A 56,025-nucleotide genomic window follows, 5' to 3' on the forward strand; every position below is an offset into this window, starting at 1 on the left:
GCATAACCCCCCGCCCTCCCCGGATGCGTGCGTGCATTGCGCCACGTTGGGGCGCGGCACGCACGCATCCGGGGAGGGCGGGGGGTTATGCGCTGGCGCGTGCCGCGTAGCGCTCGCGGGCGGTCTGCATCATGTACAGCGTGATGCGTTTCACTTCGGCCTGGCTTTCCGCGATGTGCGCGCGGATCAGCTGCTGCGCGGCCGCGGCGTCGCCGGCCGCGATCGCCTTCAGGATCGCCGCGTGCTCATCGTAGGTGGCCGCGATGCGCGGCGCCTTCGTGAAGTCGAGACGGCGGATGATGCGGATGCGCTCGGTGACGTCCGCATGCATGCGCGCCATCTCCTGGTTGCCGGTGGCCGCGACCAGCCCGGCGTGGAAGCCCTCGTCGAGCGTGGCGGCGCGGGCCGGATCCTGTTCGCGCTTGCGCGCGGACACGCACCAGATCTCGCGCAGCGGATCGAGCGCGGCCGACTGCGCCGTGTCGACGATGCGCGCGATCGCATGCGTTTCCATCATCACGCGCACCTCGTACAGATTCTCGAAGTACTGGAAGTCGAACGCGCGCACCTGCCAGCCGCTGCGGAAGTTCACGTCGACGTAGCCTTCGCGCTGCAGCCAGAACAGCGCCTGCCGCACCGGCGTGCGGCTGACCTGCATGCGCGTGGCGATGTCGCCTTCGCTGAAGCGGTCGCCGGGCAGCAGGCGGAAATCGAAGATGTCGGCCTTCAGGCGCGCATAGATCTGCGCGGCGAGGTTGCTCGGATGACTGGCCGGCTCGGCCGGCGCGTGCTTGTCCACCATGTCGGATTCCGGAAGCGGGGGGATGACGGGCAACCGTCAGACGATCGATACCAGCGGGTCGCCGGCGTGAACCATCATACCCGGTCTGCAATGGAAGCCCGAGATCCGGCCGTCGCGCGGCGCGACGATCGGGAACTCCATCTTCATCGCCTCGAGGATCATCAGCGTGTCGCCGGTGCTGACCGTGTCGCCGTGCGCCGCGGTCAGCTTCCACACGTTGCCGCTGACGTCGGCGCGGATCGCCGCATTGTCGGGCGCGTCGGGCGCATCGTGCGCGGCGGCCGGCCCGGCGTGCGTGTCGACGGCCTGCGTGGCGCCGGCGTCGCCGGCCCAGTGCGCGACCTCGGTGGCGAACGCCTGCTGCTGTGCCGCGCGGAACGCGTCGAGTTCCGGCTCGATGTGCGCGAGGAACGCGTTGTAGGCGCCGAGATCGAATTCCTCCTCGTCGATCCGCACGGCGTGGCGGCCCTCGCGGAAGTCGCTGCGCAGCGAGTCGAGCTCCGCTTCCGTGACCGGATGGAAGCGGACCTGGTCGAAGAAGCGCAGCAGCCACGGCTTGCCGTCGACGAACAGCCGGTTCTTGAGGAACGTGTTCCAGATCGGCAGCGTGCGGCCGACGAGCTGATAGCCGCCGGGCGAATCCATGCCGTAGATGCACATGTACACGCCGCCGATCCCGACCGTGCCTTCCGCGGTATGGGTACGCGCGGGGTTGTACTTCGAGGTCAGCAGGCGGTCGCGCGGATCGACCGGGACCGCGCACGGCGCGCCCAGGTAGACGTCGCCGAGCCCGAGCACCATGTAGCTCGCGCGGTAGATCGCGTCGCGCACGTCGTCGGCGGAATCGAGCCCGTTGATGCGGCGGATGAATTCCGTGTTGCTCGGCAGCCAGGGCGCGGTGTCGCGCACGGTCTCGCGGTAGCGCGCGACCGCGTCGAGCGTCGCCGAATCCTCGTACGCCATGGGCAGGTGCACGACGCGGCTGCGCACCTTCATCGTCGAGACGCCCGACAGCGACGCGTCCGCCGTGGCGAGCGCCGCGACGAGCGCACGCTGCGCGAGCACGCGGCTGTCGTAGCGCACCTGCAGCGAGCGCACGCCCGGCGACAGCTCGACGATGCCCGCGACGTTCGCGGCCTTCAACGCCTCCATCAGCGCATGCACGCGAAAGCGCAGGTTCAGGTCGAGGACGTTCTCGCCGTATTCGACCAGCACGTACTTGTCGCCGGCCTGGCGGAACACCGTCTTCGGGCGCTCGCCTTCGGCCGCGGCCTCGAACAGGACGGGCGAGCCGCGCCGCCCGGCAAACGCGGGCGGCGTGGCCGCTTGCGCGCCGCAGGTGCGGATCGCCTCGTCCTGCCGCTGCTCGAGCGCGAGCGCCTCGTCGAACGTCAGTTCGCGAAAGCGGATGCGGTCGCCCGGTTTCACCTGGCCGACCTTCCACAGTTCGGCCTTCGCGATCGTGACCGGGCAGACGAACCCGCCGAGGCTCGGGCCGTCGCGCGTCAGGATCACGGGCATGTCGCCGGTGAAGTTGATGCTGCCGATCGCGTACTCGCAATCGTGGATGTTCGACGGATGCAGGCCGGCCTCGCCGCCGTCCGAGCGCGTCCATTCGGGTTTCGGACCGTTCAGGCGGATGCCCAGACGGTTCGAGTTGTAGTGCACTTCCCAGTCGCTCGCGAAGAAGGTTTCGATCGACGCGGGCGTGAAGAAATCGGGCGCGCCGTGCGGGCCGACCAGCACGCCGATTTCCCAGTGCTGCCCGTATTGCGGCACCTGTTGCGCCGGCAGCGGCGCGGGCGCGTCGCACGGTGCGAGGTCGGCCGTCGCGGGCAGCGCCGGATCGGCGATCGGCAGCACGTCGGCGGGGCGCAGCGTGCGGCCGGCATGCCCGCCGAATTTCCCGAGCGCGAACGTCGACCGGCTGCCGAGGTAGACAGGCATGTCGAAGCCGTTGCGCACCGCGAGATAGGTGCGGCAGCCGCTTGTCGCCTTGCCGATCCGCAGCGTCTGCCCGGCGCGCACCGGCACCGGCGCCCAGAACGCGACGGGCGCGCCGTCGAGCGTCGCGTCGGTCGGCGCGCCGGTCAGCGCGACGAGCGCGTCCGCGTGAAACCGCAGCGTCGGCCCGAGCATGGTCGTCTCGATCCCGGCCGCGCCGGGCACGTTGCCGACGATCCGGTTCGCGACGCGGAAGGCCCAGTCGTCCATCGGGCCGGACGGCGGCACGCCGATATCCCAGTAGCCGACCCGGCCCGGATAGTCCTGGATCGTCGTGTAGGTGCCGGCCTCGATCACCTCGACGACGGCGGGGCGATAGGCGAACGTGTCGAGATGGCGCGTGGACACGTCGCCCGCGCGGAAGCCTTCGCTCGCGACGATCCTGCGCAGGTAGTCGAGGTTGGTCGTGATGCCCGACAGGCGCGTCTCGTCGAGCGCACGCGCCATCGCGTCGATCGCCGCGGCCCGGTCGTCGCCGCGCACGATCAGCTTCGCGATCATCGGGTCGTAGTGCGCGGAGACTTCGGAGCCGGTTTCGACCCACGTGTCGACCCGCACGTCGTCGGGGAACCGGACTTCCGTCAGCGTGCCGGGGCTCGGCGCGAAGTTGCGCAGCGGGTTCTCCGCGTAGATCCGGACCTCGATCGATGCGCCGTGCGCCTGCGGCACGCGATCGAGCGCGGGCGGCGCGCCGGCCGCGGTCAGGATCATCCATTCGACGAGGTCGACGCCGGTCACGGCCTCGGTGATCGCGTGCTCGACCTGTAGCCGCGAGTTCACTTCGAGAAAGTAGAACGCCTGCGCGGCGGCGTCGTAGATGAATTCGACCGTGCCGGCCGAACGATAGGATACCGAACGTCCGATGCGCTCCGCGGCCGCGAGCAGGTCGCGCCGCACGGCTTCGGGCAGGCGCGGCGCCGGCGTTTCCTCGACGACCTTCTGGTTGCGCCGCTGCAGCGAGCAGTCGCGCTCGCCGAGCGCGACGACGTTGCCGTTGCCGTCGCCGAAGATCTGCACCTCGACGTGGCGCGCGCGGTCGACGAAGCGCTCGACGAACACGCCGCCGTTCGCGAAGAACGATTGCCCGAGCCGCTGCACGGAGTCGAACGCGGCAGCGAGTTCGGTCGCGTCGTTGCAGCGCGTGAGCCCGATGCCGCCGCCGCCGGCGGTGCTTTTCAGCATCACCGGGTAGCCGATGGCCGCCGCCGCCTGCTGCGCGCTCGCCAGGTCGGCGAGCAGGCCGGAGCCCGGCGTGAGCGGCACGCCGGCCGTCTGCGCGAGCGCGCGCGCCGCGTGCTTCAGGCCGAACTGCTCGATCTGGCGCGGCGTCGGCCCGATGAACGCGATGCCCTCGGCTTCGCAGCGGGCCGCGAAGTCGGCGTTCTCGGACAGGAAGCCGTAGCCGGGAATGATGGCCTGTGCGCCGGTTTCGCGGGCCGCGGCGATGATGAGGTCGGCGCGCAGGTAGCTGTCCGCGGCGGCCTGGCCGCCGAGCGCGATCGCGACGTCGGCTGCCGCGACGTGCAGGCTGTTGCGGTCCGCGTCGGAGTAGACGGCGACGGAACGGATGTTCATGCGCTTCAGCGTGCGCGCGATGCGGCACGCGATTTCGCCGCGATTGGCGATAAGGACGGTATCGAACATGGTGGGCGGGGTCTCGATGTCGGGGGCGTGAAGGCGGGGCGGCGGGTCAGCGGCTGGCGAGATAGTTCGCCCAGCCGCCGAACGCGGTGATGTCCTGCGCGTCGGCGAGCGCATGCGGTTCGCAGATGAAGCCTTTCACCTGGCGGCCGTCGGCGAGGGTCAGCGTGCCGATGCCGAGCGGCGACGGAATGCCGGCGACGAACGAGCCGAACTCGCCCGACGGCACGTCCCACAGCTCGACCTTGATGGGCGCGCCGCCCGGTCCGCGTGCGAGCCCCGGCTTCGGCGGCGTGGTGTTGGCGAGCGCGTAGAGCCGGTAGTCGGCCGAGGTCGTCGTCGCTTCGGCGAAGCGTGCGCGGCGCGAGGTCAGCTCGTGATTGAGCGGCATGCCGCGCAGATGCGCGCCGACGACCGCGACCCGGATCGTGCCCGGCGCCGGATCGCGCGGCAGGCCGGCGTCGTCGCCGGGCGTGGCGGCGGGCAGCGGCGCGCCGGTCGCCCCGCGCGGCAGCTCGGTCGTGCGGTGCCACGCACCCGCGAAGGTCGCCAGTGCGCGCTCGCGCCACGCGTCGCCGATCAGCGTGATGCCGAACGGCAACCCGTCGTCGCGCAGGCTGGCCGGCACGGCGACCGCGCTCCAGTCGAGCAGGTTGACGAAGTTCGTGTATTTGCCGAGGTTGCTGTTCAGGCGGATCGGATCGGCGAGCAACGCGTCGACGCGGTAGTGGGTCGGTGCGGTCGGCACCACGAGCGCGTCGAATGGCGCGAGCAGCGCGTCGGCTTCGCGCTTCAGGTCGGCGAGGCGGTAGAGGCCGCCGAACGCGTCCGCGGCGGAGAATTCGCGCGCACGGAAGATCACGTCGCGCACGACCGGGTGAATGTCCGCCTCGTGCGCGGCCGCGAATTCGCGGATGGCCGCATAGCGCTCCGCGACCCACGGCCCGTCGTACAGCAGCGCGGTCACGCGGTCGAACGGCGAGAAATCGATCGGCACGCAGGTCGCGCCCTGCGCCTCGAGCTGCGCGACCGCTGCCGCGAACGCGCGCTCGGCCGCCGTGTCGCCGAAGAACTCGGGCGCGGCGGGAATCGCGAAGCGCGGCGCGTCGGGCATGCGCCACGCGGCGGCGGCGGGCGGCGCCGCGCGCGACAGCCCGTCGGCCAGGTCGAGCGCCGCGGCCACGTCGTAGACGCGCAACGCGTCTTCGGTCGTGGTCGCGAACACGGATACGCAGTCGAGCGTGCGGCAGGCCGGAACGACGCCGGTATTGCTGAGTGCGCCGCGCGTCGGCTTCAGGCCGACGATGTTGTTGAGGCCGGCCGGCACGCGGCCGGAGCCGGCAGTATCGGTGCCGAGCGCGAACGGTACGATCCCGCGCGCGACGACGGACGCCGACCCGGCGCTCGATCCGCCCGAGATGTAGTCCGGATCGAACGCGTTGACCGTCACGCCATACGGCGAGCGCACGCCGACGAGGCCGGTGGCGAACTGGTCGAGGTTGGTCTTGCCGATCACGATCGCGCCGGCCTGCACGAGCCGCGCGACGACCGTCGCATCGTGGGCGGGCGTATAGGCGAACGCCGGGCATGCGGCGGTCGTCGCGAATCCGGCCGCGTCGATGTTGTCCTTCGCCGCGAACGGTACGCCGTAGAGCGGCAGCGCGCGCCGGTCGCCGCCAGCCGCGGCGAGTCGTTGCGCGAGCGACGCCAGTTGCGCGTCCAGTTGCGCGCGCGTCGCCACGGAGATCCAGGCCGGATCGGGTGCCGCGAGCGTGTCCAGCAGGTCGCGGAGCAGGGTTTCGGGCGTGGCGCCCCGGACATAGGCATCGAGCCAGTCCGCAATCGTCCATCCTCGCATCTCGTATTCCCTCTTGTGTACAAGTTCACGAGGCAACACAAGAACCGTGCCAGAGCATCGGGAATGGGCGCCGTGCCTTGCGGCGCAAGGCGTGCAGGGTGACGGGGCGGCACGCGGCGCCGCGTTCGCCGCACGCATCTGGCGCGGCGCGATGCGCGATTCGGGGGCGTGCGGTCGAGCATGGTGCGTGCGCGGCACCTCGACGGATGGCGTCGGCAGCCGGCCGGTTGCGCTCAGGGGGCGGCGAGCGTGGCCGGGAGGAGGGGGAGGCGCGTCAGGCGGGCGACGTGCCCGCGCTCGTGCGGGCGTGCGTCAGCGATGCGGCCGGATGGCGGCGACATGCCCGGCCGGCGACGACGCGTGGCGGCACATGGTGCGCGGAAATGAAAACGGGCACGCCATGCGTGCCCGTTCGGCGAATCGGTCGGGTGCGACCGGAACGGTCAGTAACGTGGTACCGACGGATCGACGTCGCGCGACCACGCGTCGATTCCGCCTTGCAGGTTGTACAGCTTCGTGAAGCCGCGCGATTCGAGGAACATCGCGACCTGTGCGCTGCGCATCCCGTGATGGCACACGCAGACGATTTCGGCTTCGTCGTCGAGCTCTTCGCTGCGCGCGGGAATCTGCTGCATCGGGATCGACACGCTGCCGGCGATGTGCGCGGTGGCGATTTCCCAGGGCTCGCGCACGTCGAGCACGACCGGCGCGGGGCGCGCCGAATCGCCGAGCCATTGCGCGAGCATCGCGGGCGTCAGGATCTGCATGGAGGCTCCGCCGCTCAGAACTTGAAGCGCGACGGCTCGATCGCGTTGACGAGGTGGTTGACGTAGGTTTCGAACACGTCGGCGACGCGGTACTGCTTGTCGTCGATGCGCGTGATGATCTGCGCCTTCATCACCGGACGGCCGCCGACGAATGCCGACAGGCGGCCGCCGACCTTCAGCTGTTCGAGCAGGTCCTGCGGCACGACGGGCAGGCCGCCCGCGACGCAGATCACGTCGTACGGCGCCTTGCCGGCCCAGCCGCGCGAACCGTCGCCGAGCACGACTTCCGCGTTGGTCACGCCGTCGTTGCGCAGGTTGTCCGCCGCGAACTTCGCGATCGCAGGATCGATCTCGACGGCCGTCACGTGCTGCGCGCGATGCGCGAACAGCGCGGCCAGGTAGCCCGAGCCGGCGCCGATCACGAGCACGTTCTCGTGCTTCTTGACCGCCAGTTCCTGCAGCACGCGCGCTTCGACGCGCGGGAACAGCATCTTGCTGCTGCCGCCGGGCAGCGGCAGTTCGAGGTCGGCGAACGCGAGATCGCGGTATTCGGCCGGAACGTAGTTCTCACGCTTGACGATCGACAGCAGGCCCAGGACGTCCAGATCCAGCACGTCCCACGGCCGGATCTGCTGTTCGATCATGTTGAAACGCGCTTTTTCGATATTCATGGTGTGGTCACGCAGCCTGGTCGGCCATCAGCGGGGATAGATAAACTCCACGATTGTACCAAACAGGGCGGCGGCCGAGCCTTCAGGCGGCCTGCAACAGACCTTTATCCTCTGCTCTTCTTGATCTGCGCCTCGAATGCGAGGTCGAGCTTGCTCGCCTTGCGCGGCTTTTTGGGGCCGAATTCGTCGACGAACCTGACGAACTCGTCGAGCGGCAGCGGCTCGCTGCGCTTCTCGGTGGTGCCGCCCGAGCGGTCGACGAGATAGAAAAGGCCGCCCGCCATCGCGACGGCCGCGAACTGCGGGTTGCCGGAGCGGGTCTTCAGGCGTTCGACCGCGTGGGTCGCTTTGGTGGTGCGCATCGTGCGGGTTCTGGCGTAGCGTAGCCCCACACTGTATCAAACCGGCCGCGCGCGTGCGGCCGGCGCGGGCCCGGCGGGGCCCCTGGCGGCCCTAGACGGTGCGCGAGTAGCGCTGCTGCGAGGTCTGGCCGAGATACGCGTCGAATGCCATCGCGATGTTGCGCACCACCATCCGGCCGGCTGGATGGATCGTCAGGCGGTCACGCGCGATCGTCAGCAGCCCGTCGCGCTCGAACGGACGCAGCGCGTCGAGCTCGCGCGCGAAATGATCGGTGAAGCGGATGCCGTGCGCGACCTCGACATGCGAGAACGGCAGCACGAGGTTGCACATCAGCTGCGTGATCACGTCGCGGCGCAGCCGGTCGTCGGGCGTGAGCCGTACGCCGCGTGCGATCGGCAGCCGGCCCGCGTCGAGCGCGGCCCCGTAGGCGGGGAGATCCTTCGCGTTCTGCGCGTAGACGTCGCCGACCTTGCCGATCGACGAGACGCCGAAGCCGACGAGGTCCGTATCCGCACGCGTGCTGTAGCCCTGGAAATTGCGCTGCAGCGTGCCGTTGCGTTGCGCGCGCACCAGCTCGTCGGACGGCCGCGCGAAGTGATCCATCCCGATGTACACGTAGCCGGCCGACGTCAGCATGTCGATCGCGAGGCCCAGCAGCGCGATGCGCGTTTCGGGCGGAGGCAGCGTCGCGTCGTCGATCTGCCGCTGCATCTTGAACAGGTGCGGCATGTGCGCGTAGCCGAACACCGACAGCCGGTCGGGCGCGAGCTCGATGATCGTTTCCAGCGTGCGCGCGAACACGGCGACGGTCTGGTGCGGGAGCCCGTAGATCAGGTCGACGCTCACCGACTGGAAGCCGGTCGTGCGCGCGGCGGAGAGCAGACTGGCCGTCATCGCGAGCGGCTGGACGCGGTTGATCGCCTGCTGCACGGCCGGGTCGAAATCCTGCACGCCGAGGCTCAGCCGGTTGAAGCCGATGTTGCGCAGGTGCACCAGCGTCGCGGGGGTGACCGTGCGCGGGTCGATCTCGATCGAGAACTCGGCGTCGGCATCCGGCGCGAGCGAGAAGTGCTCGCGGGTGGCGGCCATCAGTTCGGCCGTTTCGTCGTCGGACAGGAAGGTCGGCGTGCCGCCGCCCCAGTGCAGCTGCGTGACCGGGCGCGCGGGATCGAACAGCGCGGCCTGCAGCGCCATCTCGCGCTTGAGCTGGTCGAGATACGGGCGCGCGCGGCGGCGGTTGTTGGTCGCGATCTTGTTGCAGCCGCAGTAGAAACACGCGGTGTTGCAGAACGGGATGTGGAAGTACAGCGACAGTTCGCTCGACGACGCGCCGGGGTCGCCGGCCGCGCGCGCATAGTCCGCCGGGTCGAAGTCGTCGCGGAACTGCAGCGCGGTGGGGTACGACGTATAGCGCGGCCCGTTCGCGCCGTATTTGGCGAGCAGATCGGGACGGAACATCGTGTCGGCAGAACCAGGACGCATGACGGCCTCGCGCTTTTTAGATGCTTTCGAGTATATAAACGCGCGATTCGGCTGCATTGTGTAATAACGTCGCAGCCGGCGATGGCACAATGCGGGGTGGGGCCGCCGGACGCCGCGTCCGGTTGCCGCACCGATTGTCGTTGTCCGTTCGAGAGAGCCGAGTGTCCGTCGAAATGCCTGTCCGCCCGGCGCACGCCGAGGTCGAGCCGCCGCACGCGTGCCGTGCCGGCTGCGGCGCGTGCTGCATCGCGCCGTCGATTTCCAGCCCGATTCCGGGCATGCCCGACGGCAAGCCGGCCGGCGTGCGCTGCGTGCAGCTTGGCGCCGACCTGCGCTGCATGATCTTCGGCCGGCCCGAGCGGCCCGCCTGCTGTTCGGGGCTGCAACCGGCCGCCGACATGTGCGGCGCGTCCCGCGACGACGCGCTCGCGTGGCTCACGCGCCTCGAGGCCGCGACGCGGCCGTCGCCTACTGGAGAGTGTTCAGCATGACCGCCCCTTGCGCCGCTGGCCGGCGCCGTTTTCTCGCCGCATCCGTCGGCGCCGTCGGCGTGGCGCTCTCGCTCGCTGCCTGCGCGTCGACGTTCCCGTTCATCCCCGATCACTACACGTTCTCGCGCGGCGACGTGCAGAAGGCCGTCGCGCGCAAGTTCCCGTACCAGAAGACGGTCGCGCAGGTCGTCGACGTGTCGCTTGCGAACCCGGCCGTCAGCCTGCTGCCCGACCAGAACCGCATCGCCGTGCAGCTCGACGCGCATTTCGCGAGCCCGTTCCTGCGCGCGCCCGTCAGCGGCAAGTTCACCGTGTCGGGCCAGCTGGCTTACGACGCGTCGAGCCGCTCGGTCGTGCTGAAGGCGCCGGCCGTCGACAATCTCGCGCTCGACGGCGACGCACAGATGTACGCGCAGCAGGTCGGCGCGGCCGCCGGCCTGCTCGCGACCCAGTTGCTGACCAACTATCCGATCTACACGTTCAAGCCCGAACAACTGCAATTTGCCGGTGTGAACTACGAACCCGGTACAATTACGATTCTTACAAACGGCATACGCGTGGCGATCGTCGAAAAATGACGACGGACCGCGCGCGGCCGTAGGGGGCCGCGCGCGCAAGGGTGGCCCATTCGTTCGACCATTTCGGAGTTGGGCCACGGATGGACTGGATCCTGATCTGCAAGGCGTTGATCCTCGGCGTTGTCGAGGGGCTGACGGAATTCCTGCCGGTGTCGAGCACCGGCCACCTGATCGTCGCGGGCAGCTTCCTGAATTTCAACGATTCGCACGCGAAGACGTTCGACGTCGTGATCCAGTTCGGCGCGATCCTCGCGGTGTGCTGGGAATACCGGCAGCGGATCGCGTCCATCGTGTCCGGGCTGCCGGGCCGGCCCGACGCGCGGCGCTTCACGCTGAACGTCGTGATCGCGACGATTCCCGCGATCGCGCTCGGCCTCCTGTTCGAGAAGAAGATCAAGGCCGTGCTGTTCTCGCCGGTGCCCGTCGCGTTCGCGCTCGTCGTGGGCGGTGCGATCATCTTGTGGGCCGAGGCGCGGCAGCGCGAGCGCCGCGAGCCGCCGCGGGTGGTGTCGGTCGATGCGCTGACGCCGCTCGATGCGCTCAAGGTCGGCATCGCGCAGTGCTTCGCGCTGATTCCCGGCATGTCGCGCTCGGGATCGACCATCATCGGCGGGATGCTGTTCGGCCTCGACCGGCGCGTGGCCACCGAATTCTCGTTCTTTCTCGCGATCCCGATCATCTTCGGCGCGACGCTCTATGAAACCGTCAAGGACTGGCAGGCGTTCACCGTCGATTCGCTCGGCCTGTTCGCGCTGGGGCTCGTCGCCGCGTTCGTCAGCGCGTTCGTGTGCGTGCGCTGGTTGCTGCGCTACGTCGCGACCCACGATTTCACGGTGTTCGCGTGGTACCGGATCGCGTTCGGGCTGTTCGTGCTGCTGGTCGGGTACAGCGGCTGGCTGAACTGGGCGTGAGGCCCGCGGCGGGGCGAACCTGCCGCCCATGAAAAACGGCCCGACCGGCAGATGCCGGTCGGGCCGTTTTGTCGTCCGGGGGCGGCGCGACGTGCGCGCCTGCCGGCGCGGTCAGCCTGCGCGCTTGCGGAACACCAGGTCCCACACGCCATGGCCGAGCCGCAGCCCGCGCCGTTCGAACTTCGTCACCGGGCGGTAGTCGGGACGCGGCGCGTAGTCGGCGGCCGTGTTCTCGAGCGTCGGCTCCGCGCCGAGCACTTCCAGCATCTGTTCCGCGTAGTTCTGCCAGTCGGTCGCGCAGTGAATGTACGCGCCGGGCTTCAGGCGCGACGCGAGATGCGCGACGAGCGGCGGCTGGATCAGCCGGCGCTTGTGGTGGCGCGCCTTGTGCCACGGATCGGGGAAGAAGATGTGCACGCCGTCGAGACTTTCCGGCGCGAGCATGTGCTCGAGCACTTCGACCGCGTCGTGCTGGATGATGCGGATGTTCGTCAGATCCTGCTCGCCGATCAGCTTCAGCAGCGCGCCGACGCCCGGCTCGTGCACCTCGACGCCGAGGAAGTCGTCGCCGGGCCGGTTCGCGGCGATTTCCGCGGTCGATGCGCCCATCCCGAAGCCGATCTCGAGGATGCGCGGCGCGCTGCGGCCGAATACCGCGTTCCAGTCGGGCATCTCCGGCGCATACGGCACCACGAAACGCGGGCCGAATTCGTCGAGCGCACGGCGCTGCCCGGTCGACACGCGGCCGGCGCGCGTCACGAAGCTGCGGATGCGGCGGTGGTGCAGCGGATTGACTGCGTCGGCGCCTTCGGCGGTTTCGTCGGGAAGGGCGTCGTCGTGCGGCGGCAGGCCGGCTTCGTTCGGGTCGTCGTGCATCATCGGTGACAGAGAAAGGCTCGGTTGCGGGCGAGAGCCCGTTGCGCGCAGCAGTGCGCCGGGTGAACCGGCACATGGTACAAAAAAGCCGCCTTCGACGAGGCGGCTTTTGCGCAGGCTGCGATGCAGCCGGAAAGTGGAGCGGGGGATGGAAGAGTAAACCACCTACCGCAACTTCTATTTAAAATCAGCTACTTATCTGCTCTACTGCGTGAACTTTGAGCAAAAAATGCTTGCTTCGCATAGGCCGCTAGTGTAGCACAACCCAAATGTATTCGTCCATATGTGAAGTCAGCAAAAAATGCCTATTTCGCGTTTCTAGGCCAGGTTCCAAGAAAAGCTTCCGAAGTCTAATGCAAGAGTGTAGATTTTTAGATCACTTTCATTCGAATTTATCGTGTGCGTTATTGATTTGTGATTAATTTGATAAATATGAGCGCGGATCAATCTTCCCTATTCGAATTGGCTCTCTCCATATATCGAGAGAAAGATGTTTCTGATGCGTACGAGAGCATAGTGGTCTTGCTGGATTCTGATCCTGATAATATTCAGATTTTGAATCTTGCGGGGGCGTGTTGCTATAGCCTGGGAAGCTTTGATGAGGCCGAGCGCTATTGGAAAAGAGTTATTGACATTCGATCCGATTGGGTGGATTCATATAATAACTTGGGGACGCTTTATTGGAAGGTAAGGCAGTGGCCGGAGGCCGCGGAAAATCTCTACAGGGTGGCTTTATCGATCGATGGGCGTCGGAAAGATATTCAAGACAATCTAATTGGATTGTTGCTTGATTTGAGGAAGTTTCGAGATGCTATAGAGATGTGTCGCCGCGTGATGGTCGACCGTCCTGATGATGTCGAGCTTGCTCATTATCTCGGCGTTGCGCTGCATCAGCTTGATCAATTGAAAGATGCGGAGGAGGTTTATCGGTCTGTATTGCGAGAAAATCCTCAGCATCATTTGGCACACTCAAATCTGGGTGTCGCGCTTAGAGGTATGGGTCGGCATGGTGAGGCAGAGCAAGCTTATCGTGACGCCATTGCCATCTGTCCCGATGAGTCGTTTCATCACGTCAACCTTAGCACGCTGTTGCTTGAAATGGGAAGGTGGGATGAAGGTTGGGAGGCTAATGAACGGCGACTTCCCAGTATTTCTAACGAATTTATGTCTCGTTCTGTTTCGGCAAATATTAGGCAGTGGCAGGGGGAGGCCTTGCATAAAAAGTCTCTATTGGTTATACGTGAGCAAGGATTTGGCGACGAAATACAAATGGCGAGGTACGTCGCAATTTTAAAGAAGGCCGGGGCGGGACGAATAATTCTGGCCTGTAGTTCTGAACTTCGCACCCTTTTTAAGTCAATTCCCGGTGTCGATGAGGTGATTTCGTCTGTCAAGGAGCTCGGACGCCATCGCTACGATTTCTGGACTCTTATATTTAGTCTTCCATATATTTTGAAGACAAGGCCTGATAGTGTGCCAAATAAAATACCCTATATTTCCCCTTCAAAAAATTTAGTAAAAAAGTGGAGAAAGGAAATTCCGACTGGATCGATGCGGGTTGGCCTGGTCTGGAAGGGGGCGCAGAAGCATGAAGCGGATATGTTTCGATCTTTGTCGAGTTTTTCAATACTCGCGCCACTTTGGAAGGTCAAGGGTGTTAGTTACATTAGTCTTCAAAAAGAACGCGGGCGTAAAGAGATTTCTGAGCTTCATAATGTCCAGCCCGTGTGTGATCTTGGTGGAAAAATAGATAATTTCGATGACACGGCAGCAATTGTGAAACAGCTTGATCTAGTAATCACTGTCGATACATCGATGGCGCATCTGTGCGGTGCACTCGGCGTACCGTGCTGGGTGTTGCTGTCCGCTGCTAGAACCGACTGGAGATGGGCGGGATCACGTGATACGTCAATATGGTATCCGAATACGTTGAAATTATATCGACAAACTCAACGCGGGGATTGGCGATCGGTGGTTGATAATATTGTGTCGGATCTGGAATTGATGGTGAAATCATCCTGAGGTAGTATTGGTCTTCCTAACTATATTGTTAGGTTGTTTTAATGATGGAGATAATATGAAGACCTTTGCTTCTCTGTTCGGTGGGTTGCTTTTGGTTGGTGTGAGTCTTGGTGCAAACGCACAATCAACGGGGTCGACAGTCGTGCTTCAATGTTCTTCATCCTCTGGTGGGACGTGTACGGCTACTGGAGATGCAGTGCCGCAAAGCAATGCGGTGAGAACCTATAGCTTTATTTGGCGTGGCGAAAACATCACGATGACGCCGATCGACGGGAAGTCCGTGAATGTCCAGTGCATACCCGGACAGATCGGAAAGCTGACTGCGACTAGTAGTTCTACCGTCACGATTAGCGGTTCTACTGGTTCTGCGCCAGCAGGTGAGGCATCTGCGACGGTGACGATCGACTGTAGTAACTCCAGTGCGGCGGGAACATTCTAAGTCTGTTGCATATAAAGGAGGGCACATAAAATGTGTCTTCCTGAATGAATTTTTTTGTGTGTGATTGCGAGTTATTTTTTTTTGGTGTGATTGTGTTATGTGAAGAATGTGTCGACTATACGAGGCACCTGTTAATAATAAATCTTGCAAAGAGTTGGCCGCGCAAATCCGGACAATCGAATAAGTACAACGTCCGGGGCCTGGGCCAGCGATAATGCTGGCAAAGGAACCGAGAAAGTGACGAAGAGAACTCGACGCGCGCACTCAGCGGAGTTCAAAGCGAAGGTGGCGCTGGCTGTGGTCAAGGGCGAGCACGCGCTGGCAGAGCCGGCGCAGCAGTTCGATGTTCACCCGAACCAGATTACCGAATGGAAGCCACGTCTGCCGTTGAGGCACTGGAAGAATCGTTCGCCCGCTATGGGCTACCCGACATCGTGAATACCGATCAGGGCAGCCAGTTCACGGCGGGCGCGTTCACCGAGGCCGCACTGGGTCGAGGCGTTCGGCTGTCGATGGACGGCAAAGGGGCTTGGCGTGACAACGTGTTCGTCGAACGGGTGTGGCGCAGTATCAAGTGCGAAGAGATTTCCCTGCAGGCCTACGAGTCGGTCAGCCCATGCCCGTCGCTCCATCGGGCTGTACAACCGGAAACGGCCCCATTCGGCCTGGCGGATCAGGCGCCGGATGAGGCATAGGTCGCGGCGCTGCCTGCGATCAAATCGGCAGCATGATTGCCTCGGACGTTCCACTTAAAAATCTCAGAAACCTGTCCGAGCGAGTGGGGCCACCTCTGAAATAGGCGCCGGATTTCTTGTCTCGGTGCAACCTGGGTGTCTTGATCGGCAGACGGAACGCCCCATGGCCCAAATTCAAGCTCAGGTGTGAGTAGCAGCTGTGGGTAGAAGGTGTGAGTACGGCGACTTTGGAGGAGCCCTGAGAGCCTTGCGTGGCAGGGGTTTGTCCGTACTGGAGCGGGCGATGGGAATCGAACCCACGTCATCAGCTTGGGAAGCTGAGGTAATGGCCATTATACGACGCCCGCAGAGCCTGCGATTCTACAGGGGGTTGGGTGGAGATGGCAAGCGTCGGATTCTGACTGCCGGCATTGGAACAGGCATGGATCGATGCTGGAGCGGTGGCGTCGCTGCGACGGTTGCCAGCGTCTGGCTGGAATCCGTCGTTGGAGGTTGTCCGCGTCGATGATTCGGTGGCCTTCATGCAGAGGTTCTCGCCTTCGGCGCGACCCGTGTCGAGATCTCAGACGACTGCTGCCGAGTATGAGGAGAAGGAGCCCGGAGCCCGCCTCGAAACACACGCATCCACGCCGGACACCCCCTGCAATCCACCGCGCCAGCCCTTATGATGCAACGGTCCGCCCACCGCACCGGCCGCATCGCGCCCGTCTTCCGCCCGCACCGGCCGCCCTCACCGGAACCCCGACCATGCGCATCACCGCGATTCACGAACAGGCGATTCCCGTTTCCCGCTACGCCGACCCGGCCATTCCATCCGGCGGCCTGACGACGAGCGTCGTCGCGATCGTCACCGACGTCGTGCGCGACGGCCGCCCCGTGACCGGCTACGGCTATGCATCGGTCGGCCGCTTCGCGCAGGGCGGCCTGATCCGCGAACGTTTCGCGCCGCGTCTGCTGGCTGCCGCCGACACGCTCGCCGACGAAGCCGGCACGAACCTCGATCCGTTCCGCGCATGGCGCGCGATGATGGCCGGTGAAAAAACCGGTGGCCACGGCGAGCGCTGCGTGGCCGTCGGCGCGCTCGACATGGCGATCTGGGATGCTGCCGCGAAGATCGCCGGCCTGCCGCTCGCGCGCTTTCTCGCCGACCGTCTCGATCGTGTCGCCGCGCCGCGCGTGCGCGTGTACGCAGGCGGCGGCTACCGCTATCCGCACGACGATCTGGCGCGCCTGTCGGACGAGATGCGCCGCATCGCCGATCTCGGCCATACGCACGCGAAGATCAAGATCGGCGGGGCGGATCTCGACCTGGACCGGCGCCGCATCGAAGCCGCGTCCGCGTACCTCGCCGACAGTTCGCATCTCGCGGTCGATGCGATGAACCTGTACGACGCAACGACCGTCCACGCCGCCGCCGCGATGCTCGCACCGTTCGGCCTCTGGTGGTTCGAGGACATCTGCGATCCGCTCGACCTGCCGCTCCAGGCCGACGTTACCGCGCGATACGCGCCTCCGGTCGCGGCCGGCGAAGCGCTGTTCTCGCTCGCGGAAGCGAAGCTCCTCGACCGCTACGGCGGCTTGCGCAGCGACCGCGACGTGCTCGTGTTCGATCCGGTGCATTGCTACGGGCTGCCGGGTTATCTGCAGATCGTCGGGCATTTCCTGTCGCGCGGCTGGCGGCGCGACGCGTTCTGGCCGCACGGCGGCCACCTGTTCTCGCTGCATGTCGTCGCGGCGCTCGGGCTCGGCGGCGCGGAAGTCAATCCGTTCGCGTTCCATCCGTTCAACGGGCTGGCCGACGGCGCCAGCGTCGACGGCGGGTACGCTCGCGTGCCGCAAGCGCCGGGCATCGGTTTCGAGCTTCATGCGGGCGCGCACGACGTGTTTCGCGCGGTGGCGGGCCGCTGACGCCTAGAGCGCGTCGATCGCGAAACGCGCCGCGAAGCCGAGCATCATCGCCGCGACGAAGAAATCGAGCACGCGCCATGCAAGCGCGCGGGCGAACCACGCACGGCACGCACGCGCGCCATAGGCGAGCATCAGGAACCACGCAAGCGAAGCCGTCGTCGCGCCGATCGCAAACGGCGCGCGTGCGGCGGGCGGGTGGCTCGCGATCACGGTGCCGAGCAGCAGCACGGTGTCGATCCACGCATACGGATTGAGCAGCGAGACGGCGGCGGTGGCGAGCAGCGTGCGCGCAAGCGTGGGCTCGCTGCCCGCGCGCGGGCCCTCGACGTGCGCCGGCTGCCGCCGCAGGATCGCCGCACGCAATGCGTGCAGGCCGAAACCGGCGAGGTAGGCGATGCCGGCCCACAGCGCGGCCGACACCACGCCGGGATGCCGCGACAGCAACGACGACAGCCCGTGCGCGCCGAGCGCGATCAGCAGCGCGTCGCCGCCGGCACAGACCAGGGCGATGGAAAGCAGATGGGGGCTCGAGAGCGAGCGCTTGATGACGAAGGCGTCCTTGGGGCCGACCGACGTGAACAGGCCGGCGCCAAGCAGCAGGCCTTCGATGAAGGCGGAGGTGTCGAGCACGAGTGGGCCGACAACCTCTTAAGCTGAACCGGTGATGGTCAAGATGGGCCCAACGTTAAGGGGCGCCGGGGGGCGTTGTCAATGGCCGCCCGGCGGGCGCCCGCGCGCAGGCTGCCGGCCCGATGCCGGCGAAGGCGCCGAGGCAGACGCGGCGGAGAAGGGGCGGCGCCAGCGATACCCGGGATGCGGCGAGCTTCGTATGCGCGGCGTGGCGCCACCGCGCATGCACGGCACGCGTCACGTACCGTCGGCTTGCCCGGCCGCCCACTCGGGCCGCCGGCCGAGCGTGTCGAACAGCCGGACGATCTCGGCCTTCACCTTCTGCACCGCGTTGCTGAGGAGCGCCGTATCGTGCCAGCACAGCGACAGGTCGCGGGCGAACAGCCGGTGCGCGACCGTCGACAGCTTGAGCTTGCGCTCCTCGATCTCGACGTGCGCGGCCGTCCACGGCAGGATCGTCACGCCGAGCTGCGCCATCACGGCCGCGAACAGCAGCCCGGTCGAGCTTGCCTCGAAGCTGATGCCGTACGACAGCCCGGCCTCGCGCATCGCCCAGTCGACGCGGTTGCGGATCGTGTTCGGCGCGCTCGGCAGCACGAGCGGCATGCGCGCGATCGCGTCGAGCGGCACGGGATCGTCCGGCACCGGGAACCCGGGCCACGTGATCAGGTACAGCGTCTCCGTCATCAGCCGGTGAAGCGCGATGCCGCGCGTCTCGACCGCGTCGACAACGATCGCGAGGTCGAGCCGCGCGCGTTCGAGCAGCGTGTCGAGATCCGCGCTCGGCGCATCGATCAGCTCCAGCATGATGCCCGGATAGCGGTCGCGCACCGCGCGGGCGAGCGGAATGGCCAGCACGCGCGCGGTGCTCGACGGCATGCCGACGGTCACGCGGCCCTGCGGTGTCTCGGCGTCGCGGCGCAGCAGCTCGCGCGTGCCGTCGGCCTGGCGCAGCAGTTCGAGCGCGTGCCGGTACAGCGTGCGGCCGGCGGCAGTTGGCGCGACGCCGCGCACGCTCCGCTCGAGCAGCTGCATCCCGAGATCCTGCTCGAGATTGCGCATCTGCTGGCTGACCGCCGGCTGCGCGACATGCAGCGCCTCGCTCGCATGCGTGACGTTGCCGCATTCGACGACCTTCACGAAATAGCGCAACTGCCTCAAGTCCATCGCCACCGTCTCCCGATTCGAGCCATAAGACAATCCGATCGAGCAAGATGAATATCATATTTTTCTCCGATCGATAGCGTTTCTATACTCGTCTCACAAAAGAGCCAGCCTGCCGGCCATCCCGGACCGGACGCGGCAAAAGCGCCGGCCACGCCGGCAAGGAGACGAAGATGTTCAAGGCGATCGACGCGCCGGCGGCCGGCGCGAAGCCGCGGCGCACGCCGCTCACGCGCGAGCAGGTCAAGGGCTTCTGGGCCGTGTATGCAGGCTGGGTGCTCGACGGCGTGGATTCGGTGATCTACGCGCTCGTGCTGATTCCCGCGCTGACCGAGCTGCTGCCGGCGTCCGGTATCGCGGCGACGCCCGCGAATCTCGGGATGTACGGGTCGATCCTGTTCGCGCTGTTCCTGATCGGCTGGGGGCTGTCGTTCATCTGGGGGCCGCTGGCCGACCGCTTCGGCCGCGTCCGGACGCTCGCGGCGAGCATCCTGATCTACTCGGTGTTCACCGGCGCGGCCGCGTTCGTGCACGACGTGTGGGCGCTGGCCGCGTGCCGGCTGATCGCCGGGATCGGGGTCGGCGGCGAATGGGCGCTCGCCGGCACCTACGTCGCGGAGAGCTGGCCGGAAGACCGCCGCAAGATGGGCGCCGGCTACCTGCAGACGGGCTACTACTTCGGCTTCTTCATCGCGGCGTGCCTGAACTACACGATCGGCGCGACCTACGGCTGGCGCGCGATGTTCCTGTGCGGGCTCGCGCCGGCGCTGCTCGCGGTGTTTACCGTGATGCGCGTGAAGGAGCCGGGGCAGTGGCGCCGGCACGACGCCCGCGACGGCGATGTGGCCGATGCACGGCGCGCGCATCCGCTGCGCGAGATCTTCGCGCCGGCCTTCCGGCGCCGCACGCTGACGAGCGCGAGCCTCGTCGGCGTCGCGATCGTCGGGCTGTGGGCCGGCTCCGTCTACGAGGCGAGCGCGGTGAGCACGCTGGCGGCGCGCGCGGGCATCGATCACATCGGCGCGATGCGGCTCGCATCGATCGGCGCGGCGATCCTGTCGTGCGCGACGATCGCCGGCTGCCTGGTTGCTCCGTGGCTGTCCGAGCGGCTCGGCCGGCGTGCGGCGCTCGGCGTGTATTTCGCGGGCATGGCCGCTGCGATCGTGTTCGCGTTCGGCTGGGCGTTCTACCAGCCGAACGGGCTCGCCGCGTTCATGGTGTCGCTCGTGTTTCTCGGCTTCTTCGGCGGCAACTTCGCGATCTTCTCGCTGTGGTTGCCCGAACAGTACCCGACGCGCGTGCGGGCTACCGCGTTCGCGTTCAACGCGTCGGTCGGTCGTTTCATCGGCGCGGGCGTGAACTTCCTGCTCGGCGCGGCGATACACGGCTACGGTTCGCTCGGCGTGCCGGTCGCGTGGACGGCGGCCGTGTTCGGGCTCGGCATCCTGATCCTGCCGTTCGCCGTCGAAACGCGCCACCAGACGCTGCCCGAATGAGCGGCGCCCCGCGATCGTGCGCATACCCGCCACACCCAGTCATTACTATCAGGAGTCCGGAATGCAGGCATTGGAAGGAATCAAGGTTGTCGATCTGAGTCGCGCGCTGTCGGGGCCGTTCTGCTCGATGGTGCTCGCCGATCTCGGCGCCGACGTGATCAAGGTCGAGTCGGGGCCGCACGGCGACATGAGCCGCGCATGGGGGCCGTTCGATCGCGGCGTGAGCACGTACTACCTGTCCTGCAACCGCAACAAGCGCGGCATCTGCGTGGATTTCAGGCAGCCGGCCGGCCTTGACGTGGTGCGCCGCCTGGTCGCGCAGGCCGACGTCGTGATCGAGAATTTCAAGGCGGGCACGATGGACGCGATGGGGCTCGGCTATGCCGCGCTGAGCGCGCGCGATCCGCGGCTCGTGATGGGCAGCGTCACCGCGTTCGGCCCGCGCGGCCCGCTGCGCGACTGGCCGGGCTTCGACCAGATCGCACAGGGTTACGCGGGGCTGATGAGCCTGACCGGTTTTCCCGACGGCGAGCCGACCCGCACGGGTACCGCGATCGGCGATCTCAGTTCGGGGATGTGGGTCGCGACGGGCGTGATGGCCGCGCTGTTCGAGCGCGAGCGCACCGGGCGCGGCCAGCATGTCGGCACGTCGCTGCTCGAAAGCCTCGTGGCGCTGCTGAGCGTGCACGGGCAGCGCTACCTGAGCCTCGGCGACGTGCCGCGCCGCACCGGCAACGCGCATGCGGTGATCGCGCCGTACGGCGTGTTCGAGACGGCCGACGGGCCGCTCAACCTCGCGCCGATCACGTCCGACATGTGGCTGCGCCTGTGTCAGTTGCTGGATCTGCCGGAGCTGCCGGACGATCCGCGCTTCGCCACCAACGACGCGCGTGTCGCGCACCGCGACGCGCTGAAGGCGTTGCTCGAAAGCCGGCTGCGTACGCGCGGCAAGCGCGAATGGACGCAGCGTTTCGTCGACGCCGGGCTGCCGGCGGGGCCGATCAATACGCTCGACGAGGTGTTCGACGATCCGCAGCTCGCGCATTGCGGGCTGGTCGAGCCGGTCGCGCATCCGACGCTCGGCACGCTGCGCCAGGTCGTCACGCCGCTCGGCGGGATGGGCGACGACGTGCCGGCGCCGCGCACGCGCCATGCGCCGCCGCTGCTCGGCGAGCATACCGTCGACGTGCTGCGCGAGGCCGGTTACGACGACGACGCGATCGACGCGCTGCTGGCCGGCCGCACGATCTTCCAGGCCGACGCGGTGGCGGAGGCCGTGCAATGAACGACACGACGAAACGGGACGATGCATCGCGCGTGACGGTCGACAGCGTCGACGAGCGGATCGTGCGCGTGCGGTTCGCGAATCCGGCGCGTCGGCATGCGCTCGACGCACCGTTGCTCGATGCGCTCGTCGCGCGTCTCGACGCGCTTGCCGAACGCCGTCCGCCGCCGGTCGTGATCCTGTCGAACGACGGCAGCGGCGACGTGTGGAGCGCGGGGCACGACCTGCGCGAGCTGGCCGACGATCGCGATCCGCTCGCATACGGCAAGCCGCTCGAACGCGCGTTGCGGCGCGTACGGACTTATCCGGGCGCGGTGATCGCGGCGGTGGCCGGATCGGCATGGGGCGGGGCGGTCGATCTCGTGATGAGCTGCGACCTCGTGGTGGCGGCGCGCGATGCGCGGTTCGCGATGACGCCCGCGAATATCGGCTTGCCGTATTCGACGAGCGGCCTGCTGCGTTTCTACGACAACCTGCCGATCCACGTGCTGAAGGAGATGTTCTTCTGCGCGCAACCGCTCGATGCGGAGCGCGCCGCGCATCACGGGCTCGTGAACCGGCTGGCCGACGCGGGCGGCGTCGACGATGCGGCGCTCGAGATCGCGCGCACGATCGCCGCGAAGGCGCCGCTCGCGGTGCATGCGGTGAAGGAGCAGTTGCGCGTGCTGCAGGATGCGCGACCGCTGCCGGCCGATGCGTTCGAACGCATCGCCGAGTTGCGCCGGCAGGCGTGCGAAGGCGCGGATTTCGACGAGGGGCTGCGCGCGTTTGCGGAGCGCCGCGCGCCGGTGTTTCGCGGCGGCTAGGCGCTCGCGCGCCCGGGCGGCGCGACAGCGCGGCGACGGCGGCGTGCGCTATGCGCCGCCGATCGCGTGCACGCCGACGAGCAGCAGGGCGCCCGCCGCGATCAGCAGCAGCGCGTGAACGCGCGTATACATCACGCACAGCGTCGATGCGATCGCGATCGCGCGCGCGGCCCAGCCGCCGTCGAGCGCCTGCAGCAGCTCCCACACCGACGCCAGGATCATGCCGGCCGCGATCGGGCGCAGGCCGGCCTCGAGCGCGATCTGCCAGCGCGCGCCCTGGTGCCGGCGCCACAGATGCGCGACGCCGTAGATCAGGAACGCGGTCGGGCCGAACAGCGCGAGCGTCGCGATCACCGCGCCCCAGAAGCCGGCGACCTGCCAGCCGATCAGCGTCGCCAGCAGCGAGCCGGGGCCCGGCGCCATCCGCGCGATCGCGAAGTCGTTCACGAATTGCGCGGCGGTCATCCAGTGATGGACGTCGACGACCTGCCGCTGGATGTCGGCGATGATCGCCTGTCCGCCGCCGATCGTCGCGATCGACAGCGGGGCGAACACGCCGAACAGCGCGACGTAGCGTTGCGAAGCGGTCATCGCGTGTCGCTCCCGGTCGTGGCCGGGGCCGCGGCCGCGCGGCGGTATTCGAGCGCGACGCTCAGCGTGCCGCCGACCAGCACGGTCCAGACGAGCGGCCAGTGCAGCAGCGCGACCGATGCGAAGGTGAGCGCCATCACCGCGAACGGCAGCGCGCGGCGCGGCAGCCGGCGCACGGCGGTGATCGCCATCGAGATCGACAGCCCGATCGCCGCGGCCGCCGCGCCGGCGAGCGCGATGTGCGTGAGCGGAAAGCGCGTCAAGGTCGAGAACGCGATGCCGAACAGCACGATCAGCACGGCCGGCGGCGCGATGATGCCGGTGAAGCCGGCCATCGCGCCGCGCCATCCGGCGAGCCGGTAGCCGATCCAGATCGCGAGGTTCTTCACGTTGACGCCCGGCAGAGCCTGCGACAGCGCGAGGCCGTTGAGGAACGCCTCTTCGTCGAGCCAGTGCCGCTCATATACGAAGTCGCGCATCATCCGCCCGCTGAGTCCGCCGCCGAAGCTGGTCAGGCCGATCTGCGAGAACGCGATGAACAGCGCGAGGACGCCGGGTGGCGGCGCAGGCGAAGGGGAAGCGGAGGGCGGGGGCATCGGATGGGCGGTACGTGGCGGTTGGGCGGCCCGCCCATGTTAGCAAGCCGACCCTGTCAGCACGCTGACAGAGGCGCGGCGTTCGCGCGACGAAGGCCCGCGGACGATCCGGCGGGGGCGGTGCGGCGCAGCCTGTCGGCACCGTCCGCACTGCAGGTCCCGCACGTTTCGTGCAGCCGCAAGCCCCCGCGCGCTATGCGCGCACGACCGTCACGCCAGCCGCCTCGATCGGCTTCGTCAGCGCGGCCTCGGTTTCCTTTTCGACCACCACGGTGTGCGCGAGCGCGATGTCGCCGATCACGAACTGCGACGCCGCGCGCAGCTTCGACTGCGACGCGAGCACGACCGTCTCGGCCGCGCGCCCGGCCAGTGCGCGCTTGATCGCCGCTTCCTCGAAATCGCCGGTACTGAGCCCCGCGACCGGATGCACGCCGGTCACGCCCATGAAGTACAGGTCCGCATGGATGCGCGCGATGCCCTCCATCGCCGCCGCGCCGACGGCGACGATCGAATGCTTGTAGAGCCGCCCGCCGATCAGGATCACGTCGATCGACGGATGCGCGGCCAGCGCGACCGCCACACTCGGGCTGTGCGTGACGATCGTCGCGCGCAGGTCGGCCGGCAACTGGCTGACGAGCAACGCCGAGGTCGTGCCGCCGTCGACGATCGCCACCTGGCCGGGCGCGATCATCTCCGCGGCGCGGCGCGCGATGCGCCGCTTCTCCGCCGTTTCGAGCGCCTCGCGCTGCGCGAACGGCGCGAGCGCCGGCGACGCCGGCAGTGCGCCGCCGTGCACGCGCTGCAGCAGGCCTTCGGCCGCGAGCTCGCGCAGGTCGCGGCGGACGGTGTCTTCGGATACGCCGAATCGGGCGCTCAGCTCGACCGCCAGCACCTGGCCGTCGCGCGCGAGTGCGTCGAGGATCGCTTTCTTGCGTTGCGTCGTCAGCATCGTGTTTGCACGAAATTTCTTGAAATTGCACGAATATGCACGATACCATGGGCGCCGTCTTTTGTCGAACCGGAGGCTGGAATGACTGCAACGCGGGACCGTGTCCGCATCGTCGATACGACGGTGCTGTCCGATGACTGGTATGTGCTGAAGAAGGTGACGTTCGATTTCCTGCGCCGCGACGGGACGTGGCAGCGCCTGAGCCGCGAGACCTACGATCGCGGCAATGGCGCGACCATCCTGCTGCGCAATGCCGAGACCGGCGACGTGCTGCTGACGCGGCAGTTCCGGATGCCGGCGTTCGTCAACGGGCACGACGGCATGCTGCTCGAGGCCGCCGCCGGCCTGCTCGACGACGCGACGCCCGAAGCGCGCATCCGCACGGAGGCCGAGGAGGAGACCGGCTATCGCGTGCGCGGCGTGCGCAAGGTATTCGAGGCGTTCATGAGCCCGGGCTCGGTGACCGAGAAGCTGCATTTCTTCGTCGGCGAATACGATGCGTCGCTGCGCACCGGCGACGGCGGCGGCGTCGCGGAAGAGGGCGAGGATCTGGAGGTCGTCGAGATGCCGCTGGACGCGGCGCTCGAGGCGATCGAGCGCGGCGAGATCGTCGACGGGAAGACGATCATGCTGTTGCAGTACGTCGCGCTGCGGGAAACCGCCGGCGCGCGCGTGGCATGACGCCGCTGCTCGTGCTGATCGCCGGCCCGTATCGCAGCGGCACGGACGGCGACCCCGCGCGCATCGCCGCGAACCTGCACCGGCTCGAAACGACGGCGCTCGCCGTGTATCGCCGCGGGCACATGCCGATGATCGCCGAGTGGGTGTCGTTGCCGCTTGCCGTGGCGGCGGGGTCGCGGCAGGTCGGCGATGCGATCAGCGAGTCGTTCCTGTATCCGGCCGCGCACCGGCTGCTGCATCGCTGCGATGCGGTCTGCCGGATCGACGGCGCGTCGCGCGGGGCCGACGCGGACGTGAGCCTGGCACGGCAACTCGGCAAGCCGGTCTATTTCTCGGTCGACGAGATCCCGGTCGCGCAGGAGGAGTCGGCCAGCTGAGCACGCGGGGAGGCGCCCGGCCGCGGCGCCTCCCCGCATCGGTCGACGCCCGTTCCGGCGGAGGCCGGGCGTGCGCGGCGCCGCGCCTTCGCGGGACGCATGCATCCATGATGCGGACGAGGGCGCGCGACTTTCCGCGCCACGCCGGAACCGGCGTATGATCGCGGCGCAACCCGCGCACCGTTCGACGTAACCGCCGCCCCGCCATGCCGTTCCCCGATTCCGCCGATTCCACCGCCTCCGTCGCTGCCGACGCCGCGCAACTGCCCGCCGATCTCGTCGCTTCCGCCGTTGCCGCGCTCGCCCGCGCCGACGCGCTGCTCGTGACGGCCGGCGCGGGCATCGGCGTCGATTCCGGGCTGCCCGATTTTCGCGGCACGGACGGCTTCTGGCGCGCGTATCCGGCGCTGCGCCACGAGCGTTTCGAATTCCACGAGATCGCGTCGCCGCATGCGTTCCGGGCGCGCGCGCCGCTCGCGTGGGGGTTCTACGGCCACCGTCTCGCGCTTTACCGCGCGACGGTGCCGCATGCGGGCTTTGCGATCCTGCGTCGCTGGATCGACGCGATGCCGAACGGCGGCTTCGTGCTGACGAGCAACGTCGACGGCCAGTTCCAGAAAGCCGGCTTCGATCCCGCGCGAATCGTCGAGATCCACGGGTCGATTCATGCGATGCAGTGCCTGCGCCCCTGTTCGGACGACACGTGGGATGCGGCGCCGTTCGAGCCGGAAGTCGACGCGGCCACCTGCCGCCTCGTCGGCGAAGCGCCGCGCTGTCCGCGCTGCGGCGGCCTGGCGCGACCGAACATCCTGATGTTCGGCGACACCGGCTGGCTCGGTGCGCGCTACGACGCGCAGGAGCGCGTGCTGGAAGAGTGGATCGCGCGGGCCGGGCGCGTCGCGGTGGTCGAGATCGGCGCGGGTACCGCGATCCCGACCGTGCGCCTGCTGAGCGAGCGGCTCGGCGCCGACGTGATCCGCATCAACGCGCGCGAAGCGCATGCACGCCGGGCGGACGTGATCGGCCTGAAGGGCAGCGCGCTGGCGACGCTGACCCGGCTCGACGCCGCGTGGCAACGCGCGTGACCGGGCGGGCGACCCGCCGCGCGGGCAGGCGTCCCGGCGGCGGTCGTCGTTGCAGGCGTACCGCGAATCCGCATACAGTGCAGCCAGTGCCGTCCGCGCATGCGCCGCGTGCGTCCGGCGCACCCATTGCCCCGGGCGACCGGGGGCCGGCGGTTGAGTCCAGCCGCATCATCGACCGGGAGCCTTCTTGTTCTATTCGATCGTCGCGATCTTCGTCGGCGCCGGGCTCGGCGCGCTGCTGCGCTGGTTCCTGAGTCTCGCGCTCAACGAGTTCTTTCCCGCCGTGCCGCTCGGCACGCTCGCCGCGAACCTGATCGGCGGCTACGTGATCGGCATTGCCGCCGTCGTGTTCACGACCCGCGTCGGGCTGCCGCCCGAGTGGCGGCTGTTCGTGATCACGGGCTTTCTCGGCGGCCTCACGACGTTCTCGACCTATTCGGTCGAAGTCATGACCCACGCGCTGCAGGGCGAATTCGGATGGGCGTTTGCGGTGGCCGCCCTACACTTGATTGGATCGTTCATGCTGACGGCGCTCGGCATGTGGACCGCCCGCGCGTGGCTCGCGGCGGCCTGAGCCCCGGGCCAGCCAGTATCGGAGGGCGACATGGACAGGATCTTCTTGCGCTTTTACGTGCACGAGCAGCACCGGCTGCACTGGAAGCCGCTGTGGGAGTGGTTGCTGGAGGAGGCGAACCGGATGGGCGTCGCGGGCGGTTCCGCGTTTCGCGCGATGGCCGGCTTCGGCCAGCATCGCGTGCTGCACGAGGACCGTTTCTTCGAACTGCAGGGGTCGCTCGCGATCGAGGTCGAATTCATCGTCACCGAGGACGAAGCGCGGCGCCTGCTCGAGCGGCTGTCGAACGAGAAGGTGCGCGTGTGCTACGCGATGATACCGGCGCGCTTCGGCGTGATCGACACGCTCGGCGCACCGCCGGCGCAGGGGCCGGCGGCATAGGGCGGACGCGCCGGATCAGATGCCGAACATCGTCAGCGACACGGCGGCGCGCGTGACGATCATCAGCAGCACCTGCACGATCACGAACAGCAGGATCGGCGACAGGTCGATGCCGCCGAGATTCGGGATGACGCGGCGCAGCGGGTTCAGGAACGGCGCGGTGAGCTGGTAGAGGATCGGCATCGCCGGCGAGCGCGGGTTGAGCCACGACAGCAGCGCCATCAGGATCGTCATCCAGATCACGAGGTTGAGCGCCCACTTCACGACGGTGAGCAGCGCGACCACGACGAGCGTCGCGATAACCGTGGCCGGATCGAAGCCGGCCATCAGGACCATCAGCACGACGTAGACGAATGCGGTGAGCAGCGCGGCGACGACGCTGGCCCAGTCGATGCCGCGCACGCCCGCGATCACGCGGCGCAGCGGCAGCACGAGCCAGTTGGTCGCCTGCAGCACGGCCTGCGTGACGGGGTTGTACGGCGGCACGCGGACGGCCTGCATCCAGATGCGCAGGATCAGCGCGGCGCCGAACAGCGTAAAGATGGTATTGAGCAGAAAACGGGCGATCTCGCCGAACATCGTTGGCATCCTTTTTATACAGTCAGTAGCGTGCGGCCGCCAACGCCGGATGGCGGCGCATCGGCCGACACCTTATCACGCCTCGTCTTGCGACGGGGAGCGGTGCGCCGCCGCGCGCGCGAGCGCCGTTTCGACGGCTTCGGCGAGCGCCGGCAACGACGCCGGCGGCGTGGCGCGGCTCGCCGCGAGCGCGACCGCGCGGCGCGTCAGCAGCGCATATAGCGTCGCGTGATCGCCGCCGCGCGCTTCCAGCAGCGCGAGCTGGCGTTCGACGATGCCCGTGTCGCCGCGCGACACGGGGCCGGAAAGCGCGTTCGCGAGCCCCTTGTCGCGTGCGGTCTCGATCGTGCCGGCCAGCATCGGCAACAGCGCGCGCAGTGCGGCTTCCTCGTCGAAGCCGAGGCCGCGCCATAGCTCCACCGCTTCCGCCAGCCCGCACAGCGCGAAGCTCGCCGCGTAATGGGCGGCCGCGTGGTAGAGCATCCGGCCGCCTGCCGGGATCGACAGCGGATGGCAGCCGAGTGCGGCGGCGAGTCGCATCAGCGCCGTGTGCAATGCGCCGTCGGCTTCGATCGTGACCGAGCAGCCGTCGATGCGGGCGAGGTCGGCATCGGTGCCGCCGAACAGGTAGAGCGGATGGAAGCCGCCGATGGCCGCCCCTTGCTGCTTTGCCGGATCGAGCAGCGCGACCGCCGACGCGCCGCTGCAGTGGACCAGAGCCTGGCTCGCGGCGCGCGACGCGTCGAAGCGGAGCGCCGCGGCGGTCGGCGCGAGATGGTCGTCGGGCACCGTCAGGAAGATCAGGTCGGCGGCGTCGACGACCTGCTGCGGCGTGTCGACCGCCTTGCAGCCGTCGATGCGCGCGGCGAGGGCCGCGGCCGACGCGGACGTGCGGCTCGCGATCGCGACGACGGGATAGCCGTTCTGTGCGAAACGCTGCGCGACGCAGCGCGCGAGGCGGCCGGCGCCGATGAAGCCGAGGCGGGGAGTGTCGGGCAGAGGCATGGCGGCGAATGTAAGCGAAAACGAAGCAACCGCCAGTATCGCAGGAATGGCGGCGGGGTCGCGCAAGGTCGATCGTCGCGTGCACACGGAGCGGCATGCGGCCCGCTCCACGCGCGTCCCGGGGCACGGCGCGACCGTCGTTTCACGATCGCGGAATCCGACCCTGAAACGCATCGCACGTGCGCCCCTCTTGAAATGTCGGCATCTTGTCTCAAATTTGTAATCGTTCATTACGGTCGCGTGCCCGCCGTGCGCACCAGATCCGGTAAGACTGACCGGCCAGCGTGTGACGCCCCGACTCGTCGGACGGATTCGCGCGACCGGCAAGGGTTGCCGCCGACGCCGGAAGCCGCGCCACGCGGCGGCTCAGGCCGCCAGCGATTGCAATTTGCAACAAATGCGCGATACGCGAGGGGCGGGTTTTCGCTACATTGCATCCATGCGACGTGCATGCCCGCCGTTGCCGACAGGGGCGCATAAAATACCGCTCCAGCAGGAGAATCGAAGTGAAAAAGCTCGTTCCGTTCATCGCCGCCGTCGCGCTGGGCCTGGGGGCCGCAAGCGCAGCACAGGCCCACGTGTCGATCGGGGTCGGCATCGGTATCCCGGTCGCACCCGCGTATCCCGTCTATGCACCGCCGCCGCCCGTGTACTACGCGCCGCCGCCTCCGCCCGTCTATTACGCGCCGGCGCCGGCCTACTATGCGCCGCCGCCCGCCGTGGTCGTCGGCGGCTATTACGGCCATCCGTACTGGCATCGCGGCGGCTACTACGGCGGCTGGGGCCATCGCGGCTACTGGCGTCGCTGACGCACCCCGCGCGGCCTGGCCGCGCGCGGCAAAACGGCGCAGGGTCCCGTCGCGGGGCGCTGCGCCGTTTTTTCATGGCGGCGGCCATTCGGCCGCGGCCTTGCGGGCCTTCGGCTATACCGCGTGCACGATCAGGTCGCGGTAGCCGCCGACGATCACGCTGTAGGAGAAATACGCGAACAGCAGCGCCGACGCGATATGGCACGCGCGCATCAGCCCGGCGCCCGCGCGCTTGCGGCCCTGGGTCGCGAGCGTGCACATGAAGAGCGTCCAGGCGAGGCCGCCGAGGAAAAATCCCGACAGGAACACCGACGCGGTGGCCGGCGTGGTCGCGCCGGCTTTCGCGATCAGCGCGCCGCCGACCGCCGCGAACCACAGGATCGCGCTCGGCGACGACATCGCGAGCAGCATCCCGCGCAGGAAACTGCGCCGTGCGCTGGCGCGCGGCTGCGGCGCATCGTCGGCGTCGTCACGCGCCGGGCCGGCCGGCGCGAGCGCTTCGCGCGCCATCTTCCACGTGAGAAACAGCAGCACCGCGCCGCCGCCGATCCACACGATCCAGCGCACGGGTTCGAACTGCAGCAGCACGGCCATCCCCGCGAGCGCGAGCGCCGCGTAGACGAGGTCGCCCACGCACGAGCCGACGCCGAGCCAGAAGCCCGGCCGGAAGCCGTGCGACAGCGTCAGCGACAGCATCGCGACGTTCACGAGGCCGATGTCGAGACACAGCGACAGCGACAGAAAGAAACCGTCGGACAGCATGGAGGCGGGCGGAAAGTTCATCTTCGTCGTTATTGTGATTGAGGGTGAAACACGGGCCGGCGCGCGCCGGCCCCACGGCATCAGAGGCCGATTTCCTGCCAGAGCCGGTCGACGCGCGCCTTCACGGCCGCATCCATCTCGATCGGACGACCCCATTCGCGGTTCGTCTCGCCGGGCCACTTGTTGGTCGCGTCGAGCCCCATCTTCGAGCCGAGACCGGCCACCGGCGACGCGAAATCGAGATAGTCGATCGGCGTGCTGTCGACCATCACGGTGTCGCGCACCGGGTCGACGCGCGTCGTGATGGCCCAGATCACCTCCTTCCAGTCGCGGATGTTCACGTCCTCGTCGACGACCACGATGAACTTCGTATACATGAACTGCCGCAGGAAGCTCCACACGCCGAACATCACGCGCTTCGCGTGGCCCGCGTAGCTCTTCTTCATCTGGACGATGGCCATCCGGTAGCTGCAGCCTTCGGGCGGCAGGTAGAAGTCGGTGATCTCGGTGAACTGCTTCTGCAGCAGCGGCACGAACACCTCGTTGAGCGCGACGCCGAGCACGGCCGGTTCGTCGGGCGGCTTGCCGGTGTAGGTCGAGTGATAGATCGCGTCGCGGCGCATCGTGATGCGTTCGACGGTGAACACCGGGAACCACTCCTGCTCGTTGTAGTAGCCGGTGTGGTCGCCGTACGGGCCTTCGAGCGCGTGCTCGTAGGTGGCGGACGCGTTGCCGGCCGGGCGCGGCGGCGCGCCGGCCGGGGCAGGGGCGGGCGCGCCTTCCTGCGGATGGATGAAGCCCTCGAGCACGATCTCCGCGCGCGCGGGCACCTGCAGCGTGTCGACGCCGGGCGTCAGGCACTTCGCGAGCTCCGTGCGGCTGCCGCGCAGCAGGCCGGCGAACTGGTATTCGGACAGCGAATCGGGTACGGGCGTCACCGCGCCGAGCGTCGTGGCCGGATCGGCACCGAGCACGACCGCGACCGGATACGGCTTGCCGGGGTTTCGCAGTGCGAATTCACGGAAGTCGAGCGCGCCGCCGCGATGCGCGAGCCAGCGCATGATCAGCTTGTTGCGGCCGATCAGCTGCTGCCGGTAGATCCCGAGGTTCTGGCGCGGCTTGTTGGGCCCGCGCGTGACCGTCAGGCCCCACGTGACGAGCGGCCCCGCATCGCCGGGCCAGCAGGTCTGGATCGGCAGCTTGTGCAGGTCGACGTCGGCGCCTTCCCAGACGATCTCCTGGCACGGCGGCGACGACACCGACTTCGGCGCCATGTCCCACACGGCCTTCGCGAGCGACAGCAGCTTGCCCGCATCCTTCAGGCTCCTGGGCGGATCGGGTTCCTTCAGCGCGGACAGCAGCCGCCCGAGATCGCGGAGCGAATCGAGCGCGGCGTCGTCGCCCGCATCGACGCCCATCCCGAGCGCGACGCGACGGGGCGTGCCGAACAGGTTGCCGAGCACCGGGAAAGCATGCCCCGACGGGGCGTCGAACAGCAGCGCAGGACCGCCGGCGCGCAGCACGCGGTCGCACAGCTCGGTCATTTCCAGCACGGGTGACACGGGCTGCGTGACGCGCCGCAGTTCGCCGAGCGCCTCGAGGCGCTGGATGAAATCGCGTAAGTCTTTGTATTTCATGAAGATGGTCCGGGCCGCCCGCGGGGCGGGCAGCGATGAGCGGGCGCAGCGGCCGGCTGCGGCCCCGAATCGACCGACGATTTTACCCGGGCCGCCGCGCGCCCGCCCGTCGGAGAAAAAAGTCGACCGCGCGCAAAGCCCCTACGGCACGGGGCTTGCGATCTGAAGATCGGCCTTAAATTACTTTTTGTTATAATTTCAAGGTTTTATAGTGTTGACGATCTATAAAACCCTGCTAGAATCCGCTCACATTGGCTGCAGGGTAAAAGGCTTCGAGCCGCCAATCACCGATCTTTGACGCAGCGCGTCACCGTCCGCCGAAACCTGCACGGCGTATCCGACGGCTTTAGTTGTAGTCCCGGCCAGCGCCACGAGACGCTGGTTTTTTGCGTGGGTGCCACCGCGTATGCCCGCCTCGCCCAGTGTGCGAAGGTGCCGGCCCTCTTACACCGTGGCCTCGAACGGTACTTATACCGTTTCCCCGATGTCCGCACGCCCCAACCAAAGCGTGCGGCGTCGTGATTCCGCGGCGCGTTACCTGTCTCGCCATCGAGATGAGCGAGCCGCACGAGTCATGTTCATGGGAGATGATCTGAATGAACGCTTGGTTATCGTGGCGTCCCAGTGAGCAGCATGCGCAATTCGTGCGCAGTGTGCTGCGTCGCGGGACGCGTGTCAGTCACCATTTATTCAGCGTTGTCGGCTGCTTCGCCGTCGCGGTGGCTCTGGCCCTGTGGCTGCTGCCAACCGTGCGCGGCACGCTCGCCGCGAAGCTGATGCCGGTCGTATCCGCGGCCGTGCAGGCCGGGCCGGCCCGTCTGCTGTCCGGCCATCCGCTGCCGAACTTCGCGCCCGCCGGCGCGCAGCCGCAGCAGGAAGAAGGTCCCGAAACGGACACGCTTGCGGTCGGCCTCGACGTCGCACCGGAAGCCGCCGCGCAGGGCGACGCGTCCGATCCGGCCCGCAACGGCCCGTCGCCGGTCGCGCTGGCGAAACTGATTCCGACCCAGCGGGTGGCGGCCGATGCGCGCGACGATCGCGCGCTCGCATCGAACCGCGAACAGGCGCTGGTTGCGACCTACCTGTCGCGCCGCTACCGCGTCGCGCAGGAGCCGCTGGGCCAGCTCGTCAAGGCTGCGTTCCAGACCGGCCGCGACGTCGGCCTCGATCCGCTGCTGCTGCTGTCCGTGATGGCGATCGAGTCGGGCTTCAACCCGTATGCCGAAAGCGGCGTCGGCGCGAAGGGCCTGATGCAGGTCATGTCGAAGGTCCATTCCGACAAGTTCGAGTATTTCGGCGGCACCGACACGGCGCTGCAACCGCTCGCGAACCTCCAGGTCGGCGCGCTGGTGCTGAAGGACTGCATCGCACGCGGCGGCTCGCTCGCGACCGGCCTGCGCCTGTACAACGGCTCGACGAACCCCGACGACAACGGCTACGGTTCGAAGGTGATGGCCGAGCGCGGCCGCCTGCGCGACGTTGCGCACGGCCGCAGCGTGCCGGTCAACGCACCGCAGGCGCCGGCCCAGCCGGCCAAGCCGATGGTCACGGCGGCCGCCGTGACGGCGGCGGCGGGCGGTGCCAAGCGCGTGCACGTGACGCTCGACAGCACGACGTCGGTGAAGTCGGCGCCGAAGGACAGCGCGCAGGACGACGCGAGCGTCGACACCGCGAAGCACGCCGACCATTCGGAGCTGGGCGCGTAAGGTCCGGCGTTCGGCGCGGCCCCGGCCGGCCGACCACGAAAAAGGCACCCGAATCCGGGTGCCTTTTGCTTTTGGGGCGCGAGAAACGGCCGGCGTGCCGGCCGGCGCGTCAGGTCAGTGCTGGCCGAACAGCGTCGAGAGCCGGTCGACCGCCTCCTCGAGCCGCGAGTAGGCCGTCGCATAGGACAGGCGGATATAGTCGCGCGGCGCATGGACACCGAAATCCATGCCGGGCACCAGCACGACCCCCGCGTCGTGCAGCATCGCCTGCGTGAGCGCGGCACTGTCGCCGGCGGCCGGATGGGCGACGCCGCCGCAGTGCGCATACACGTAGAACGCGCCGTCAGGCATCACGGGCACCGTGAAACCGAGCCGTTCGAGGGCCGGCGCGATGAAGTCGCGGCGGCGCTTGAATTCGAGCCGGCGCGCTTCGTAGATGTCGAGCGTGGCCGGCTCGAAGCACGCGAGCGCCGCGTGCTGTGCAAGCGCGGACGGGCAGATGAACAGGTTCTGCGCCAGTTTCTCGAACGTGCCGACCAGCGCGGGCGGCACGACGAGCCAGCCGAGCCGCCAGCCCGTCATGCTGAAATACTTCGAGAAGCTGTTCACGGTGACGACGTCGTCGCCGAACGACAGCGCCGACACGGGCGCCGCATCGTAGCTGAGCCCCTGGTAGATCTCGTCGACGATCGAGAAGCCGCCGCGTGCGCGCACGGCCTCGACGATCCGCTTCAGTTCGTCCGGCTCGAGCGACGTGCCGGTCGGGTTCGACGGCGACGCGAGCAGCACGCCGCGCGTGCGCTCGCCCCAGCGCGTGCGGACGTCGTGTTCGGTGAGCTGGAAGCGCGCGTCCGGGCCGCTCGGCACCAGCACCGCACGGCCTTCGGCCGCCGCGACGAAGTGCCGGTTGCACGGATACGACGGATCGGGCATCAGCACCTCGTCGTCGCGCCCGACGAGCGCGAGGCACGCGAGCAGCAGCGCGGCCGATGCGCCGGCCGTCACGACGATCCGCTCCGGACTGATCGTGAGGCCGTACGCGCGCGCATAGTGCGCGGCGATCGCTTCGCGCAGCGGCGCAATGCCGAGCGCGCTCGTGTACTGCGTGACGCCGCGGCGCAGCGCGGCCGCGGCCGCTTCGACGACCGGCTCCGGCGCGGTGAAATCCGGCTCGCCGATGCCCATGTGGATAACATCGCGTCCGGAGGACTCGAGCCGCTGTGCCTCCTTCATCAGTTCCATCACATGAAAGGGCTGGATCGCGTCGACACGTGCGGCGAGTTTGACCAGCGAATCGGCGGTGGTATTCATCGGGCGGGCAGGGGGAGGGGCGAGACGAAAGAAAAAACGGGCGCATGCGCGCCCGTTCCGGACAAACGGTATCAGCCGTTGCGGCGCGCCTGGATTTCGGCGGGGCGCAGCTTCGCGGCAAGCTTGTCGAGCACGCCGTTCACGTACTTGTAGCCGTCGGAGCCGCCGAACGTCTTCGCGAGTTCGACCGCTTCGTTGATGATCACGCGGTACGGCGTTTCGACGTGGTGCGTCAGCTCGAACGTCGCGATCAGCAGCACGGCGCGTTCGACCGGCGACAGCTGGTCGATCGGACGGTCCAGCGACGGGGTCAGCGCTTCGACCAGCGTGGCGTGCTCGCGGATCACGCCGTGCAGGATCGCGTCGAGCAGTTCCTTGTCAGCCTTGTCGTAACCGAGAGCGCCGCGCAGCTGCGCGTCGATCTCGCCGGAGGATGCGTTCGACAGCAACCACTGGTACAGGCCCTGCGTCGCCAGCTCGCGCGATTGTCGGCGGGCGCTCTTTTTCATGCGCGCTCCTCTTCGTCGTCTTCTTCGTCTTCGTCTTCCTCGTCTTCGTCGCCGAGCTGGTCGAGGGCCATCGTCAGGTTGGCCATCTCGACGGCGACGCGCGCGGCGTCGCGACCCTTTTCGGTCATGCGCGCGACGGCCTGCTCGTCGGTTTCGGTCGTCAGGACCGCGTTCGCGATCGGCAGGTTGAAATCGAGGCCGATGCGGGTGATGCCCGCGCCGCTCTCGTTCGATACGAGTTCGAAGTGGTAGGTCTCGCCGCGGATCACCGCGCCGAGCGCGATCAGTGCGTCGAACTGGCCGCTTTCCGCGAGCTTCTGCAGCGCGAGCGGGATTTCCAGCGCGCCGGGCACCGACACGAGCAGCACGTCTTCACCGGTGACGCCGAGGCGTTCCAGTTCCTCGACGCACGCGTCGGCGAGGCCGTTGCACACCGGCTCGTTGAAGCGCGATTGCACGATGCCGATACGCAGGCCGTCGCCTTCGAGATTCGGTTGGTATTGTCCGATTTCCATGATCTTGTCCGTGGTGTGGATGAGCGGTTATAGGGCGAAAGCGCCGTGGCGGGTTACGCGTTGGACGCCGGGCAGGACCTGGCTTCGCCGCCGGGCATCGGGATGAAGCCCGTGACTTCCAGGCCGTAGCCGGACATGCTGCCCAGCTTGCGCGGATTCGACAGCACCTGCATCTTGCCGACGCCGACATCGCGCAGGATCTGCGCGCCGATGCCGAACGTCTTGAAATCGACTGGCCGGCGCTTGAGCGCAGCAGCCTTTTCTTCCTCGTCGAACGCCTTGAAGACGTCGATCAGGTGTTCCTTCGTGTCGCCGCAGTTGAGCAGCACGATCACGCCGAGGTCGCGGGCCGCGATCTCGCGCATCGCGGCGTCGAGCGTCCACGAGTGCGTCGACACGCCCGTCTCGAGCAGGTCGAGCACCGACAGCGGCTCGTGCACGCGCACCGGCGTATCGACGTCGGGCGACGGCGCGCCGCGCACCAGCGCGATGTGCGGCGAGCCGCTCGGCTGGTCGCGGTACAGCACCGCGCGGAACGTGCCGTGCGCGGTCTGCATCGTGCGCTCGGCGATCCGCTCGATGATCGACTCGGTGCGGCTGCGGTACTGGATCAGGTCGGCGATCGTGCCGATCTTCAGGTTGTGTTCCGTCGCGAATTCGATCAGGTCCGGCAGGCGCGCCATCGTGCCGTCGTCCTTGATGATCTCGCAGATCACCGCGGCCGGCGTGAGGCCGGCGAGCGCGGTGAAGTCGCAGCCGGCCTCGGTGTGGCCCGCGCGCACGAGCACGCCGCCCGGCTGCGCCATGATCGGGAACACGTGGCCCGGCTGCACGATGTGCTCGGGGCGCACGTCGTGCGCGACCGCCGTGGCGATCGTGTGCGCGCGGTCGGCGGCCGAGATGCCGGTCGTCACGCCTTCGGCCGCTTCGATGCTGACCGTGAACGCGGTGCCGTACTGGGTGCCGTTGCGGTAGGTCATCAGCGGCAGGTGCAGCTGCTTGCAGCGTTCCTGGGTCAACGTCAGACAAACCAGGCCGCGGCCGTACCTGGCCATGAAGTTGATCGCTTCCGGCGTGACGAATTCGGCGGCGATCACGAGGTCGCCCTCGTTTTCGCGGTCTTCTTCGTCGACCAGGATCACCATCCGGCCGGCTTTCAGCTCGGCGATGATGTCGAGCGTGGAGGCGAGCGTCATAAGGGGGCGAGAAAGAGGAAAGTGCGTATTTTACGCCAGCCGGACGGCGTTTCGGCTGGCGCGCGCGGCGCGCGGCCGGCAAGCGCTCCGGAAAGCGTCGCGGCCGGCCCGCGCGGCCGGCCTGGCCTGGCCGCGCGTCAGGCCTGCTGGTCGCGCCCGCCGAGGTAGTCGAGCTTGCCGAGTTCGACGCCGCCGTGGCGCAGGATGTCGTACGCGGTCGTCACATGAAAGAAGAAGTTGGGCAGCACGAAGTGCAGCAGGTACGACTGGCCGGTGAACTCGATCGGGCCGACCCGCATCTTCAGCACGATCTGGCGCGACTCGCTGCCGTCGATCTGCGCGGCGTCGAAGCCTTTCAGGTAGTCGATCGTCTTCTGGATGCGCGCGTGCAGTTCGTCGAAGGTCTGCTCGACGTCCGGGTAGCTCGGGATCTCGGTGTCGGCGAGGCGCGCGGCGCAGCCCTTGGCCGTGTCGGTCGCGATGTAGACCTGGCGGACGAACGGCAGCATGTCCGGGTACAGGCGGGCGCCGATGAACACCGACGGATCGATCTGCTTCTCGGCCGCATGAGCCTGCGCCTTGCCGAGGATGTGCTGAAGACTGGTCAGGCCGCGGATCAGGACAGGCACCGAGGCCTGATACATCGAAATGGACATGGGTTGCTTCCTCGAAGGGGGACGATGCGCACGACGGCGCGTGCGGCAATGAAGCGGCAGCAGCGCCGCTGCAACATCATAGCGCGGCCCGCCGCGCGCGGCGCACGACGTCCGGTCCGGCCGCGCCGCCGGCGCCCGGCCGGGCGCGGCGGCCCCTCAGGCGTCGCGCCACATGCGCCGGTAGGCCGCCTCGATCCCGCGGGCGAAGCGCGCGCCGTCCATCAGCGGCGAGCGTGCGAGGCGTGCGCGCAGTTCGCCGCGCAGCGCGGCGAGCGCGGGCAGGTCGCGGGCGAGGGCGACGGCGGTGTCGACGAACGCGGCGTCGCTGTCGGCGGCGAGCGTGTCCAGGCCGAGGTTCGCGAGCTGCGACAGCCCGCCCCGGCCGACGGCGGTGCGCCCGACGCGCGTGACGACCGGCACGCCCATCCACAGCGCATCGAGCGTCGTCGTGTGGCCGTTGTAAGGGAACGTGTCGAGCGCGATGTCGATGCCGAGATAGGTCGCCAGATAGTCGGCGCGCGGCCGGTACGGCACGCAGTCGACGCGTTCCGGCTGGATGCCGTGCGCGCGCAGCCGCTCGATGAGCCGGGTCCGCCCCGCGCCCTGCGGCGCCATCACGACCAGCCGCGCGCCGGGCAGGCGCGCGAACAGGCCGGCCCACAGCCGCAGCGTGCGGTCGGTCAGCTTGCACGGATTGTTCAGGCAGCCGAACGTCACGTGGCCGGCGTCGCGCGCGGGCAGCGGCCCGACCGCCGGCGTGTCGGTCAGCGGGTCGTAGCACCAGAAGGTATCCGCGAGCCGGATCGAGCGCTCGCGATAGAACCCGTCGTGCCCGGGCGGATCGAGATGCGGGTCGGTCAGCCGGAAGTCGATCGACGCCAGGCCGCTGGTGCCCGGATAGGCGAGCCAGATCGCCTGGACCGGCGCGGGCCGGTGCGCGAACAGGCCCGGCCGGCCTTCGGCCATGTGCATCGTCAGGTCGACGAGGATGTCGATGCCGTCGTCGCGGATGCGCTGGGCGAGCGCGGCGTCGTCGAGCCCGTACACGTCGTGCCAGCGATCCGCGTAGCCGGCGAGCCGCGCGGTGAGCGCGTCCGGCCGCGCGACGCTCGCGTAGCAGACGATCTCGAACGCGCGGCGGTCGTGATGCGACAGCAGCGGCACGAGGAACAGCGCCTGGCAGTGCTCGCGGAAATCCGCGCCGACGTAGCCGATCCGCAGCCGGGCGTCCGGCGCGCGGCTGCGCTCGGGGGCCGTCGCGAGCGTGCCGTCGGGCGTCTCGTGCCGCATCGACCAGTTCAGTGCTTCGGCGAGCACGGCCTCCGGCTGCTCCGACTGGAAGCTCAGCGCGTAGACGAGGTTGCTGTGCGCGATCGCGTTGCCCGGATCGCACGCGAGCGCGTGCCGGTAGCTGTCGATCGCGGCGTCGAGCGCGCCGTCGTCCTTCAGCACGTTGCCGAGGTGGTTGTGCGTCGCCGAGTGCTCGGGGGCGCTGGCCAGTGCGGCGCGCAGGTGCGCGATCGCATCGTCGTGCAGGCCGAGCCGCCGCAACAGGTTCGCGGCGTTGTTGTGCGCCGCGACGAAGTCGGGTCGCGCGCGCAGCGCGGCGTCGAACGCGCCGGCCGCCGCCGCCGTGTCGCCGAGGCGCTCGCACACGGTGCCGAGATTGTTCAGCGCGTCCGCGTGATCGGGCCGCAGGGCGACCGCCAGCCGGTACTGGTCGGCGGCCTGCGCGTGCTGGCCGAGCCCCAGCAGCGCGTTGCCGAGGTTGTAGGCCGCGTCGGCGTCGTGCGGCGCGAGCGCCGCCGCGTGCGCGAGATGCGTGGCCGCCTCGGCGAACTCGCGCCGGTCGCACAGCGCCGCCCCGAGGTTGATCAGGCCGGCGGGCGCGTCAGGCGCGGAGCGCACGGCGTCGTGCAGCAGCGCGAGCGCGTCGTCGTGACGCGCGTGCGCGTCGAGCAGCGTGCCGAGGTTGGTCAGCGCGAGCGCGTGGGCCGGCTGCGCGGCGAGTGCCACGCGGTACGCGCGCTCGGCCGCGTCGGTCGCGCCGAGATGCTGGTGGCTGTTGCCGAGGTTGTTCGCGACGTCGGCGTTCGACGGGTCGAGCGCGAGCGCGTTGCCGTATGCGTCGATCGCGTCGGCATGGAAGCCGAGCGCCTGCAGGGCGTTGCCGAGCGCGGCGTGCGTGTCGGCGTTGATGGGGTCGATCGCGAGCGCGGTGCGCAGTGCGTCCGCCGCGCCGGCATGCTGGCCGAGCGTGTGCAGCACATGACCGCGCGCCACATGGTGGCGGGCGTCGCGCGGCGCGAGTTCGATCGCGCGGTCGAGCTGCGCGAGCGCGCCGGCGCTGTTGCCGCACTGCAGCTCGAGGATGCCGAGCCGCATCCGGAGTTCGTCGTTGCCGGGATCGTCGGCGAGCAGGGCTTCGTAGAGCGTGCGGGCGCCGGGCAGGTTGCCGGCGAGATGCAGCGTTCTGGCGTGGGCGAACGTCGTATCGGGAGTCATGTCCGGGTGGGCGTCGGGCAGGAGGGGGCGAGGCCGGGGCGCGTATCGAGCATGCGCGCGAAGGCGTGCGCGATCCGCTCGATGTGCGGGTTCTTGTGCGCGAGCGGCCCGTCGGCCGCTTCGCGATGGACGAGCATCGTCGCGTTCGCTTCGAAGACGACCACCCGGCCGTCGCCGGTCAGCGCGAAGTCGATGCCGCCGTAGTCGAGATCCAGCTGCCGGCCGATCGCGGCGAGCGCGCGCGACGCCGTTGCGCCGAGCGCCGCGTGCGGATCGTCGAGGAAGCGGCGCTCCTCGTCGAGCTTCCACGGCGTCGACGTCATGTCGGCCGAGAAGTAGTGGACGAGCCAGTGCGTCGAGATCGCGAGGTGGTACGGGTACGGCACGCGATCGACGAAGATCGCCCGGTATTTGCGAAAGCAGCCGTCGGCGCCCCGGGTGTCGCGGAAGGCGGTCGCGTAGGCGGGACCGTCGAGCCGTGCAAGCGCCGCGGCGAACGTGTCGGGCGTGGCGTGCAGCGTGACGCCGTCGCCGCCGTGCGCGCCGGCCGGCCGCAGCAGCAGCGGAAAGGTCACGCCGGCCAGTGCGAGGCGGCGCAGCAGTACGTCGAGCGGCCCACGCGCGTTCTCGATGCGCACGCACGGCGGCACCAGGACGTCCGGCAGCGCCGCGAGGCGCGCGGCGGTGCGGTCGCGATGCGTGTGCGCGATCGCGTCGGGCGGATTCAGCACGGGCACCGCGCTGCGGCCGGCGAAGCGGGCGAGACGGGCGGCGAGCGGCGCGGCGATGTCCGGATCGCCGACCGCGTTGAACACGAGATCGTGTGGCGGCAACTGCGCATCCTCGGCGTCGTCCGCATAGTCGATCGCGTACTTGATGCGGGTGATCGTGCGGAACGGCAGCAATGCGTCGAGCGGCACGTTGCCCGTGCCGCCGCCGACGCCGACGATCAGCAGTCGCCGCGCGTCGGCGTCGAGCGCCGGTTCGACGAACACGCGCTGCAGCCGGTATGCGCGTTCGCGATGCGCGTGCGCGTCGGCGTGGCGTCCGGCGGTGGCGTAGAGCGCGGCGAGGTTCTGGTGCGCGTTCGCGAGCGACGGATTCACGGCGAGCGTGTGCCGGTACCAGCGCACCGCGTCGTCGGTGCGGCCTTTCATCGCGTAGACGGTCGCGAGGTTGTACAGCGCGAGCGCCCGCGTGGCGGGCGGCGCGTCGGCGAGCGCATCGAACGCGGCGACCGCGAGCTGATGCGCGGCGAAGCCGTCGGCGTCGCCGGCGGCCTGCAGCGCATCGCGCATGCGCGCGTGCAGCGCGACGTCGAGCGGCGCCGCGTCGAGCGCGCGCGCCAGTTGCTCCGGCGCTGTCGACGTATCGGGAATGGACGGGGGCATCGGAGGGCTGGCCGGGGTGGCGGTGCGGCTTACGCGTGCGCGACGGCGAATTCGGTCAACGCTTCGCACAGCGTATCCACGGCGCCGGGCGTGACGGCGTTGTAGAGCGACGCGCGCAGCCCGCCGAGCGAACGGTGGCCGTCGAGCCCGATGATGCCGCGCTGCGCGGCCGCGGCGGCGAACGCACCGTCGAGCCTCGCATCGCCGAACGTGAACGCGGCGTTCATCCGCGAGCGCCACGGCTGCTCCGCATGCACGGCGACCGCGTCGCCCAGCGCGTCGAGCGTGTCGTACAAACGCAGCGCCTTGCGGTCGTTGATGCGCTGCATGGCCGCGAGCCCGCCGATCTCGTCGCGCAGCCAGCGCGTGACCAGCGTCAGCACGTAGATCGCGAACACCGGCGGCGTGTTGTAGTTCGAGCCGTGCGTGACGTGCGTGCGGAAATCGAGGATGCCGGGCAGGCTGTCCGGAACCCGCTCGAGCAGCGCACGGTCGATCAGCGCGACCGTGACGCCGGCCGGCCCGAGGTTCTTCTGCGCATGCGCGTAGATCATCGAGAAGCGGCTCGTATCGAGCGGCCGCGACAGGAAGTCGGACGACATGTCGACGACGAGCGGCACGTCGTGCGGCGCGGCCGCCGGCGTGTCGAACTGCAGCCCCTCGACGGTTTCGTTCGACACGTAGTGCAGGTAGGCCGCATCGGGCGCGAGCGCGAGCTGTTCGAGCGCGGGCAGCCGGCGAAAGCCGGTGTCGCGCCCGCACCATGCCACGCGTGCGGTGCCGACGCGTGCCGCCTCGGCGCTTGCGCGGCTGCTCCAGTAGCCGGAATTCACATACGCGGGCGGTGCGTGGCGGCGCGTCGCGAAGTTCATCGGGATCGTCGCGAACAGCAGGCTGCTGCCGCCCTGCAGGAAGATCAGCGCGTAGCGGTCCGACACGCCGAGCAAGGTGCGCAGGTTGCGCTCGGCCTCGTCGAGCAGCGCATGGAACCAGTCGGAGCGATGGCTCATGCCGAGGACCGACACGCCGGTTTCCGGCAGCGCGACGATTGCCTCGTGCGCCTGGCGCAGCACGACCTCGGGCAGTGCGCCCGGGCCGCCCGAGAAATTCAGGGCATTGGATGTCATCGATGTCGTCCCGCGGTCAGTCTGCTTCGGCGGCATCCAGCAGGGCTCGCGCCGCCGGTTCGAGCACGCGGATCCGCCACGCATCGCCGGCGGCTTCGGCCGAGGCGAGAAAGCCGGTCGTCCACAGGCCCGCGTAAAAGTACATCGCGCGGCGCGCGTCGCCGGACGGCGACCAGCAGTCGACCAGCGCATCTCCGTACGCACGGCCCGCGTCGCCGACATCGGCGGCCAGATAGGCGAGCGTCGTGCCGACCTGCAGCAGCGGGTCGCCGTAGCACACGAAATCGAGATCGATGAAGCCGCTCAGCGCGCCGTCGTCGACGATCACGTTGCGGGTCGTGAGGTCGTCGAGAAAACACACCGGTGTGCAGGCCGCGAAGTAGGGCTCGAGCGTTGCCCGCACGGCGCGCAGTCGCGCTCGCAACTGATTCAGCGGAGTCGCCTCGACGGCGACGGACGCGTCGGCCGGCGCGCCGAACAGGTCGGTCCAGCGTGCATGCGCGGCGTCGCGGCCGATCGGCGCCCAGCCGAAGCCGCGGCTCGCGGGCAGGCCGGCGACGCGACGCTGGCAGTCGGCGACACGCTCGGCGACCGCGGCCATCTGATCCGCGCGCATGGCCGGCAGTGCGAACTTCAGGTCGAAGCCGTCCAGCCAGTTCAGGATCACGAACGATCGGCCCGGCGCGGCCGTCCCGGCCGCCAGCACCTGCTGGACCGGCAGGCCGAGCGCACGCAGCGCGGCGAGGTTGGCTTCGGTGTGCGCGTATGCGGCGGGCTGCGAGCTGACGCGCAGCACCACCGTTCGACCGTCGGCGAGTTCGACGCGATGGATCGTGTTGCCGCTTTGCGTGAGCAGTTGCGGCACGAGGGCGGTCGGTTCGACGTGCAGTGCGCGCTGCACCAGTGCTGCGGCCGTGTCGGCCCCGTCGGTGCGCGTGCTTGACGTGGCGGCGTCGTGTGCCGTCGTCAGTGTTTGAATGGACATGCCCCGATTTCCCCGTTGGCTTTAAGTGTCGCACCCTCACGTCTAGGTGCGGAGGGGCACCGCTGCTTCGTTGCAGCGTATGGCGTCGGACTATAGGTGGCGCGGCTTTGAATCACCTTTCTGCCTGGATTACACGTATTACCGGCGATGACACGATGCGCGCCCGCGCGTTCGCGCAGGGACGCGGCGTGAAGGCGCACGCGCTCCGATGGCGGGCGGCGCGCGAACGGCGGTCGCGCCCGCCGGGCTTGGCGATGCAGTCCCGGCGCCGGCATGTGCGGCCGGGCCCGTGCGGGTCCGGCGCCGGGCGTGTGGGCTGGCCGGGCGTGTTACGTCGGTAATACGTCCGTATCGATTCGTTACGCAGCGCGCGGATAATTTCAAGATACTGCGGCCCTTTGATGGCCCGCGTCGTCGCAGCGAATGACGACGTGGGCCGCGTACTGGATCGAAAAGGGGACCCACATGAGCGCAACCACAGTCCGGCGCGCCGGCATGCACGACGGCCGGCGCGCGGCCGCGCTGCGCCGGCGTAACTACGCATGAGCGCGCCTGTCGACGATGTGCGCGCCGCCGCGCTCGCGAACGCGCAGGCGGCGCTCGCGCAGGCGCCCGGCGATGCGCAGGCATGGCATCGGCTCGGCATGGTGTGGGAGGAGGACCACGTGTTCGAGGCCGCCGTGGACTGCTATCGTCGCGCGACCGAGCTCGATCCGCATGCCGACGGCTCTTACAACAACCTCGGGAACTGCCTGAACGTGCTCGGCCGGCTCGCCGACGCGCAGGCCGCGTGGCGCACCGCGATCGAGCTGATGCCGCAAAGCGCGTCGTACTACCGCAATCTGGTCCAGTTCACGACGCTCGCCGCCGACGATCCCTGTTTCGTGTCGCTCGAGAAGCAGGTCGCGCAGTCGGCGACCTGGTCGGCCGATCGTCAGGCCGACCTGTATTTCGCCTACGGCCAGTCGCTCAAGGGTATCGGCGAGCCGGTGCGCGGATTCGAGTGCCTCGTGCGCGCGAACACGCTCTACCGGTCGCTGACCCGCTACGACGAAGCCGCGATGCTCGGCCTGCTCGAACAGGTGGCCGGTGCGTTTACCGCGGACCTGCTGCAGGCGAAACGCGGCCTGGGCGATCCGTCGGCGACGCCGGTGTTCGTGTTCGGCATGCCGCGTTCGGGCACGACGCTGGTCGAGCAGATTCTCGCGAGCCATCCGGACGTGTTCGGCGCCGGCGAAAGCGACGCGTTCGCGCAATGCCTGGTGCAGGCGATCGCGCCGGGCACAGGCGGGCTGGCGCTCGACGGGCTCGCCGCCGCCACGCCGGAATCGCTGTGCGCGCTCGGTGCGGCGTATCGGCAGCGCATGGCGCGCAAGGCGCAGGGCGGCACGTATGCGCGGATCGTCGACAAGTACCTGTACAACTTCATCAACGCCGGCTTCATTCATCTCGCGTTGCCGAACGCGCGCCTCATCCATGTGCGGCGCGATCCGGTCGACACCTGCCTGTCGGTCTTCGCGCGCTGTTTCCACGACGTGCCGTTCAGCTACGACCTCGGCGAACTCGGCCGCTTCTATCGGGCCTACGATGCGCTGGTCGCGCACTGGCACGCGACGCTGCCGCCCGGGGCGCTGCTGGAAGTCCGCTACGAGCATCTGGTCGAGGATTTCGATGCGCAGGTGCGGCGCATGCTCGCGCATTGCGGGCTGGACTGGAACGATCGGTGCGCGGTGTTTCACGAGACCCGGCGACAGGTGACGACGGCAAGCGCGGCCCAGGTGCGCCGGCCGCTCTATCGCGACGCGCTGCGCCCCTGGCGGCCCGACGCGGATATGCTGCGGCCGCTGCTCGACGGGCTGGGGCCGGTTCTGGCCGCCGATGCCGGCTACTGAGCGGGCGTGACGCGCCCCGCGTGGCGGCGCGTGCATGCGCCGCCACGCGGGGGCATTCGCCGTGGCGCCGCGACGGCGGCGCCCGGCCCGGTCAGAACGACTGCAGCCAGTCGATCATCCGCCGATACCGGTCCGCGATATTGGCAGGCGATTGCGATACGTGATCGTCGCCCCAGTAGCGGATCAGCCGGACTTCGCGCTCGAGCTGCGTCAGCGCCGCGAACATCCGTTCGCTCTGTTCGAGCGGCACGTAATCGGCGTCGCCGTGCATGAGCAGCAGCGGCGTCGTGATGTGCGCCGCATTCAGGATCGGGCTGATCGCGCGATAGGCGTCCGGGCAGTCCCACGGCGGTGCATCGATGTTCCAGCTGTTGTCGGCCACCATCTTGCCGACCAGCGCGAAACGCTCGGCGCGGGCGTCGTTGCCCGTTTCGTAGCGCACGCGCGCGTCGAGCGACGTGTAGAGCGCCGCCGCGTCGCTGATGCCGGCGCTGGACATCCCCGAGCGGAACATCGGCGTGCGGGCGAGCAGCATCATCGTTGCCCAGCCTCCCAGGCTCTGGCCGTACAGATGCAAGCGGTCGCGATCGACGTACCCGGCGTCGGCCGCGGCGTCGACGGCCGCGAGCACATCCTCGAGCATCCGGTCGGCCATCGTCGCCGGCGCTTCGTTCAGCACCTCCCGCATGTTGACGTCGATCACCGCGAAACCTTGCGCGGCGAACGGCTGGAAATTGAACGGCAACGGGCAGTCCGGTTCGTGGAACGAGTGCGGAAAGGGGGCGACCTTTTCGTACGGATACACCCAGACGACCGCCGGCAAAGGCGAACCCGCGAAATCCGGCGGCAGCAGCACGTCCACGAAGCGCTGCTGCCCGGGCTCCGAGCCGCGGCATGCGAGCCGGTGCGTCGTGCCGGTCGGGATGTCCGCCAGCCGACGATTCGTCTCGAACACCACCGTCGAATCGCGCGCGCCGGCGAGGCGGATCGTCAACCGGGTCGCGTCGCGGCCGTGCTCGATGAAGGCCGCATACGGGCGCCCCGTCTCCGCCGGCAGGCGTTCGCGGCGCGTGCCGCTGCCGTCCTGCGGCTCGTCGGTGTCGTTCGCATCGGGCGCGGCCGGCGGGGTGTCGGTCGTCGGCGGCCGCGTCAGCCCGGCCTGCGCACATTCTCCGGGCGACAGCGCGGACAGCACGCCGGCGGCCGGATCGAACGCCCACCAGTCGCGCGCGGGCTCGACGGGCTTGTCGCCGAACGATGCGCTGTCGAGCACGTCGGCCGTCGGCCGCGTGCCGGCGGCAGTGGCTTCCCATGCCTGACGCGCGTTCCCGAACAGGCGGCGGTGCAGGTGCGACATGACGGGCGTGGCATGCTCGGCCAGCAGCGGCAGCGCGACCCGGCCGTCGGCCAGCCACGTGAACGGCCCGTCTCGGTCGAGCGGGGACAGGTCGAGGCTGCGCGACGTGGTGATCGGCGTCGCCGATCCGTCGGCCGCATCGATCAGCACGGCGTGCACGGCCGTGTCGTCGGCCGACAGCGTGGCGGCCGCGATCCGTTTCCCGTCGGGCGACCACGACGGCGAGCCGCAGGCGCGGCCGGCCCGCGCGTCGCCGGCCAGCCGGCGCGTCGTGCCGCCGGCGAATTCGTGCAGGTAGAGTTCGGCCCGGTCGAGCCCGCCCAGGTACGCGCGGTCGAAGCGGGGCGCATCGGCCATCGGGCGGACGACGGCGAAGCAGAGCGATCCGCCGTCGGGCGACAACGTGCAGGTGCGACCGTAGTTGAACTGGAAGCTGTCGAGCGACAACAGATCGTCGACCGTGAAGCGGCGAGGGGACACGGGATACGAGGGGAGAGCGGTCACGCAAGCGCCTTGTCGGTTTGGTGGAGGCGAATAGACAGGTTGTGCCGGAGCCGAGTTCCGGCGCGGTCCGGCCGGGGGGCGTGGGCGGGGCCGGTCGTCGTACACGGTCGTCCGGATTGTCGTATCATGAAACACGAAATATGAAGCAACGGAGACCGACATGATTGAACTCGACAGCGCGGCATCGGCCGTGCTTGCCCGGCTGGCGTCGTTCGGCCAGGACAACGATGCGCGTACGGACGACCGCAGCCGCAAGATGCTCAACCTCGAGCCACCCACGGCCGAACTGCTGTACCTGCTCGTCACCGGCGCGCGGCGCCGGCGCGTGCTGGAGATCGGCACGTCGAACGGCTACAGCGCGATCTGGCTCGCCCATGCGCTGCGTGAGACGGACGGGCAGCCGCTCGTCACCGTCGAGTACGCGCCCGGCAAGGCCGAGCAGGCGAGGGCCAACCTGCGCGAAGCCTCGCTGCAGGACTGGGCGCAGGTGATCGAAGGCGACGCGACGCAGGTGTGCGCGGCCGTGACCGGCCCGTTCGACTGCGTGTTCTTCGATGCCGACCGCGTGAGCGCGCCGCAGCAGCTCGCGCATTTGCTGCCGAAGCTGACGGCCGACGCGCTGCTCGTCGCCGACAACGCGCTGTCGCATCCGGAGGAGATCGCCGGCTATCTCGCCGCGGTCGACGCGTCGCGGCAGTTCGACACGACGATCGTGCCGGTCGGCAAGGGGCTTCACATTGCACGTCGGCGGCGGGTCGCATGACGCGCGTTGCGTTGGAGCGTTCGACGTTTTCCCGCGATGCGTACGAGGCGATACGCGAGATGCTGCTCGACGAGGCCCGATTCGAGGCGGGCGAGAAAATTAGCGTCGAAGCGCTGTCGCGCGATCTCGGCATCAGCCGGTCCCCGGTCTGGGCCGCGATCTCGCGCCTCGAGGCCGAGGGGCTGCTGCAAGTCGTGCCGCGCCAGGGCGTGTTCGTGATCGCGTTCGACGAACGGCGGATCGTGGCGATCTTCGAGGCGCGGGAAGCGCTCGAGGGCATGGCGGCGCGGCTGGCCGCCATGCGTGTCACGCCGGCCGATCTCGCGGCGATGGACGACGCGCTCGCGCGGCAGGCGCAGGCCGTCGACGCGCATGACGGCGCCGCGTATCAGGCCTCCAATCTCGATTTCCACCATGCGCTGCTGGCCGCCGCATGCAATGCGACGATCGAGGCGTCGCTCCGGTCGCTGTACGCGCAGGTTCAGGCGATGTGCGCCGGCGGCCCCGGCCGCGCGGCAGGCTGGGAACGCTTGCAGGGCAACGTCGCCGAACACCGGCGCGTGTTCGACGCGCTCGCGGCGCGCGACGGGGAAGCGGCCGAGCGTGCGGCGCGCGAGCATGTGCGGCAATTGCTGGAGACGCTGCTGGCGCGCGTCGCGGAGCGGGCCGCCTGATCCGGCGGTGCGGCCGTTCCGCAATGGAACGACCGCACCGCCCGCCACCTGCGCGTGCCCACCTGCGCGTGCCCACCTGCGCGTGCCCACCTGCGCGTGCATTGGGCAAATCGAAAGGTCAGGACGATATAGTGTCCGCAGCGTGCCGCTTGCGATACCCGTCGGCGGATGCACATGCTGCTGAATTATTTCGGACCACTTACAATTCATGAAGCTTTCTCGCCGTACGTGGCTCGGCCACAGTCTTGCCGTTCCCCTGGGCCTGAGCCTGTCACCGCTTCTCTCGCTTCGTTCCGGTCTCGCCGCCGCTGCTTCCGCCCCCACCTCCGTTCCCGCACTCGCGATCGTCATGAATTCGGGCGAGGCGAGCGTGTCGGTCATCGACATGGCGACGCACCGGGTCGTGCGCACGCTGCCGACGCTGCGCGAGCCCAGCCACTGGGCACTGACCCCGGATCGCAGCAAGCTCTACATCGCCGACGCGAGCGGCAACGCGCTGTTCGTCGTCGACCCGCTCACCGGCACGGCGCTCGGTCACAAGACCATCGCCGATCCGTATCAGCTCGGTTTCAGTCCGGACCATCGCTACCTCGTCGTCAATGCGCTGCGCCTGAACTATGTCGACGTGTATCGGGCCGACGACCTCGCGCTCGTCAAGCGCTTCGAGGCCGGCGGGATGCCGAGCCACCTCGACTTCGCGCCGGACGCGCGTACCAGCTTCAGCTCGATGCAGGAGTCCGATACGCTGGTTGCGTTCGACCTCGGCAGCATGACGGTGCGCTGGACCGCCAGGGTGGGCGCCACGCCGGCGGGCGTGCTGTGGCACAACGGCAAGGTGCTCGTCTGCGTGATGGGTGCCGACCACGTGGCCGAGGTCGATCCGGCGGACGGCAAGGTGCTGCGCCGGATCAAGACCGGCGTCGGCCCGCACAACATCTTTCTCACGCCCGACGGCAAGACGCTGTACGTGAGCAACCGCATCGGCGGGTCGCTCGCCGCGCTCGATCCGGTCACCTACGCGCTGCGCCGCACCTATCCGTTCCACGGGGCCGGCCCCGACGACGTCAGCGTCGCGCCGGACGGCAAGCTGTGGGTTACGTTGCGCTTTCGCGAACAGGTCGCGGTGCTCGATCCGGTCAGCGGCAGCTACGAGACGATCGACGTGGGCCGCTCGCCGCACGGCATTTTCCTGACCACCGAATTGCGCCGGCCCGGCCTGATTACCGCGGAGACCCTGTAACGGATTCGCCATGCTGACTTTCATCGACAGGTTCTTCAACATGCTGGCCGGCGAGATCGACCAGTATCTCGTGCTGCCGCTGCTCTACCACTTCGGCTGGATGCAGTGGGAGGAGCTCTCGTTCGACTGGGCGCTCATCTGCGTGTACGGCTTCTTCGCGGTCGTCGCGACCTACGCGGTGTGCTGGCCGCTCGAGGCGTTCTTTCCGATCGAACGCTGGGACGACCGCAAGGCGGTGCTGACCGATGCGTTCTATACGATCCTGAACCGGGTCGGCGTGCTGCCGGTCGTCAGCTTCCTGCTGTTCTACCAGGTGCAGGTATGGGTCAACGGCTTCATCGTGAGCCTCGGCTACATCCCGCCGACGCTCGAAACGATCGTTCCGCCGCTGCTCGGGCACCCGGTCGTCACGTTCGTCTGCTACGCGCTCATTCTGGATTGCGCGGACTACTGGCGGCATCGGCTCTCGCATGCGTTCCGCAGCTGGTATGCGCTGCATGCGCTGCATCACGCGCAGCGGCAGATGAGCTTTTGGTCCGACGACCGCAACCACCTGCTCGACGACCTCGTCGCCGGGCTCTGGTTCGGCGTCGTCGGCCTGGCGATCGGCATCCCGCCGCTGCAGTTCCCGCTGCTGTTCCTGTTCATGCGCTTCATCGAGAGCCTGAGCCACGCGAACATCAAGCTCTCGTTCGGCTGGCTCGGCGACCGGCTGCTCGTGTCGCCGCGCTTTCACCGCCTGCATCACGGGCTGCGCGCGGCAGGCCGCAACTCGTGCAATTACGGCGCGGTTTTCCCGTTCTGGGACATGCTGTTCGGCACGGCGGACTTCTCGAACGAGTATCCGCCCACCGGCGACAAACGCGCACCGGAATCGATGGCGACGGGCGGCTACCTCGCACAGCAACTGGGCGGCCTGCAGTTCTTCGTCGAAGAATTCCGCGCCGCATCGCGCGGCTCGCGTCGCGGTTCGTAACGCGCCACGCCGGGAACCGGCCGCTCGGGCCAGCGGCCAGCGGCCGGCGCCGGGCGCCGATCGCGGGGCCGGTTCCCGTTTCCCGATTCGATAGTTATTTGAAATTGAAATTCCCGTATGATAGTTTTTAAGAAGCGCGTCGTACGACGGAGGTCGGGATGAATACCGTGACGGGCAGGAGCACATTGAGCGATCGCGCGACGTTCGCGATTCACGACGTGCTCGCCGGCAACCGGCGCGGAGCCCGCACGTTGCTGCTGTTCGCGGGCCCGGCGGTCATCGCGTCGATCGCGTACATGGATCCGGGCAATTTCGCGACCAATATCCAGGCGGGGGCGCAGTTCGGCTATTCGCTGCTGTGGGTGGTATCGATGGCCAACCTGGTCGCGATGCTGTTCCAGGCGCTGTCCGCGAAGCTCGGCATCGTGACGGGACGCAATCTCGCCGAGCTGTGCCGCGAGCAGTTTCCGCGCCCGGCGGTCTACCTGATGTGGGCGGTCAGCGAAGTGGCGGCGATGGCCACCGATCTCGCCGAGTTCCTCGGCGGCGCGATTGCGCTGGCGCTGCTGTTCAAGTTGCCGCTGACGATCGGCATGGGCGTCACCGCCATCGTGACCTACGCGATCCTGCTGTTCGAGCGCAACGGATTCCGGCCGATGGAAATCATCATCGGCGCGCTCGTCGGCGTGATCGGCCTGTGCTATCTCGCCGAGATGTTCATCGCGCCGGTGGCGTGGGGCCAGGTGGCGCTGCATTCGGTCGTGCCGTCGCTGCCCGGCGCGCAGGCGCTGACCGTCTCGGTCGGCATCGTCGGCGCCACGGTGATGCCGCATGCGATCTACCTGCATTCGGGGCTGACCCAGGGCCGGATCGTGGGACGCAACCTGCGCGAGCGCCGCCTGCTGCTGCGCTTTTCGAACCGGGAAGTCGTGTTCGCGCTGTCCCTGGCCGGCCTGGTGAACATGGCGATGGTGATCATGGCGAGTTCCGCGTTCCATGCGGGGCACAGCGACGTCGCCGAAATCGAGACCGCCTATCACACGCTGACGCCGTTGCTTGGCGCGGGCGCGGCGGTCATCTTCCTGATTTCCCTGATCAGCTCCGGCATCTCCAGCTCGGTCGTGGGCACCATGGCGGGCCAGATGATCATGCAGGGCTTCGTCGGTTTCCGGATTCCGGTCTGGTTGCGGCGGCTCGTCACGATGGTGCCGGCGTTTGTGGTCGTGGCGCTCGGGGTGAACGCCACGCAGGCGCTGGTGCTCAGCCAGGTCGTGCTGTCGTTCGCGCTGCCGGTCCCGATGGTGGCGCTGGTCCTGTTCACGCGCCGCCGGGACCTCATGGGCGAGTTCGTGAACAGCCGCGTCACCGATATCGCCGCGATCGGCGCGACCGCGATCATCCTCGTGCTGAATGCCATCCTGCTGCTGCAGACTTTCGGCGTCGCGATTCCGGGCATGGCGGCGTGAGCGGGGCGGGGGCCGGTGTCGGGATCTGATCGAACCGGGCGGATTCGAGGAGTCGGCGGCGCGGAGCGCCGTCGAAGGCCGGACGACCTCGTCGACGGATGGCCGGCAATGGACGCCGGCAGCCGTCTTTCCACATACCGGCGATCATGCCGACCTGAAGAGTGACCTGGTCGCCGGCCTGCCGGTGGCGCAGCATCGCGGCCTCGACCGCATGCGGAATCGGGAGGGGTGGGCATTCGCAGCCGTCCGCGTGGCCGTCGACCACGTGGACGGTCACGACAATCCCGTTCAGCGCGCGGCGTCGGCTGGCGTGAAGCGCGCCAGGATCCGCAGATCGTCGCCGATCCGCTCGAACCCGTGGAACGCGAGCCGCGTGCGTGCATCGAGGCTCGCCGGCGCGGCGAGGTCGAACATGCCGGCCGCGTCGGCGCCCAGCAGGCTCGGCGCGAGGTAGACGAGCAGTTCGTCGACGCACCGTTCGCGCAGCAGCGAACCGTTCAGCTTGTGGCCGGCCTCGACGTGCAGCTCGTTCACGCCGCGCGCGCCGAGTGCCGCCAGCATCGCGGGCAGGTCGACCTTGCCGTGCGCATTCGCGAGCGGCACGATTTCCGCGCCGCGCGCCCGCAGCACGTTCGCGCGCACTTCACCGGCGGCATCGAGCCGGCCGCAGAAGATCAGCAGCGGCGCGCCTTCGAGCAGCCGCGCGTCGAGCGGCAGGTCGAGGCGGCTGTCGATCAGCACGCGCTGCGGCTGGCGCGGCGTGTCGATGCCGCGCACGGTCAGCAGCGGGTTGTCCTCGCGCACGGTGCCGATGCCGGTCAGGATCGCGCATGCGCGCGCGCGCCACGCGTGCCCGTCGAGACGCGCGGCCTCGCCGGTGATCCACTGGCTCTCGCCGGACGGCAGCGCGGTGCGGCCGTCGAGCGACGCGGCGGTCTTCATCCGCACCCACGGGCGGCCGCGCGTCATTCGCGACACGAAGCCGATGTTCAGCTCGCCGGCTTCATGCGCGAGCAGCCCGCAGCGCACGTCGATGCCCGCGTCGCGCAGCATCCCGAGGCCGCGCCCCGACACCTGCGGGTTCGGGTCTTCCATCGCCGCGACGACCTTCGCGACGCGCGCGTCGATCAGCGCGTTGGCGCACGGCGGCGTGCGGCCGAAGTGGCTGCACGGCTCCAGCGTCACGTAGACGGTCGAGCCCGCGACGTCGTAGCCGCGCGCGCGCGCGTCCTTCAACGCCTGCACTTCCGCGTGGTCCTGGCCGGCCGGCTGCGTGAAGCCTTCGCCGATCACGTCGCCGTCCTTGACGATCACGCAGCCGACGCGCGGATTCGGCGCCGTCGTGTACATGCCGCGCGCCGCGAGCGCGAGCGCGCGCTGCATGTGGGCGAAATCGATGTCCGAGAACATGCGCGCAGGCCCGGGTCAGGCGGCGAGTGCCGCGAAGGCGCGGCGCGCGGCCGCGAGCGTCGCGTCGATCACCGCATCGTCGTGCGTGCTCGACACGAAGCCGGCTTCGTACGCGGACGGCGCGAAGTACACGCCCTCGTCGAGCATCAGGTGGAAGAAGCGGTTGAAGCGCCCGGTGTCGCTCTGCGTGACTTCGGCGAAGCTCGCCGGCACGCGCTCGGCGAAGTAGAGGCCGAACATCGCGCCGATCGAATCGGCCGCGAACGGCACGCCGGCGGCGCGCGCTTCGGCCGCGAGGCCGTCGGCGAGGCGCTTGGTCTGCGCGGTGAGCGCGTCGTAGAAGCCGGGCGCCTGGATCAGTTGCAGCGTCTTCAGGCCCGCGGCGACCGCGATCGGGTTGCCCGACAGCGTGCCGGCCTGATAGACGCCGCCGAGCGGCGCCAGATGGGCCATGATGTCGCGCCGTCCGCCGAACGCGGCGGCCGGCATCCCGCCGCCGATCACCTTGCCGAGGCAGGTGAGGTCGGCCGCGATCCCGTAGTACGCCTGCGCGCCGCCGAGCGCGACGCGGAAACCGCACATCACCTCGTCGAAGATCAGCACGGCGCCGTGCTTCGTGCACAGCGCGCGCAGTGCGTTCAGGAATTCGGGCGTGCCGCGCACGAGGTTCATGTTGCCGGCGACCGGCTCGACGATCACGGCGGCGATCTCGTCGCCGAACGCGCGGAACGCTTCCTCGAGCGCGGCGACGTTGTTGTATTCGAGGACGGTCGTGTGCTTCGCGATGTCCGCCGGGACGCCGGCCGACGTCGGGTTGCCGAAGGTCAGCAGGCCCGAGCCGGCCTTCACGAGCAGGCTGTCCGCGTGGCCGTGGTAGCAGCCCTCGAACTTGACGATGCGGCTGCGGCCCGTGAAGCCGCGCGCGAG

The 56,025-nt window shown here is 68.7% G+C and carries 51 protein-coding genes, 1 tRNA gene and 1 pseudogene (1 of these 53 only partly in view); 23 read left to right on the forward strand and 30 right to left on the reverse strand.

The genetic code is table 11. The features are described 5' to 3' along the window. Positions 1–85: 85 nt before the first annotated feature. The 7 genes from GQ57_RS08125 to hemN form a co-directional block, all read right to left on the reverse strand. Positions 86–802 (reverse strand): GntR family transcriptional regulator, encoded by a 717-nt coding sequence (locus tag GQ57_RS08125; RefSeq protein ID WP_031403363.1) that lies wholly within the window; start codon positions 800–802, stop codon positions 86–88. A 36-nt stretch (positions 803–838) separates the two neighbouring features. Further along, positions 839–4,450, reverse strand: a complete 3,612-nt coding sequence (uca, locus tag GQ57_RS08130) for an urea carboxylase (RefSeq protein ID WP_034197604.1) — start codon at positions 4,448–4,450, stop codon at positions 839–841. A gap of 46 nt (positions 4,451–4,496) precedes the next feature. Further along, the gene (gene atzF / locus GQ57_RS08135) at positions 4,497–6,305 is read right to left on the reverse strand and encodes an allophanate hydrolase (RefSeq protein WP_034197605.1); all 1,809 of its coding nucleotides are present in this window, start codon (positions 6,303–6,305) and stop codon (positions 4,497–4,499) included. A gap of 443 nt (positions 6,306–6,748) precedes the next feature. After that, entirely contained in the window at positions 6,749–7,072 is a 324-nt protein-coding gene (locus GQ57_RS08140) for a rhodanese-like domain-containing protein (RefSeq protein ID WP_031403366.1), read from the reverse strand. Between the two features lie 14 nt (positions 7,073–7,086). Beyond that, positions 7,087–7,743 (reverse strand): protein-L-isoaspartate O-methyltransferase family protein, encoded by a 657-nt coding sequence (locus GQ57_RS08145; protein ID WP_031403367.1) that lies wholly within the window; start codon positions 7,741–7,743, stop codon positions 7,087–7,089. A 104-nt stretch (positions 7,744–7,847) separates the two neighbouring features. After that, entirely contained in the window at positions 7,848–8,105 is a 258-nt protein-coding gene (locus tag GQ57_RS08150) for a hypothetical protein (RefSeq protein WP_031403368.1), read from the reverse strand. A gap of 91 nt (positions 8,106–8,196) precedes the next feature. Beyond that, the gene (hemN, locus tag GQ57_RS08155; RefSeq protein ID WP_031403369.1) at positions 8,197–9,588 is read right to left on the reverse strand and encodes an oxygen-independent coproporphyrinogen III oxidase; all 1,392 of its coding nucleotides are present in this window, start codon (positions 9,586–9,588) and stop codon (positions 8,197–8,199) included. A gap of 173 nt (positions 9,589–9,761) precedes the next feature. Here hemN and GQ57_RS08160 point away from each other — a divergent pair, with 173 nt between their 5' ends. The 3 genes from GQ57_RS08160 (at position 9,762) to GQ57_RS08170 (ending at position 11,568) form a co-directional block, all read left to right on the forward strand. After that, positions 9,762–10,079, forward strand: a complete 318-nt coding sequence (locus GQ57_RS08160) for a YkgJ family cysteine cluster protein (protein WP_031403370.1) — start codon at positions 9,762–9,764, stop codon at positions 10,077–10,079. Then, entirely contained in the window at positions 10,076–10,657 is a 582-nt protein-coding gene (locus GQ57_RS08165; RefSeq protein ID WP_031403371.1) for a DUF1439 domain-containing protein, read from the forward strand. The genes GQ57_RS08160 and GQ57_RS08165 overlap by 4 nt, the downstream gene beginning before the upstream one ends. An 80-nt stretch (positions 10,658–10,737) precedes the next feature. Beyond that, positions 10,738–11,568, forward strand: coding sequence for an undecaprenyl-diphosphate phosphatase (locus tag GQ57_RS08170; protein ID WP_031403372.1), 831 nt, complete (start codon positions 10,738–10,740; stop codon positions 11,566–11,568). A gap of 111 nt (positions 11,569–11,679) precedes the next feature. Here GQ57_RS08170 and trmB read toward each other — a convergent pair whose 3' ends face one another. Further along, entirely contained in the window at positions 11,680–12,447 is a 768-nt protein-coding gene (gene trmB, locus GQ57_RS08175; protein WP_031403373.1) for a tRNA (guanosine(46)-N7)-methyltransferase TrmB, read from the reverse strand. Between the two features lie 429 nt (positions 12,448–12,876). Here trmB and GQ57_RS39065 point away from each other — a divergent pair, with 429 nt between their 5' ends. The 3 genes and pseudogenes from GQ57_RS39065 to GQ57_RS08185 all read left to right on the forward strand — a co-directional run. After that, positions 12,877–14,466 (forward strand): tetratricopeptide repeat protein, encoded by a 1,590-nt coding sequence (locus tag GQ57_RS39065; RefSeq protein ID WP_081896622.1) that lies wholly within the window; start codon positions 12,877–12,879, stop codon positions 14,464–14,466. Between the two features lie 55 nt (positions 14,467–14,521). Continuing rightward, complete coding sequence (locus GQ57_RS43015) at positions 14,522–14,905, forward strand: hypothetical protein (RefSeq protein WP_160257512.1); 384 nt, start codon at positions 14,522–14,524, stop codon at positions 14,903–14,905. A gap of 368 nt (positions 14,906–15,273) precedes the next feature. Continuing rightward, positions 15,274–15,658 (forward strand): annotated as a pseudogene (locus GQ57_RS08185) (integrase core domain-containing protein); the annotation flags it as partial. 214 nt (positions 15,659–15,872) lie between these two features. Here the strand turns inward: GQ57_RS08185 and GQ57_RS08190 are convergent. After that, a tRNA-Gly gene (locus GQ57_RS08190) sits at positions 15,873–15,947 on the reverse strand. Between the two features lie 400 nt (positions 15,948–16,347). On the opposite strand from GQ57_RS08190, the gene GQ57_RS08195 reads away from it, so the two are divergent. Continuing rightward, the gene (locus GQ57_RS08195; RefSeq protein WP_034197606.1) at positions 16,348–17,508 is read left to right on the forward strand and encodes a mandelate racemase/muconate lactonizing enzyme family protein; all 1,161 of its coding nucleotides are present in this window, start codon (positions 16,348–16,350) and stop codon (positions 17,506–17,508) included. A gap of 3 nt (positions 17,509–17,511) precedes the next feature. On the opposite strand, the gene GQ57_RS08200 is transcribed toward GQ57_RS08195, so the two are convergent. Together GQ57_RS08200 and GQ57_RS08205 are read right to left on the reverse strand one after the other, a co-directional pair. Beyond that, positions 17,512–18,138 carry a LysE/ArgO family amino acid transporter gene (locus tag GQ57_RS08200; RefSeq protein WP_034197607.1) on the reverse strand — a complete coding sequence of 209 codons (627 nt, stop codon included), beginning with the start codon at positions 18,136–18,138 and terminating at the stop codon, positions 17,512–17,514. A 237-nt stretch (positions 18,139–18,375) separates the two neighbouring features. Beyond that, positions 18,376–19,305, reverse strand: coding sequence for a LysR substrate-binding domain-containing protein (locus tag GQ57_RS08205; protein WP_031403377.1), 930 nt, complete (start codon positions 19,303–19,305; stop codon positions 18,376–18,378). 170 nt (positions 19,306–19,475) lie between these two features. On the opposite strand from GQ57_RS08205, the gene GQ57_RS08210 reads away from it, so the two are divergent. The 3 genes from GQ57_RS08210 (at position 19,476) to scpB (ending at position 22,889) form a co-directional block, all read left to right on the forward strand. Then, positions 19,476–20,798: an MFS transporter gene (locus GQ57_RS08210; RefSeq protein ID WP_031403378.1), complete on the forward strand. Its 1,323-nt coding sequence runs from the start codon at positions 19,476–19,478 to the stop codon at positions 20,796–20,798. Positions 20,799–20,859: 61 nt separating this feature from the next. Further along, positions 20,860–22,083 (forward strand): CaiB/BaiF CoA transferase family protein, encoded by a 1,224-nt coding sequence (locus GQ57_RS08215; RefSeq protein WP_034197608.1) that lies wholly within the window; start codon positions 20,860–20,862, stop codon positions 22,081–22,083. After that, the gene (gene scpB / locus GQ57_RS08220; RefSeq protein ID WP_034197609.1) at positions 22,080–22,889 is read left to right on the forward strand and encodes a methylmalonyl-CoA decarboxylase; all 810 of its coding nucleotides are present in this window, start codon (positions 22,080–22,082) and stop codon (positions 22,887–22,889) included. Before GQ57_RS08215 ends, scpB begins: the two co-directional genes overlap by 4 nt. Positions 22,890–22,937: 48 nt before the next feature. Here the strand turns inward: scpB and GQ57_RS08225 are convergent, their stop codons facing one another. The 3 genes from GQ57_RS08225 to GQ57_RS08235 form a co-directional block, all read right to left on the reverse strand. Continuing rightward, on the reverse strand, positions 22,938–23,480 hold the full coding sequence (locus GQ57_RS08225) for a chromate transporter (protein WP_034197610.1): 543 nt from the start codon (positions 23,478–23,480) through the stop codon (positions 22,938–22,940). Next, complete coding sequence (locus tag GQ57_RS08230) at positions 23,477–24,076, reverse strand: chromate transporter (protein ID WP_034197611.1); 600 nt, start codon at positions 24,074–24,076, stop codon at positions 23,477–23,479. The genes GQ57_RS08225 and GQ57_RS08230 overlap by 4 nt, the downstream gene beginning before the upstream one ends. 193 nt (positions 24,077–24,269) lie before the next feature. Beyond that, a complete protein-coding gene (locus GQ57_RS08235; RefSeq protein WP_034197612.1) occupies positions 24,270–25,025 on the reverse strand; it encodes a DeoR/GlpR family DNA-binding transcription regulator in 756 nt (251 codons plus the stop codon). 81 nt (positions 25,026–25,106) lie between these two features. Between GQ57_RS08235 and GQ57_RS08240 the strand changes: the two genes are divergently transcribed. The 5 genes from GQ57_RS08240 (at position 25,107) to GQ57_RS08260 (ending at position 28,123) form a co-directional block, all read left to right on the forward strand. Next, positions 25,107–25,706, forward strand: coding sequence for an NUDIX domain-containing protein (locus GQ57_RS08240; protein ID WP_034197613.1), 600 nt, complete (start codon positions 25,107–25,109; stop codon positions 25,704–25,706). After that, the gene (locus GQ57_RS08245) at positions 25,703–26,083 is read left to right on the forward strand and encodes a hypothetical protein (RefSeq protein WP_031403659.1); all 381 of its coding nucleotides are present in this window, start codon (positions 25,703–25,705) and stop codon (positions 26,081–26,083) included. The genes GQ57_RS08240 and GQ57_RS08245 overlap by 4 nt, the downstream gene beginning before the upstream one ends. A gap of 206 nt (positions 26,084–26,289) precedes the next feature. Next, on the forward strand, positions 26,290–27,168 hold the full coding sequence (locus GQ57_RS08250; protein WP_034197614.1) for an SIR2 family NAD-dependent protein deacylase: 879 nt from the start codon (positions 26,290–26,292) through the stop codon (positions 27,166–27,168). Between the two features lie 187 nt (positions 27,169–27,355). Then, the gene (crcB, locus tag GQ57_RS08255; protein ID WP_034197615.1) at positions 27,356–27,742 is read left to right on the forward strand and encodes a fluoride efflux transporter CrcB; all 387 of its coding nucleotides are present in this window, start codon (positions 27,356–27,358) and stop codon (positions 27,740–27,742) included. 30 nt (positions 27,743–27,772) lie between these two features. Beyond that, complete coding sequence (locus GQ57_RS08260; protein ID WP_031403656.1) at positions 27,773–28,123, forward strand: DUF190 domain-containing protein; 351 nt, start codon at positions 27,773–27,775, stop codon at positions 28,121–28,123. Between the two features lie 15 nt (positions 28,124–28,138). Here the strand turns inward: GQ57_RS08260 and GQ57_RS08265 are convergent, their stop codons facing one another. Continuing rightward, positions 28,139–28,702, reverse strand: a complete 564-nt coding sequence (locus GQ57_RS08265) for a YggT family protein (protein WP_031403655.1) — start codon at positions 28,700–28,702, stop codon at positions 28,139–28,141. Between the two features lie 75 nt (positions 28,703–28,777). Then, positions 28,778–29,707, reverse strand: a complete 930-nt coding sequence (locus GQ57_RS08270; RefSeq protein ID WP_034197616.1) for a Rossmann-like and DUF2520 domain-containing protein — start codon at positions 29,705–29,707, stop codon at positions 28,778–28,780. A 506-nt stretch (positions 29,708–30,213) separates the two neighbouring features. Between GQ57_RS08270 and GQ57_RS08275 the strand changes: the two genes are divergently transcribed. After that, a complete protein-coding gene (locus GQ57_RS08275) occupies positions 30,214–30,516 on the forward strand; it encodes a hypothetical protein (protein WP_031403653.1) in 303 nt (100 codons plus the stop codon). 114 nt (positions 30,517–30,630) lie between these two features. On the opposite strand, the gene GQ57_RS08280 is transcribed toward GQ57_RS08275, so the two are convergent. Further along, entirely contained in the window at positions 30,631–31,299 is a 669-nt protein-coding gene (locus GQ57_RS08280) for a LysE family translocator (RefSeq protein ID WP_031403652.1), read from the reverse strand. Between the two features lie 59 nt (positions 31,300–31,358). Beyond that, positions 31,359–32,915, reverse strand: coding sequence for a UbiD family decarboxylase (locus GQ57_RS08285; protein WP_031403651.1), 1,557 nt, complete (start codon positions 32,913–32,915; stop codon positions 31,359–31,361). A gap of 596 nt (positions 32,916–33,511) precedes the next feature. On the opposite strand from GQ57_RS08285, the gene GQ57_RS08290 reads away from it, so the two are divergent. Then, the gene (locus GQ57_RS08290; protein ID WP_031403650.1) at positions 33,512–34,621 is read left to right on the forward strand and encodes a lytic transglycosylase domain-containing protein; all 1,110 of its coding nucleotides are present in this window, start codon (positions 33,512–33,514) and stop codon (positions 34,619–34,621) included. A 114-nt stretch (positions 34,622–34,735) separates the two neighbouring features. Here the strand turns inward: GQ57_RS08290 and GQ57_RS08295 are convergent, their stop codons facing one another. The 9 genes from GQ57_RS08295 to GQ57_RS08335 form a co-directional block, all read right to left on the reverse strand. Beyond that, complete coding sequence (locus GQ57_RS08295) at positions 34,736–35,932, reverse strand: pyridoxal phosphate-dependent aminotransferase (protein WP_034197617.1); 1,197 nt, start codon at positions 35,930–35,932, stop codon at positions 34,736–34,738. Positions 35,933–36,003: 71 nt separating this feature from the next. Further along, positions 36,004–36,441 carry a transcription antitermination factor NusB gene (gene nusB / locus GQ57_RS08300; protein ID WP_031403692.1) on the reverse strand — a complete coding sequence of 146 codons (438 nt, stop codon included), beginning with the start codon at positions 36,439–36,441 and terminating at the stop codon, positions 36,004–36,006. Beyond that, a complete protein-coding gene (gene ribH, locus GQ57_RS08305; protein WP_031403693.1) occupies positions 36,438–36,956 on the reverse strand; it encodes a 6,7-dimethyl-8-ribityllumazine synthase in 519 nt (172 codons plus the stop codon). Before ribH ends, nusB begins: the two co-directional genes overlap by 4 nt. 53 nt (positions 36,957–37,009) lie before the next feature. Then, positions 37,010–38,152, reverse strand: coding sequence for a bifunctional 3,4-dihydroxy-2-butanone-4-phosphate synthase/GTP cyclohydrolase II (ribBA, locus tag GQ57_RS08310; RefSeq protein ID WP_031403694.1), 1,143 nt, complete (start codon positions 38,150–38,152; stop codon positions 37,010–37,012). Between the two features lie 137 nt (positions 38,153–38,289). Further along, on the reverse strand, positions 38,290–38,808 hold the full coding sequence (locus GQ57_RS08315) for a DUF1993 domain-containing protein (RefSeq protein WP_031403695.1): 519 nt from the start codon (positions 38,806–38,808) through the stop codon (positions 38,290–38,292). 156 nt (positions 38,809–38,964) lie between these two features. Continuing rightward, positions 38,965–41,313, reverse strand: coding sequence for a tetratricopeptide repeat protein (locus GQ57_RS08320; protein WP_034197618.1), 2,349 nt, complete (start codon positions 41,311–41,313; stop codon positions 38,965–38,967). Then, positions 41,310–42,704 carry an ATP-grasp domain-containing protein gene (locus GQ57_RS08325; protein WP_052001172.1) on the reverse strand — a complete coding sequence of 465 codons (1,395 nt, stop codon included), beginning with the start codon at positions 42,702–42,704 and terminating at the stop codon, positions 41,310–41,312. Before GQ57_RS08325 ends, GQ57_RS08320 begins: the two co-directional genes overlap by 4 nt. A gap of 29 nt (positions 42,705–42,733) precedes the next feature. Then, positions 42,734–43,831: a 3-phosphoserine/phosphohydroxythreonine transaminase gene (gene serC, locus GQ57_RS08330; RefSeq protein WP_034197661.1), complete on the reverse strand. Its 1,098-nt coding sequence runs from the start codon at positions 43,829–43,831 to the stop codon at positions 42,734–42,736. 16 nt (positions 43,832–43,847) lie between these two features. After that, the gene (locus GQ57_RS08335; RefSeq protein WP_034197619.1) at positions 43,848–44,816 is read right to left on the reverse strand and encodes a phosphotransferase family protein; all 969 of its coding nucleotides are present in this window, start codon (positions 44,814–44,816) and stop codon (positions 43,848–43,850) included. Positions 44,817–45,358: 542 nt separating this feature from the next. Between GQ57_RS08335 and GQ57_RS08340 the strand changes: the two genes are divergently transcribed. Further along, on the forward strand, positions 45,359–46,708 hold the full coding sequence (locus GQ57_RS08340; protein ID WP_034197620.1) for a sulfotransferase family protein: 1,350 nt from the start codon (positions 45,359–45,361) through the stop codon (positions 46,706–46,708). 91 nt (positions 46,709–46,799) lie between these two features. On the opposite strand, the gene GQ57_RS08345 is transcribed toward GQ57_RS08340, so the two are convergent. Then, entirely contained in the window at positions 46,800–48,569 is a 1,770-nt protein-coding gene (locus tag GQ57_RS08345; RefSeq protein ID WP_160257513.1) for a S9 family peptidase, read from the reverse strand. Between the two features lie 160 nt (positions 48,570–48,729). On the opposite strand from GQ57_RS08345, the gene GQ57_RS08350 reads away from it, so the two are divergent. From GQ57_RS08350 to GQ57_RS08370, 5 genes are all read left to right on the forward strand, one after another. Continuing rightward, the gene (locus GQ57_RS08350) at positions 48,730–49,332 is read left to right on the forward strand and encodes an O-methyltransferase (protein ID WP_031403227.1); all 603 of its coding nucleotides are present in this window, start codon (positions 48,730–48,732) and stop codon (positions 49,330–49,332) included. Beyond that, complete coding sequence (locus tag GQ57_RS08355) at positions 49,329–50,006, forward strand: GntR family transcriptional regulator (RefSeq protein WP_031403226.1); 678 nt, start codon at positions 49,329–49,331, stop codon at positions 50,004–50,006. Before GQ57_RS08350 ends, GQ57_RS08355 begins: the two co-directional genes overlap by 4 nt. Positions 50,007–50,214: 208 nt before the next feature. Further along, positions 50,215–51,246 (forward strand): YncE family protein, encoded by a 1,032-nt coding sequence (locus GQ57_RS08360; protein WP_034197622.1) that lies wholly within the window; start codon positions 50,215–50,217, stop codon positions 51,244–51,246. Positions 51,247–51,256: 10 nt separating this feature from the next. Then, the gene (locus tag GQ57_RS08365; RefSeq protein ID WP_031403224.1) at positions 51,257–52,222 is read left to right on the forward strand and encodes a sterol desaturase family protein; all 966 of its coding nucleotides are present in this window, start codon (positions 51,257–51,259) and stop codon (positions 52,220–52,222) included. 158 nt (positions 52,223–52,380) lie between these two features. After that, positions 52,381–53,688, forward strand: coding sequence for an Nramp family divalent metal transporter (locus GQ57_RS08370; protein ID WP_034197623.1), 1,308 nt, complete (start codon positions 52,381–52,383; stop codon positions 53,686–53,688). A gap of 288 nt (positions 53,689–53,976) precedes the next feature. On the opposite strand, the gene ribD is transcribed toward GQ57_RS08370, so the two are convergent. Continuing rightward, positions 53,977–55,098 carry a bifunctional diaminohydroxyphosphoribosylaminopyrimidine deaminase/5-amino-6-(5-phosphoribosylamino)uracil reductase RibD gene (gene ribD / locus GQ57_RS08375; protein WP_031403222.1) on the reverse strand — a complete coding sequence of 374 codons (1,122 nt, stop codon included), beginning with the start codon at positions 55,096–55,098 and terminating at the stop codon, positions 53,977–53,979. Between the two features lie 15 nt (positions 55,099–55,113). Continuing rightward, positions 55,114–56,025, reverse strand: partial view of a glutamate-1-semialdehyde 2,1-aminomutase gene (gene hemL / locus GQ57_RS08380; RefSeq protein WP_034197624.1) — the 3' portion only. 372 nt of this gene lie beyond the right edge of the window; only the last 912 of its 1,284 coding nucleotides appear in the window; the start codon falls outside the window, past its right edge; its stop codon occupies positions 55,114–55,116.

It is taken from the genome of Burkholderia sp. MSh2 (assembly GCF_000731655.1).
Lineage (GTDB): Bacteria > Pseudomonadota > Gammaproteobacteria > Burkholderiales > Burkholderiaceae > Burkholderia > Burkholderia paludis.

Bases quoted from the DNA above. Each gene is read 5' to 3' on its own strand.
- GQ57_RS08125 (WP_031403363.1), bottom strand. From the start codon at position 802: ATGGTGGACAAGCACGCGCCGGCCGAGCCGGCCAGTCATCCGAGCAAC.
- uca (WP_034197604.1), bottom strand. From the start codon at position 4,450: ATGTTCGATACCGTCCTTATCGCCAATCGCGGCGAAATCGCGTGCCGC.
- atzF (WP_034197605.1), bottom strand. From the start codon at position 6,305: ATGCGAGGATGGACGATTGCGGACTGGCTCGATGCCTATGTCCGGGGC.
- GQ57_RS08140 (WP_031403366.1), bottom strand. From the start codon at position 7,072: ATGCAGATCCTGACGCCCGCGATGCTCGCGCAATGGCTCGGCGATTCG.
- GQ57_RS08145 (WP_031403367.1), bottom strand. From the start codon at position 7,743: ATGAATATCGAAAAAGCGCGTTTCAACATGATCGAACAGCAGATCCGG.
- GQ57_RS08150 (WP_031403368.1), bottom strand. From the start codon at position 8,105: ATGCGCACCACCAAAGCGACCCACGCGGTCGAACGCCTGAAGACCCGC.
- hemN (WP_031403369.1), bottom strand. From the start codon at position 9,588: ATGCGTCCTGGTTCTGCCGACACGATGTTCCGTCCCGATCTGCTCGCC.
- GQ57_RS08160 (WP_031403370.1), top strand. From the start codon at position 9,762: ATGCCTGTCCGCCCGGCGCACGCCGAGGTCGAGCCGCCGCACGCGTGC.
- GQ57_RS08165 (WP_031403371.1), top strand. From the start codon at position 10,076: ATGACCGCCCCTTGCGCCGCTGGCCGGCGCCGTTTTCTCGCCGCATCC.
- GQ57_RS08170 (WP_031403372.1), top strand. From the start codon at position 10,738: ATGGACTGGATCCTGATCTGCAAGGCGTTGATCCTCGGCGTTGTCGAG.
- trmB (WP_031403373.1), bottom strand. From the start codon at position 12,447: ATGATGCACGACGACCCGAACGAAGCCGGCCTGCCGCCGCACGACGAC.
- GQ57_RS39065 (WP_081896622.1), top strand. From the start codon at position 12,877: ATGAGCGCGGATCAATCTTCCCTATTCGAATTGGCTCTCTCCATATAT.
- GQ57_RS43015 (WP_160257512.1), top strand. From the start codon at position 14,522: ATGAAGACCTTTGCTTCTCTGTTCGGTGGGTTGCTTTTGGTTGGTGTG.
- GQ57_RS08195 (WP_034197606.1), top strand. From the start codon at position 16,348: ATGCGCATCACCGCGATTCACGAACAGGCGATTCCCGTTTCCCGCTAC.
- GQ57_RS08205 (WP_031403377.1), bottom strand. From the start codon at position 19,305: ATGGACTTGAGGCAGTTGCGCTATTTCGTGAAGGTCGTCGAATGCGGC.
- GQ57_RS08210 (WP_031403378.1), top strand. From the start codon at position 19,476: ATGTTCAAGGCGATCGACGCGCCGGCGGCCGGCGCGAAGCCGCGGCGC.
- GQ57_RS08215 (WP_034197608.1), top strand. From the start codon at position 20,860: ATGCAGGCATTGGAAGGAATCAAGGTTGTCGATCTGAGTCGCGCGCTG.
- scpB (WP_034197609.1), top strand. From the start codon at position 22,080: ATGAACGACACGACGAAACGGGACGATGCATCGCGCGTGACGGTCGAC.
- GQ57_RS08225 (WP_034197610.1), bottom strand. From the start codon at position 23,480: ATGACCGCTTCGCAACGCTACGTCGCGCTGTTCGGCGTGTTCGCCCCG.
- GQ57_RS08230 (WP_034197611.1), bottom strand. From the start codon at position 24,076: ATGCCCCCGCCCTCCGCTTCCCCTTCGCCTGCGCCGCCACCCGGCGTC.
- GQ57_RS08235 (WP_034197612.1), bottom strand. From the start codon at position 25,025: ATGCTGACGACGCAACGCAAGAAAGCGATCCTCGACGCACTCGCGCGC.
- GQ57_RS08240 (WP_034197613.1), top strand. From the start codon at position 25,107: ATGACTGCAACGCGGGACCGTGTCCGCATCGTCGATACGACGGTGCTG.
- GQ57_RS08245 (WP_031403659.1), top strand. From the start codon at position 25,703: ATGACGCCGCTGCTCGTGCTGATCGCCGGCCCGTATCGCAGCGGCACG.
- GQ57_RS08250 (WP_034197614.1), top strand. From the start codon at position 26,290: ATGCCGTTCCCCGATTCCGCCGATTCCACCGCCTCCGTCGCTGCCGAC.
- GQ57_RS08260 (WP_031403656.1), top strand. From the start codon at position 27,773: ATGGACAGGATCTTCTTGCGCTTTTACGTGCACGAGCAGCACCGGCTG.
- GQ57_RS08265 (WP_031403655.1), bottom strand. From the start codon at position 28,702: ATGTTCGGCGAGATCGCCCGTTTTCTGCTCAATACCATCTTTACGCTG.
- GQ57_RS08270 (WP_034197616.1), bottom strand. From the start codon at position 29,707: ATGCCTCTGCCCGACACTCCCCGCCTCGGCTTCATCGGCGCCGGCCGC.
- GQ57_RS08280 (WP_031403652.1), bottom strand. From the start codon at position 31,299: ATGAACTTTCCGCCCGCCTCCATGCTGTCCGACGGTTTCTTTCTGTCG.
- GQ57_RS08285 (WP_031403651.1), bottom strand. From the start codon at position 32,915: ATGAAATACAAAGACTTACGCGATTTCATCCAGCGCCTCGAGGCGCTC.
- GQ57_RS08290 (WP_031403650.1), top strand. From the start codon at position 33,512: ATGAACGCTTGGTTATCGTGGCGTCCCAGTGAGCAGCATGCGCAATTC.
- GQ57_RS08295 (WP_034197617.1), bottom strand. From the start codon at position 35,932: ATGAATACCACCGCCGATTCGCTGGTCAAACTCGCCGCACGTGTCGAC.
- nusB (WP_031403692.1), bottom strand. From the start codon at position 36,441: ATGAAAAAGAGCGCCCGCCGACAATCGCGCGAGCTGGCGACGCAGGGC.
- ribH (WP_031403693.1), bottom strand. From the start codon at position 36,956: ATGGAAATCGGACAATACCAACCGAATCTCGAAGGCGACGGCCTGCGT.
- ribBA (WP_031403694.1), bottom strand. From the start codon at position 38,152: ATGACGCTCGCCTCCACGCTCGACATCATCGCCGAGCTGAAAGCCGGC.
- GQ57_RS08315 (WP_031403695.1), bottom strand. From the start codon at position 38,808: ATGTCCATTTCGATGTATCAGGCCTCGGTGCCTGTCCTGATCCGCGGC.
- GQ57_RS08320 (WP_034197618.1), bottom strand. From the start codon at position 41,313: ATGACTCCCGATACGACGTTCGCCCACGCCAGAACGCTGCATCTCGCC.
- GQ57_RS08325 (WP_052001172.1), bottom strand. From the start codon at position 42,704: ATGCCCCCGTCCATTCCCGATACGTCGACAGCGCCGGAGCAACTGGCG.
- serC (WP_034197661.1), bottom strand. From the start codon at position 43,831: ATGACATCCAATGCCCTGAATTTCTCGGGCGGCCCGGGCGCACTGCCC.
- GQ57_RS08335 (WP_034197619.1), bottom strand. From the start codon at position 44,816: ATGTCCATTCAAACACTGACGACGGCACACGACGCCGCCACGTCAAGC.
- GQ57_RS08340 (WP_034197620.1), top strand. From the start codon at position 45,359: ATGAGCGCGCCTGTCGACGATGTGCGCGCCGCCGCGCTCGCGAACGCG.
- GQ57_RS08350 (WP_031403227.1), top strand. From the start codon at position 48,730: ATGATTGAACTCGACAGCGCGGCATCGGCCGTGCTTGCCCGGCTGGCG.
- GQ57_RS08355 (WP_031403226.1), top strand. From the start codon at position 49,329: ATGACGCGCGTTGCGTTGGAGCGTTCGACGTTTTCCCGCGATGCGTAC.
- GQ57_RS08360 (WP_034197622.1), top strand. From the start codon at position 50,215: ATGAAGCTTTCTCGCCGTACGTGGCTCGGCCACAGTCTTGCCGTTCCC.
- GQ57_RS08365 (WP_031403224.1), top strand. From the start codon at position 51,257: ATGCTGACTTTCATCGACAGGTTCTTCAACATGCTGGCCGGCGAGATC.
- GQ57_RS08370 (WP_034197623.1), top strand. From the start codon at position 52,381: ATGAATACCGTGACGGGCAGGAGCACATTGAGCGATCGCGCGACGTTC.
- ribD (WP_031403222.1), bottom strand. From the start codon at position 55,098: ATGTTCTCGGACATCGATTTCGCCCACATGCAGCGCGCGCTCGCGCTC.